This window comes from Sphingobium sp. AS12, from assembly GCF_019097845.1.
Classification (GTDB): domain Bacteria; phylum Pseudomonadota; class Alphaproteobacteria; order Sphingomonadales; family Sphingomonadaceae; genus Sphingobium.
Window position 1 is genome coordinate 278,178 of the sequence record NZ_JAHRGM010000035.1, and the last position, 52,827, is coordinate 331,004.

A 52,827-nucleotide genomic window follows, 5' to 3' on the forward strand; every position below is an offset into this window, starting at 1 on the left:
CGCTCCATCGCCACCTATGTCGGCCATGGCCGCTTCATGCAGTTCAAGCGCATGAAGAAGCTGCGCCCCGGCCCGGTGCTGACCATCTGCTATCCGCCCTTTCTGGCGGTGATGATCCCGCTGCTGTTCGCGCTGCTCCCCGCGCTGCTGCTGTGGACCGTGCTGCCCTTCTGGGCGGCGGCGCTGGCGGGGATCGGCATCAGCGCGGTAGCGTCGGGTAAATGGCTCAACAAGCTGGTCGTGCCATGGCTGCTGCGTTTCACTTATTATCACCACACGCTCGCCGCCGGGGGACCGGGGGAGGCGCTCGACGCTCGGCTTGATGCGTTCGCCCGCCGGATTTCTGAGGAACTGGACGAGCCTTGGGACGAAGTGCTGTTCCTGACCCATAGCGCAGGCACGATCCTGGGCATGTCCGTGATGCGGCGCCTGTTCGACCTGCGCGGCATGGCGCTGCCGGATCATTTCGCGATGGTGGGCATGGGGCAGGTGGTGCCGGTGGTGGCGCTGCGCACCGATGCGCGCTGGTATCATGCCGATTTGCGCGCGCTGGCCGACAAGCATTTCCGCTATGTGGATTTGAGCTTCCCGCCCGATGGCGCGGCCTATTTCAACGTCAATCCGCTGCTGCTGGAAAGCGACAATCATGCCGCGCGGGTCGACATGCTCTCGCCGCGCTTCCATCTCTTCTACGATCCTGAAAATTATCATGGCGGCTGGTCGAACAAATATGAGGCGCATTTCGACTATCTGCGGGTGGGTGATCGCCTGTCCCCGGTTGATTTCCTGAGCCTGACCGCGGGTCGCCGCACCCTGGACGACGCAATCGCCGCATTCAGGACGATTCCATGACAGAACCGCTCTTCACCCCGCCCTTCCCGCAGCCCACGCGCAACAAGCGCACGATGCTGCGGCGCTTCTTCATCGGCTGGCACAGCTGGATTCATGTACTGTTTGAAAAAAGCTACACGATGAAAATGGGGGAGGTGCGCGGGCGCGGGCAGCTCATGTATATCGCCAATGAACTGCCGCTCGTGGACCGTATCCTGAAAGGCGGGACGGAATTTCCCAAACATCATGAACTGGTCAAGGGGCTGTGGCCGCTGATCGGGGATGGCGTCTTTTCCGCCAATGGCGCGGATTGGGAAAATCAGCGGGCGATGATCAATCCCGCCTTTGCCCATACCGCGATGAACAAGACGATGCCGATGATGGTGGAGGCGGTCGCGGCCTTCCTCGCGCGGATCGATGGGATGGACCGCAGCAAACCGATCAACATCGACGCGATGATGACCCATGTGGCCGCCGACATCATCTTTCGCACGCTGTTCTCGCAGACGCTGGATACCGAGCGGTCCTTCATCATCCATCAGGCGTTCGGCCGGTTCCAGCGTTACTCCCATTCGGCCTCCATGCTGGGCCTATACGGCTTCCCAAGCCGCTGGTTTGAACGCTGGTCGGAACGGCCCGCCAACGCCATTCGCGGCGTGTTCGCGCCGATCGTGGAGGAACGCTATAACGCCTTCCATGCCGGCGAACCGGGCGATCATAACGACATTCTCCAGTCGATCATCGCCGCCAAAAGCCCCGGCACGGGCGAACATTTCACCTTAAAAGCGGTGATGGATCAGGTTGCGACCATCTTCCTGGCGGGTCACGAAACCTCCGCCAGCACCATGACCTGGGCGCTCTACCTTCTTTCGGAATGCGGCCATATTCAGGACCGCGCGCGGGCCGAAGTGATTGCGGTGGCGGGCGACGCGCCACTCACCCCGGCGATGCTCAAGGAGATGGGCGTGGTGCGCAACGTGTTCAAGGAAACGCTGCGCCTCTACCCGCCGCTCGCCTTCTTCCCGCGCGAAGTGCCCTGCCCGATGCGGATGCGCGACAAGGATCTGGTGCCCGGCGCGATGCTGGTGGTCGCCCCCTGGCTGACCCAGCGCAACAAGGATAATTGGGCCTGCCCGCACAGTTTCGATCCCGACCGGTTCGACGATCCGGCCAATGCCGACATGATCAAGCAGGCCTGGCTGCCCTTCAGCCGCGGCCCGCGCGTCTGCGTGGGGGCGGGCTTTGCCCAGCAGGAGGTGATGACCGTGATCGCCGACGTGCTGCGCCATTATCGCCTGTCCGTGCGGCCCGGCTACAAGCCCGAACCGATCAGCCGCCTGACCGTGCGCCCGCGCAAGGGGATGATGCTGATGTTCGAGAAGATTGGCTGATCTCCCCTACTCAATTCGCCTACAGACGTAACGAAGCATAAATTGCTGGAGGAGCAGGATGATCAGTCTCTCGCATCGCAAGCTGGGCAAAGGCTGAAACCTTCGCTTATCATCCCATGGTGCCCGACAAATGGGTTGCTGCAATGAGAGCAGATCGCATCAGGCTTGTCAGGCTTGATTGGTGAACCCCAAGATTGAAGCGATGGGGGTGGGCTGGGAGCAGGCTTTCGATCCATGCTCTTTGCGTACCGGGGCAAAACTAACAGGAGTTTAATGCGTTTGGTTTCACTAATTGCTTAATCGCCTTCCGAGATGGAAGGACAAGGCTTCGACAAGCTCAAGGCGAACGGGTGTAGTGGGGAACTCTGGTCGTCACGCCATCTCCTCCTCCGGCACGACATCCACCATCGCCTGGATGCTCTGGCCCCCGCCGCCCACGAACAGACCGTCCATCGGCGCGACGTCGGCATAGTCGCGGCCCATGGCGACGAAGAGATGGCCGTTGCCGGTGATGCAGCCATTGGTGGGATCAAAGCCGATCCAGCCGCGCGTCGGCCCGCACCACAGCATGACCCAGGCGTGCATCGCGTCCGCGCCGATCAGCCGGGGGCGGCCGGGCGGCGGATCGGTGCGCAGATAGCCGCTGACATAGGCGGCGGGCAGCCCGGCCAGCCGCAGCGCGACCACCATGACATGTGCGAAATCCTGGCATACGCCATGGCGCGCGGCAAAGGCGTCGGCGACCGGCGTGCTGGCGTCGGTCGCGCCCGGATCATAGGCGAACTCAGCGCGGATACGCAGCGCCAGCGCCAGCGCGGCGGCGACCACCGGGCGTTCCGGGTCCAACCCGTCGCCGACCCAGTCGCCAATCTCCGCCAGCAACGGCGCGCGGGTGGAGGCGTAGAGATAAAGGGCGGGGGCGGACGCGCTCATGTCGCGATCGACCAGCGCGGCCTTGGCCACCGCGCCGATGGTGGGATCATCGGGCTGGGGTTCGGGCGGCGCGCTGTCAGCCACGCCGATGCGGAATCGGCTCTCGATCGTCAGCTGCCGGATCGGGCTTTCAATCACCAGCCGCGCGACATGGACCGGCCAGGCACCGGGGCGCGACGCGATGGTTGACGGGACCGGATCGACCGTCAGCGCATAGTCCGACGTCCATTGCCCGGCCCAGGGCGCGGGGCGCAGCCGCAGGTTGAAGCGGGCGAGGCGCATCGGCGCGGCATAGCGCAATATGGTCTGGTGGCGGACATGGTAGATCATGACAGAAGGTCCGCTCCATCGGCCTTTTCCGCCTTGCGCACTTGCAGGAAATAGCGCTGGCCGATGGCGTCGGACAGGCCAAGCAGGCGGTTTTCGACGTCGTTAATGTCGGCGATGGTCAGCATGTCCCCGGTCAGCGGACTGAGCCGCGCGACCAGCGCATCGGCCAGGCGCTTTGGTTCCTCCGGCATCCCGTCCGCGCGCAGGGTCGGGAGCGCCGCAATATGATCGGCCAGACGCTGCGCCTGATAGACGATGGCGCGCGGATTATGCGGCTCCAGTGCGACAAGATCGCGCACCGGCGGCAGCGCCGGGCCGGTCAGATACCGGGTGCGATAGCTGATCTGGCTGTCATTGAGGTCCAGCAATACGGTCAGGTCATCGGCGGTCGCGCCATCGCCACCGAACAGGCCGAGCAGGCGGCAGCCATTGATCGCCCGCTCCATCCGGCGGCCCATATCGTGGAAGCGCCAGCCTTCGGTCCGGCCCATATTCTCCGCCGCCAGCCCCGACAGCGCCGAAATCCGCTCGATCATGCGGGAAGAAGCATCGAGCAGGGTTTCGGTCACCGCACCGTCGAACGTCGGCAGCGGCAGGCGCACCAGCCGCCAGAAATCGCTCGCCAGCCGGTCGCGCAGCCCTTCGCCGATATTGCCGACGCTGGCCATCAGCGCGCGGACGCTGCCCGACTGGCGCGCATCGCCCAGCGCGGTGGCGCAGAGCGGGCCGACCGGACCACCGCCATCGCGGGCGATCGCGCCCCACAGCACCAATTGCCCCACCAGCCGGTTCATCGTCGGCGACGCGACCGAGGGGCCAAGGTCCGCCTCGATCGACCCGCCGACGATCGCGCGGATCAGCCGCAGCGTCATTTCCGTCCGCTCGATATAGCGGCCCAGCCAATAGAGATTGTCCGCCGCCTTGGCCGGCAGCATTCCGCCGATCCGCCTGATCGCGGGCGCGCCGCCGCCCAGCAGCGTATCGGGCGGCACCGGCTGACTATCGACCACGCACATGTCGGCGGACATGTCGCCCTTGCCCATCAAAGCGGCGCGAATATCGCCATGGCCCGCCAGCCGGGCGAACGCACCGGGCATGACCCGCCACTGGCCCTGCGCGTCGCGCGCCACGAATACGCGCAGGGTGAAGGGCAGGGGGGTCAGCCGCCCGTCGACCACTGCCGGGGTGGTGGAGAGTTTGACCACCTCCTGCCCGACATAATCCATCGGCCGCCGCGCCATCGCCTCGGCCAGCGTGGCGCGTTGCCGCTCGTCCAGCGCCGATCCCGGCATGAAGCGCGCGTCGGGCAGGCCCGCCACATCCTGGTCGAACGCTGATCCGACGACCAGCCGGTCCAGCCGGTCGCGCACATAGGCGCGCTCCTCGCCCTGGCCGCACCACCAGGTCGCGATGTTGGGCAGGATCAGGTCCGCGCCCAGCAACGCCTTGCTGAGCTGCGGAAGGAAGGCGGCAAAGGCGCGCGATTCGATCACGCCCGCGCCTGGCCAGTTGGACAGCACCAGCCCGCCGCGCGCACAGGCATCGAATAGGTCCGGAACGCCGATGCGCGATTTGCTGTCGAAGGCCAGCGGGTCCATGAAGCGGCTGTCCATCCAGCGCCACAGCCCGTCGATACGCTTCAAACCCTGGATCGTGCGGACGAACAACTGCCCGTCGGTGACGATCAGATCCTCGCCCTCGACCAGCAGCAGGCCCAGATAGCGGGCCAGATGCGCCTGTTCGGCATAGCTCTGGTTGAACCGGCCGGGCGTTAGCAGGCCGATGCGCGGGTCGGATCGTTCGCAATCGGCGGCCAGCCCCCGGCGCAGATCGTCGAAAAAGGGGGCGAGCCGCCGCGTGTTCATCGCGCCCAGCAGATCGCCGGTCGCGCGCGACAGAGCGAGACGGTTTTCCAGCGCATAGCCCACGCCCACCGGGGTCCGCACCCGATCGGCCAGCACGCGCCATTCGCCCGCCGGGCCGCGTCCGATATCCGCAGCGTAGAAATGGAGATGGTGGCCGCGCGGTGGCGGCGTGCTGGTCATCACCCGCCAATAATGCGGACTGCCGGTGATGACGCTGGCGGGCAGCTTGCCATCGCGCACCAGCGAACCGGTGCCGTAAATATCGCCGATCACCTGCTCCAGCAGTTCGGCGCGCTGGGCCAGACCCTGTTCGATATGCGCCCATTCGCCCGCATCGATCAGCATCGGGATCGGGCCGAGCGGCCAGGATCGTTCCTGTTCGTCCCCGGTCAGACGGAACGCCATGCCCAGGTCGATCGCCTGCCGCGCGACATTGTCCGCCAGCATCGCCGGCTTGCCCTGTGCCTGGGCCGACAGCCGGTCCAGCATGGCGCGCCAGCGATCCTGCATGGCCGGCGCTGCACCGGCAAACAGATCGCCCGCTGGAGCCGCGGCCAGATAGGCGTCGGCCCAGTTCAATCTCGTGTCAGCGTCCACCAAAGCGCCCTTACGCGCCCGGATGCCTGAAGCGCAGGTCCAGCGTCATCGGGAACTCGCCCGCCGGTTCGGCGGCGGGCATGTCGACCGGGCCGGGGGTGTGGCCATGGTCCTGGAAACGCGCCTTGCGCCGCGCTTCGGCTTCATAGCCGTTGATCGGCAGCGTGTCATAATTGCGTCCGCCCGGATGCGCGACATGATAGACGCAGCCGCCCAGCGACCGTCCGCTCCAGCTGTCCAGCACGTCGAAGGTCAGCGGGGCATTGGCGGGCAGGTTGGGATGCATACAATTGGCCGGTGCCCATGCCTTGTAGCGCACGCCGCCGACGCCTTCGCCCGGCACCGACGTCGCCGTCATCGGCACCTGCCGCCCGTTGCAGGCAACGATATGCCGCCCGGCGATCAGGCCGGTGGCGCGGACCTGCAACCGCTCGGTCGAACTGTCGACATAGCGCACCGTGCCGCCGATCGCCCCGGTTTCGCCCAGCACATTCCAGGGTTCGAGCGCATGGCTGATCTCCAGCGCGACGCCGCCTGCGTCGACCGTGCCATGGATGGGGAAGCGGAACTGGCGCTGCGCCTCGAACCAGTTGGGATCGAAATCATAGCCCGCGCCGCGCAGGTCGGAGAGTATCTCCAGAAAGTCCGCCCAGACGAAATGGGGCAGCATGAAACGGTCATGCAGGGTCGTCCCCCAGCGCACCAGATTGCCCTGTTGCGGTTGCCGCCAGAACCACGCCGCCAGCGCCCGGATCAGCAATTGCTGCGCCAGGCTCATCCGCGCTTCGGGCGGCATTTCAAAGCCGCGAAACTCCAGCAGGCCCAGTCGTCCGGTCGGGCCATCGGGCGAAAACATCTTGTCGATGCAGATTTCGGTGCGGTGGGTGTTACCCGTCACATCGACCAGCAGGTTGCGGAACAGCCGGTCGACCAGCCATGGCGGCGGCGACGCGCCCTCGCCCGCAAACGGGTTGGGCACCTGCGCCAGCGCGATCTCCAGCTCATAGAGGCCGTCATGCCGCGCCTCGTCAATGCGCGGTGCCTGGCTAGTCGGCCCGATGCACAGGCCTGAGAAGAGATAGGAAAGCGAAGGGTGCCGCTGCCAGTAGAGGACGAAGCTTTTGAGCAGGTCGGGCCGCCGGATGAAGGGCGAATCGTTGAGCGTCGGCCCGCCCAGCACGATATGATTGCCCCCGCCGGTGCCGACAGACCGGCCATCGACCATGAACTTGTCGGCGGTCAGGTCGCACTCGCGGGCGTAGGCGTAAAGCTGTTCGGTGATCGCCACCGTATCGTCCCAGCTGGAGGCGGGATGGACGTTCACCTCGATCACGCCGGGGTCGGGCGTCGCCTTCAACACCGCGATGCGCGGGTCGGGCGGGGGCGAATAGCCTTCGATCCGCACCGGAATCCGCAGCGCCTCGGCCGCCGCCTCGACTTCCGCGATCAGCTCCAGATAATCTTCCAGCGCCTGCACCGGGGGCAGGAATACCGACAGATAATGGCCGCGCGGCTCGACCGTCACGGCGGTGCGGACAGCGCCTTCGATGATGACCTGCTCGACCCGGTCCTGCGCCGCGACCCCGCCCTCCGGCCCCGCGACCCGCTGTGATTGTTGCGCGCGCACTTCCTCAACATTGGCCTGCTGCACCACCTGCGCGCGGAAATCGGGCAGCGGTTCGCGCGGTTCGCTCGTGTCGCGCGGGTGGATATAGGGATAGTCCGATGGCGGCACATAGGGCAGCGACCCCAGCGGCAGGCGGTAACCCAGCGCAGAATCCCCCGGCACCGCGAACAATTTGCCGCGCCGCAATTGCCAGATTTCGCTCTGCCAGCGAGGCTTTGCGACTTGGCTCTGCCAGCGCTGCACCGGCAGCACATAGCCGACCGGCTGGTCCAGCCCGCGCTCGAACGTCTTGACCATCCGCGCGCGCGCTTCGGGGTCGCTGATCTTGGGATCGTTGGTGGTGGCGTTGATCGGCAGTTCGGATTCCTTGATCGACCAGACCGCCGGGTCCTCGAACACCGCATGGGTATATTCGTCGGAAAAGCCCATATTGGCCGCCATATGGCCTAGGAACGCGCGGGCATCGTCGGGCGTCACCATGCGCGCGCCGTCGGGCGCATCGTCAGGCGCGATCAAGCTGTCGTCGCGCCAGATCGGCGTGCCGTCCGTCCGCCAATAGACCGCATAGGCCCAGCGCGGCAGGCTTTCGCCCGGATACCATTTGCCCTGCCCATGATGCAGCAGCCCGCCCGGCGCAAAGGACGCGCGCAGCTTGCGGATCAGCCGGTCGGCATAGGCGGCCTTGGTCGGGCCGACCGCATCGCCATTCCATTCGCCCGCATCGCCGCCATCCACCGCCACGAAGGTCGGCTCGCCGCCAATGGTCAGCCGCATGTCCTGCGCGGCCAAATCCGCGTCGACCTTTGCCCCCAGCGCCATCACCGCGTCCCAGCGCTTGTCGGTGAAGGGCTTGGTGATCCGCACCGCTTCGGCAATGCGGCTGACGGTCATCGCGAAATCGAAATCGACCTCGGCGGGTTCGGCCATGCCGCTGATCGGCGCGGCGGACTTGTAGTGCGGCGTCGCGCACAGCGGAATATGCCCTTCGCCTGCAAACATGCCGCTGGTCGCGTCCAGCGCCACCCAGCCCGCGCCCGGCACATAGGCCTCCGCCCAGGCGTGCAGGTCAACAACGTCCTGGCTAACCCCTTTCGGCCCCTCGATCGGCTCGACGTCAGCGACCAGCTGGATCGAATAGCCCGACACGAACCGCGCGGCAAAGCCCAGCCGCCGCAGCAATTGCACCAGCAGCCAGGCCGAATCGCGGCACGATCCGGTGCCGATCTCCAGCGTCTCCTCCGGCGTCTGCACGCCCGCCTCCATGCGGATGACATAGCCCACCTGCTGTTGCAGGCGGCGGTTCACCTCGACCAGGAAATCGACGGTGCGGCTCTGGTAACCGGCATATTGATCCACCATCGTCTCGAACAGCGGCCCTTGCGGCTCGACATCGAAATAGGCGGCCAGATCGGTTTTCAGCTGATCGTCATAGGCGAAGGGGTAATTTTCCGCGTACGGCTCCACAAAGAAATCGAACGGGTTGATGATATCCAGATCGGCCAGCAGGTCGACCTCGATACTGAAATGATCGACTGGCTCTGGAAACACGACCCGCGCCAGCCAGTTGCCGTGCGGGTCTTGCTGCCAGTTCAGGAAATGCCCCGCCGGCTCTATCTTAAGCGCATAATTGGGCACCTTGGTCCGGCTGTGCGGCGCGGGGCGCAGGCGGATGACCTGTGGGCCAAGCCGGATCGGACGGCTGTAGCGATAGGCGGTGCGGTGGTGGAGCGCGGCTTTGAGCATGGCGCGGATCAAACGCTACCCCCTGTTGCAATGCAATATGCAAATGATTTGGCGGGCAAAGAATCTGCGCGGACACGGCCCGCCCCGGCGATGCAGCGACAAGCCACTGGACCGCGCACGCCAAAGTCCTTACCGTCCCCGCCATCCCCGGGGGACCGTCCGCAGACGGTTGAGAGGCGGCTTTGTGGCCGCGACCCGCTGAACCTGATCCGGCTAACACCGGCGTAGGGAGGGTAAGCGCGCACTCACACCGCCCGCATTCTCTCTCTTTCGCTGCAAGGAGAGTGACTTATGGCAGACGTCCCCGCCCGTACCGAAATGCGCGTGACTACTGGCGCTATCCGTGGATCGAAGAAAATCCATGTCGGCCCGCTCAAGGTCGCGATGCGCGAAATCACGCTGGAGCCGGGCAGCGGCGAGCCGCCGGTGCGGGTCTATGACACGTCCGGCCCCTATACCGACCCCAACGCGCAGATCGACATCATGGCGGGCCTGCCCCAGTTGCGCCGTGACTGGATCATCGCGCGCGGCGATGTGGAGGAATATGACCCGCGCGAGGTAAAGCCCGAAGATAACGGCCTCAAAGGCCCGGACCGTTCGGGCGGCGTTGCGCAATTTCCCGGCCACCACCGTCGCCCCTTGCGCGCCAAGCCCGGCGCGAATGTCAGCCAGATGCATTATGCCCGTCGCGGCATCATCACGCCGGAAATGGAATATGTCGCCGAGCGCGAAAATCTCGGCCGCGCGCGCCTCGCCGAATATATCCGCGACGGGCAGGATTGGGGCGCGGAAATCCCCGATTATGTGACGCCGGAATTTGTCCGTGACGAAGTGGCGCGCGGCCGGGCGATCATCCCCAGCAACATCAACCACCCCGAATCCGAACCGATGGCGATCGGCCGCAATTTTCTGGTCAAGATCAACGCCAATATCGGCAACTCAGCCGTCGCCAGCGACGTCGCGTCCGAAGTCGACAAGCTGGTCTGGTCGATCCGCTGGGGTGCTGACACGGTGATGGACCTGTCCACCGGCCGCAACATTCACGACACGCGCGAATGGATACTCCGCAACTCCCCCGTGCCGATCGGCACCGTCCCCATCTATCAGGCGCTTGAAAAGGTCGGCGGCGTGGCCGAGGATCTGACCTGGGATATTTTCCGCGACACGCTGATCGAGCAGGCCGAACAGGGCGTCGACTATTTCACCATCCATGCGGGCGTGCGCCTCGCCTATATCCCGATGACCGCGAAGCGCGTCACCGGCATCGTCTCGCGCGGTGGCTCCATCATGGCGAAATGGTGCCTCAGCCATCACAAGGAAAGCTTCCTCTACGAGCATTTCGACGAGATCACCGAAATCTGCAAAGCCTATGACATCGCCTACTCGCTGGGCGACGGCCTGCGCCCCGGCTCGATCGCCGACGCCAATGATGAAGCGCAATTCAGCGAACTCTACACGCTGGGCGAACTCACCAAACGCGCCTGGGCGCAGGATGTGCAGGTGATGATCGAGGGGCCGGGCCATGTCCCCATGCACAAGATCAAGCAGAATATGGACAAGCAGCTCGAAGCCTGCGGCGAAGCCCCCTTCTACACGCTGGGACCGCTCACCACCGACATCGCGCCGGGATACGATCATATCACAAGCGGCATCGGCGCGGCCATGATCGGCTGGTATGGCACGGCGATGCTCTGTTATGTGACGCCCAAGGAGCATCTGGGCCTGCCCGACCGCGACGATGTAAAGGTCGGCGTGGTCACCTACAAACTGGCCGCCCACGCGGCTGATCTGGCTAAGGGGCATCCGGCCGCCAAGGTCCGCGACGACGCACTGAGCCGCGCCCGCTTCGAGTTCCGCTGGAGGGACCAGTTCAACTTGTCGCTCGATCCCGACACGGCGGAACAATATCACGACCAGACGCTCCCCGCCGAAGGCGCGAAGTCGGCGCATTTCTGTTCCATGTGCGGCCCGAAATTCTGCTCGATGAAGATCACGCAGGAAGTGCGCGATTTCGCCGCCAAGCAAAATCAGGACGCCGACGCCTTCATCGCCGCCAATCCTCCCCGGCACGGGGAGGGGGACCGTTCGGCGCAGCCGAACGGTGGAGGGGGCGCTCCGCTGGACGCTGCCCTTGCAGAACAGGGCATGGCGGAGATGAGCCGGGTGTTCAGGGAAACCGGCAGCGAGCTATATATGGGCGCTGGGGATAGGGAGCATGATTGAGGATGAAAGCGCTGCAATGGTGCCGACTTCTGATGATTTGATACGTATTGACGATCAACTCGCTGAGCAAGGCGTTCCGGTTTTCAACCGCCCGTTTGAAGCTGCCAAGCTCTGGGGCATTGTTTGTGGGAATGAGTGGGAAATAGCTCTTGCTCGTGAGGGGTGGTTCAAAGACGCCTACAAGGAATTGCATCCCTCAATAGATTTCACAGCTGATTCCTTCCTGACGCTTTGCGTATCAGCCCGAGGTATTTCGTATTTTGTGAAGCCGCCAATGGGGTATGGGCGTTGTGCAATCAAACCAATCGACCATGTCAGCATATCAAATAATGAAATTTCTAGACTTTGGAACGATCATCCCGAGAGCTTCTGGGAACTGCAATGGCAAGGGTTTGACGCCATCGATCTATTTATGGCGATGTTGAATTTTCATCCCAAGCTGCCGTCAGCCTCGAATATGATGCGTACAGCGGTGAGCCAGCTTACTGCATCGGCAAGGCAGCTTGTTGCATGTGAACTCGATTCATCATTGCCGCAGGGAATGTCAATGTCGTGCGAATTGGCCGGAAAAGCTATATTGATAGCTCAAGGCTTCAGCGCTCAAAGACTTCGATCCATTGGACATAACTTAGAAACTATACATAACGAGGTTTCAGCCATCCTCCCATCGCCGGTCGATCATGATGTGACGAAGGCGATCAATCAGATACCGGCTTATGTCAAAGTCCGATACGAGGCACCGTTGTTGAACTTGTTGGAAGCGCAAAATTTGTACTCTCGCGCAATGTTTGTAATCGCTGATTTCTTGAGGCGGACCAATCACTCGCAGGGATACTGGGATGTTTCGGCTGGCGGCAAAATCCCTGCACGAAAAATCTAATCAATTTCCGCTCAATAATGATACCGGCAACTCAGCACTTCCAGCGCCTGCGTCTCGCCCGATCCGCTCACCCGATAGACCAGGCGATGCTCGCCCGTGATCCGCCGTGACCACCAGCCGGTCAGATTCTGTCGCAAGGGTTCGGGCTTGCCTGTGCCACGAAAGGGATCGCGCATACATTCGCCGATCAGCGCGTTGATCCGCTCCAGCACCTTGCGATCTTCCGCAGCCCAGGCGACATAATCGCGCCAGCTATCGGCCCGGAAGACGATCTTCACGGCGCGATCAACTCATGCTCCTCGCCAAGCCCGGCATCGAGTTCCGCGATGCCATCCAGCAGATGCCTGGCATTGGCGGGCGATGCCAGAAGGTGCAGGGTCTCCTGCATTCCTTCCCATTCGCTCTCTGAAATCATCACCACGCCCTCGCCTTTGGGCCGCACGATCTGGATCGGCGCTCGGTCGGCAACGACCCGGTCGAGCACGGCCTTGAGGTTGGCGCGGGTTTCGGAAACGCTGACTGTCTGCATGGGAAATATGTACCAAATTTTGTACCAAATCGCAAGAAGATTGCAAACGCTATCTCCCATGTTATAACCCACGTATGAACGCGCCTCTCAAAATCACCAAGATCGGCAACAGCGCCGGGGTCATCCTGCCCAAGGAGTTGCTGGCGCAGTTGCGGGTTGGGCCGGGCGACATGCTCTATGTCACGCAGGCGCCCGACGGCATCCGGCTGACCGCCGCCGACCCGGATTTCGGGGCCAAAATGGACCTGGCCGAACAGATTATGCGGGAAGATCGCGATATATTGCGCGTTCTGGCGAAGTAAGCGCGCATGGCTGATCCCGATGGGGACCGGCGCGAACCGGTCTGGATCGAAAAGTCCGTGGCGCTGGCGATTCATGATCGCCAGCTGGCCGAACATGGCGGTGGCACCGGTGTGCGCGATGACGGGTTGCTGGAATCGGGGCTGGCCCGTCCGCTCAACCAATGGGCTTATGGCGAGAATGATCCTTGTCAGCTGGCCGCGGCCTATGCGTTCGGCATCGTCCGCAACCATCCCTTTGTCGATGGCAACAAGCGCACCGGCTGGGTACTGGCGCGCCTGTTCCTGGCGCTCAATCAGGTTGCGTTGACCTTCGATCCGACCGACGCCACCCGCACGATGATCGCCTTTGCCGCCGGCAATCTCACCGAAACCGACCTGGCCGACTGGTTCCGCCAGCATATCGCCGCCGCCTGAAGCCCGCGCCTTAAGCCCACACCTGTCCTACTGCGCCGGTTGCTGATAATATCGCCCCGGCTCCTTCCCACCGTCTGCTTTCCCTGCCCCGACAGCGCACCCCTGCGCTGGTCGCCCGCTGACTTTGCATGAAATTCCCATGCGCGACATGGGCGAACTTAGCGAACTTCCGCGCGCCGATTACATCTTGCGACAATTCCCGCTGGCCCTTGCCACTATTTTGCGACAACTGCCCGCTAGAGGAGAGGCAAGATATTTGTCCGGGGGTAAATGCGTGCGCCGATCCGCTTCGTTCGTCCTGTTTTCGCTGATGCTGGGGGCCGCGCCCGGCGCGTTGATGGCGCAGGTTGCGCCACAGGCTGCCCCGCAGATGGACGATGGCGAGGAAATCATCGTCACCGGCCAGCCGCAGCGCGGCGCGGTGCTGGGCAATATCGAACCGGAACAGCAGCTCAGCGGCGCGGACGTCCGCGCGCTGGGCGTCACCTCCATCTCCGAACTGCTCACCGAATTGTCGCCCCAGACCAACGGATCGCCCGTCGTTCTGCTCAACGGCAAGCGGATTTCCAGCTTCTCGGAAATTTCCGACCTGCCCTCCGAAGCGGTCGCGCGGGTCGATATCCTGCCCGAACAGGTCGCGCTCTCCTATGGCTATACCCCGACGCAAAAGGTGGTCAACATCGTCCTGCGCCAGCGCTTCCGCGCCGAAAGCATCGACCTGCGCGGTGGCACCACTACCGATGGCGGCCGCGACAATGGCCAGGCGGAGGGCGGTTTCCTGCGCATCCAGGGCGACAATCGCTTCACCCTGAACGTCAAATATAGCCGCGCCGCGCAATTGCTGGAAAGCGAGCGCGACATCGTCAACACCGGCAGCTCCCGCGTCACCGCCACCACACGCGGCGCGGAAATCGACCCGGCGCTCTCCGCGCTGGCAGGCGCGACGGTGACCCAGACCGGCATCCCCGCCAGCGCCGCGACGGCCCTGCCGACCCTCGCCAGCTTCGTCCCCGGCACCACTGCCACCGAAGCGAGCGACCTCACTCCCTATCGCACGCTCAGCCCCGCGACCGAAAATTTCAGCGCCAACGCCACCCTCGCCCGCGCTCTGGGCGGCGTGTCGGCGACGATCAACGGGCGGGTCGAATTGTCCGACAGCGACTCGCTGCAAGGCCTCTCACAAGCCGCGCTGACCCTGCCCGCGGCCAGCCCCTTCTCCCCCTTCGCCAATGACGTTGCCCTGTCCCGCTATCTGATCCAGCCCGGCGCGCTGGGGCAGCAGGTGCGCGGCACGACGGCGCATCTGGGCGTCACGCTGAACGGGCGGCTGGGGGGCAGCTGGCAATGGTCCTTCACCGGCAACGGCGACCTGTCGATCACCCGCACCCGCACCGACCGGGGCGTGGCGACCGGCGCGATCCAGGCGGCGCTTGATGCTGGCGACGCCAGCGTCAATCCCTATGCCAGCTTCGCGCCCGACCTTCTCGCCACCCGCCTGACCGACCGCGCAAGGGCGAAGTCGCAGGCGGTGCAAGGCGACCTGCTGGTCAGCGGCGCACTGTTCGACCTGCCAGCCGGGCAGGCGATGACGTCCGTGCGCATCGGCGCATCGGCCAACGGCTTTGAAAGCCGCTCCACCCGCGCCGGAATCGAAAGCCGGTCCGACTATAGCCGGGAGATTGCCAGCGGTCAGGTCAGCCTCGACCTGCCGCTCACCAGCCGGTCGCGCGACGTGTTGGGCGCAGTCGGCGATATTGGCGTGAACCTGAACCTCGCCGCGCAGCAGCTTTCCGACTTCGGCACCCTCTCGACGATTGGCTATGGCCTGCGCTGGCAACCGGTCAAGGCGGTACAATTGCTGATGTCCGCCAATCAGGATCGCGCCGCGCCGACCGGCACGCAGATCACCGATCCGCTGATCGCCACCCCCAATGTCACCGTGTTCGACTATGCGACCGGGCAAAGTGTGTTCGTCACCCAGCTGTCGGGCGGCAATGCGTCCCTGCGCGAAAGCGTGCGCGACCAGTTCCGCCTCGGCGCCACGATCAAGCCGTTCGACAAGCCCAATCTGACGTTGACCGCCACCTATCTGAACAGCCGGACCAGCAACCCGATCGCGGCCTTCCCGTCGCCGACCCCGGCGATTGAGGCGGCCTTCCCCCAGCGCTTCCTGCGCGATGCCGACGGCAATCTGCTCCAGATCGACACCCGCCCGACCAACTTTCTGCGCTCGCAAAGCGAACAGCTCCGCTGGGGCTTTGACCTGTCGATCCCGCTTAAATCGCACATCCAGAAAGTGGTTGAAGCCTGGCGCGCGGCGGGCGGCAAGCAGGAGGATCGACCGCCCGAATTGCAGGCCTTGTTCGGCAATCGCCAGCCCCGACCCGAAGGCGCTCGCCCGCCCGGCGAAGGCGGTGACCGCCCCCGCGGCGAGGGTGGCATGGGCGCTGGCGGCGATCGACCGCGTGGTCCCGGCGGTGGTGGCTTTGGCGGCCCGCGTGGCCCGGGCGGCGGAGGCGGGCGGCTGAGCTTCAGCCTCTATCACACCTGGCACCTGACCGAGAGCATCACCATCGCGCCCGGCGTGCCGCAATTGAACCTGTTGGATGGCGACGCGACTGGATCGTCAGGCGGCCAGCCGCGTCATGAGCTGGAGGGGCGGATCGGTTACATGAATAACGGCATCGGCGCGCGGCTGGGCGTCGATTGGGAAAGCGGCACCCACGTCGATGGTGCGCTTGGGGGTGCGTCGCGGCTCGACTTTGGCAGTCTGGCGACGGTCAATCTGCGCCTGTTCGCCAATCTGGGGCAGATGCCGCAACTGGTGAAATCCGTACCCTTCCTGCGCGGCGCGCGGCTGTCGATCGGCATCGACAATATCTTCAACCAGCGCCGAGAGGTGACTGACGCAACCGGCATGACGCCGCTGCGCTACCAGCAGGATTATCTCGACCCGCTGGGCCGCGCGGTGACGATAAGCTTCCGCAAGCTCTTCTTCCCCAATTTTGCCGCCAACAATCGACCACGTAGTTAAATTGCTGTTAGCCACGCCTAAAGCATGATGACCCCCGGTCGTTATGATGTTCATAAACAGTTCGGGGAGACGGCAGATGAAGCCTATCAGAATTGTGGTGGTCGATGATTCGCTCACCATCCGTGCGATGATCGAAACCCTGCTCGAACGCGACCGCCGGGTCGAGGTGGTGGGCATCGCCCGCGACGGGGTGGAAGCGATCGAGATGATCCGGGCCGAAAAGCCCGACGTGGTGACGCTCGACATCGCCATGCCTGGTAAGGACGGCATGACGATATTGGACGAGATCATGGACATGGAACCATGCCCGGTGATCATGTTGTCCAGCCTGATGCGTGATGGCGCGCCGATTGTCGCCGAAGCGATGGACCGGGGGGCGGCTGCCTGCTTCAACAAGGCGATGATCGTGCGCGAAGCGACCCGCTTCGTGACGCTGATCAAGAGCGTGGCACGCGGCCTTATCGAGGCGGAAGCAGAACCGGTGGCGATCGCCGCCTGATCATAGTGCGACTAACGAATTAGGGGGCAGGGGCAAATCGCTTCTGCCCCCTATTTCGTGTCCCGATCAATCAGGGGTCGATGCATTGGAACTGGCCAGCGCCATGGCCTGTGCTGTGCCCGTGGCAGGCTTCACGCTCGCGTCATTGCCTGACAACATATAGGCGCTCAGCGTCGCGATGCCCAGAACCAGCGCCACCCCGATGACGGCCAACTCGTTACGACGTCCATGTCCCTTTACATCGCGATCATTTCTATCCTGCATCGGCTGTCTCCATTAGGGTATGTGCCGATCATAATCACCGCGCAGACGCGCAGTTCCGGGATGATTTCGTGATATTTTATTGCTGGAAACGGTAGTACCGGCGACCTGTCAGGACGCCAGCGTCCTTGGAGCATTACGCAGCGCGCTTATGTCCACGGTTCCGGCGAACTCCACGCCCATGCGGTCGTCTTTGGACCAGCGGGCGGTGGCGTTGATGAACTGGCCTTCGCCCAGTTCGATCGCGAACAATGTGCCGAGCGGCACGTTCCACAATCCCTCTATCAGCGCACCGGTGGCGGAGATGTTGCGGACCCGGCCAGTATAGACATGGCCGTCATGATGCACACCGATGGTGCGCAGCATCGTCTTGCGTTCCGGGCGGCTGGACTGAAAGCCGTCAGCCGATGCGGCAGAGCCATTGGCGCGCTGGCCGGCCAGCACGTCGGCGGCGGGCATCGGGCGGCCATAGATATAGCCTTGGATATGGCTGCACCCCAATTGCCGGATCAGCGCCAGTTCGTCCTGCGTCTCCGCGCCTTCGGCCGTCGTATCCATGCCCAGCGCCTCAGCCAGGCTGACGATCGCCTTGATGATCGCGCTGTTGCGGCTGCCCTTTGTCGCGGCGCCGCGGACGAAGCTTTGGTCTATCTTTATCTTGTCGAACGGCGCTTTCTTCAGATAGCCGAGCGAGGAATAGCCAGTGCCGAAATCGTCTAGCGCCAGCCGCACGCCCAGCGCTTTCAGCCGTGCAAACATCGCGTCGGTGCCGTCATCGTCGTTCAGGAACACGCTTTCGGTGATTTCCAGCTCCAGCCGTTCGGGTGCAAGCTGCGCATTGGCCAGCGCATTCATCACCGTTGATGGGAAACCCGGATTGGCGAATTGGGTCGGTGACACATTGACCGCGACGCGGATATCCTCCTGCCACTGGACCGCATCGCGGCAGGCGGTGCGCAGCACCCACTCGCCAATCTGTGCGATCAGCCCGGTATCCTCGGCGATCGGGATGAATAGGGTAGGGGAGATCGCTCCACGCAACGGATGGTGCCAGCGCAGCAGTGCCTCATAGCCGGTAATCCGCTCCGTCTTGGACGACACCACCGGCTGATAGACCAGATGCAGCCCGTCGGCGGCCAGCGCATGGCGCAGATCCTCCTCCAGTGCGCGGCGATCTTCCGCATCGGCGTGCATGTCCGACGAATAGAAACGATGGACGCCCCGGCCATTACCCTTGGCCGCGTAGAGCGCCAGATCGGCGTTGCGGATCAGCGCGTCGGCGGTCACGCCATCCTGCGGGCAGGAGGAGATGCCGATCGACACGCCGATGACGACGGCCGTTCCCTCGATTGAATAGGGTTGGGACACGGTGGCGATAATGTTCTGCGCCAGCTGCGCCAGCATTGTCTGGTCCTGACGCCCCGGCAGCAAAATCTTGAACTCGTCGCCGCCCTGCCGCCCGACCAGACCCCGGTCGCCGACCACCCGCTGCAATCGCTGGCTGACCTGGCGCAACAGTGCATCACCTGCGGGATGGCCCAGCGTGTCGTTGACGCTCTTGAATCGGTCGAGGTCCAGCATCATCAGCGCGCAATCGCCCGCCTTGCCATGCCGGTCCGCCACGGCCTGCTCCAAGGATCGGAGCATCTGGATACGGTTGGCCAGGCCCGTGAGCGAATCGAACTGCGCCAGCCGTGTGACCTCTGCCTGGCTGCGGCGCATTTCGGTCAGGTCCGTGCCTGATCCGCGAAAGCCGTGAAACTGGCCATATTCGTTGAACACCGGCTGGCCGGAAATCGACCACCAGCGCTCCTCCTTCGCCATGGCGGCGCGGACGGATATGTCGGAAAAGCCGGTGCGCGCCGACAGGTGAAAGCCCAGCGTGCGTTCACCATCGCCCTGCTGCTTGTCGCCGGGGCGGATGATTTCGGTGATCGGACGGCCGATCAGCCCGCCCTGCGGCGCATCGAGCGTATGGGCCAGCGTATCGGAAATATAGGTTAGGCATCCCTGCCGGTCGGTTTCCCAGAACCAGCCGCGCCCGGTGCGCTCATGTTCCTGCAATAGCCGGTCGGACCGTTGCGCGCGTAGATCCTGCCGCTGGCGTTCGATCGCGCGTTCCCGGTCCGCCGTTGCCTGCCGCAGCGTTGCGACTGCCATGACGATGATGCAGCTGACCAGCAGACCAACCTGGGCCAGGCCTGCCTTTTCCGTGACAGACACCAGCAGCGCGCCCAGAAAATAACTGATTCCCAGCAAGCGCCTGTCGCCAAAGATGCACACTGCCAGCAGCGCGACCGCGAGTTCCGGCACCGCGGCCAGAAACAGCGAATCGGATGCGGCTTTCGGCTCATGCCCCAGCCACAGGCTGAAGGTCAGGCCGGACAGGAACAGCATTGGCAGCATCAGCCAGTTCTGGATATGCGGCAACCGCTCTTGAAACAGCGACCAGCGCGGCACCACCATCAACGCGCCATCCACCAGCAGCATCGCGGTCATGATCGCCGCCTGCTCACTGTCACCGGGGCGATAGAAAGGGATCCCCAGCAGGGCGATGACACACAGCTTGGCCAGCAGGATCAGTGGCCACAGCCGCGCGATCTGAACAAAGGCGCCTGAAATCCATGACGCGGCAACCTCGGTCCCGCTCTCCGCCAGTCCGAGCGCAACGATAAGCGACATGGATCGCGAAGGACTATCGGTAAGGGACGCGCGCAATGGAGACATGCGCTTTGTTTAACGTCCGTTCGTTTACATAGAATTACTTCAAACAAAGGGACTTTTGCATGTTTAACGGCACTAGATGCGCGTGCTAAACATGCAACTGATCACACCCGCATCGGCATCAATACATAGAGCGCCGGGCTACGGTCATTCTCGCGGATCAGCGTCGGTGCGGCAGCATCAGCCAGATGCAGTTCCACCGTTTCACTGTCGATCTGGCCCAATATATCGAGCAGATAGCGCGCGTTGAAGCCGATGTCGAAACCCTCGCCCTGAAAAACGCCGGACACTTCTTCGGCCGCCGTGCCATTTTCGGGACTAGTGACCGACAGGGTGATCTTGTCGCGGTCCAGGCTCATCTTGACCGCACGGGTCTTTTCGGTCGCGATGGTTGCGACGCGATCCACCCCTTCCTCGAAACTGCGCGGGTCGATCTTGAGCAATTTGTCGTTCGCGGTCGGGATGACCCGGCTATAATCAGGGAAAGTGCCGTCGATCAGCTTGCTGGTCAGGATCGCGCTGCCCAGGCCAAAGCGGATCTTGCTGGCTGACAGCGAAATCTGCACCGACCCTTCGACCTCATCGAGCAATTTGCGCAATTCGCCGATACATTTGCGCGGAATGATGATGCCAGGCATCCCGTCCGCGCCATCGGGGCGGGGCACAGTGACGCGGGCCAGGCGATGGCCGTCGGTTGCGGCGGCTTTCAGCACCGGCTGCCCGTCATCCGACACATGGAAATAAATGCCGTTCAGATAATAGCGCGTCTCTTCGGTCGAGATCGCAAAGCGCGTCTTGTCGATGATCTGCTTCAATGTTTCGGCGGGCAGTTCGAAACTGGTCGGCAGGTCGCCCTCGGCGATGACCGGGAAATCGTCACGCGGCAGGGTGGACAGGTTGAAGCGCGCGCGCCCGGCCTGGATCAGCATCTTGCCATCGGCCGCAGCCAGCGACACCTGGCTGCCTTCGGGCAGTTTGCGGGCGATGTCGAACAAGGTGTGGGCCGAAATGGTGGTCGCGCCAGCCTGCTCCACCTGCGCGGAAATGCTTTCGACGACCTGCAGGTCGAGATCGGTTGCCATCAGCTTGATCGCGCCATCGGCCGACGCTTCGATCAGCACGTTGGACAGGATCGGAATCGTATTGCGCCGCTCGACCACCGACTGGACGTGGCTCAGGCTCTTCAACAGCGTCGCGCGTTCGATGGTGGCCTTCATGTCCCTGTTCTGTCCGTTTCTTTTCTGCAAGTGGCCCGGATGCACTCGAATCCGGGTGACTATGATGGATGGTTCTTCATAACCGCTGTTGCGGCATGGGCAAGCACTCGCTCACGCTTTCCCATAGCAGGACGCTTGCAAAACGGGACAGGGTGCGCTCTGCCTTGGCGCATGAGCCGCATCGCTGCCCTCTTGATGATCCTGTTGCTGGCCGCAACCCCTGCCATCGCGCGGGATTCGCTGGGCATGTTCGACCGCTGGGGGGCGTTCCGCGACCCTGCGACCCCGCGCTGCTATGCTATCGCCCGGCCAGTAAAGCGCGACGGACGGGTCAGTCCGGGCTTCGCCTCGGTCGGCACCTGGCCGCGGCAGAAGGTCCGGGGCCAGGTCCATTTCCGCTTAAGCCGCAGCCGTGCGGACAAGGCAGTGGTGACGCTCAGCATCGGCGAACGCCGCTTCACTCTGGTTGCGGGGCGCAGTGACGCCTGGGCCGCCGACCAGCGCGGCGACGCGGCGATCATCGCCGCCATGCGATCGGCCAGCAGCATGAGCGTCCAGACGAGTGACGCGCAAGGCCGCGCCTTCGCCGACAGCTACGCCCTGCGTGGCGCGGCGACGGCGATCGACGCAGCGGCGCTGGGATGCGCGCGACTGCGGTAAAGCGGCAGTGCTTTAATAATCTGCGAAAATCGACTATGGGCGCGGTCATGCAATCAGCCGCCAACCCCATCATGCCGATTCCCGGCCTTATCGACCCTGTGCCCGTGCCGCGCGCCGTGACCCCGCGCGCGGATGGTCGCACCGACCTGCTCGGCCTGTCGCGCCCGCAGATCAAGTCCGTGCTGGAGGAAGCCGGGTTGGACGCGAAGGCCGCCAAGCTGCGCTCCAAGCAGCTGTTCCACTGGCTCTATCATCGCGGCGAAACCGATTTCGAGGCGATGACCGACCTTGCCAAGCCGATGCGCGGCTGGATGGCGGAGCGCTTTGTCGTCGGCCGCCCGCAGGTGGTCGAGGCGCAGGTCTCCACCGATGGCACCCGCAAATGGCTGCTCCGTTCGGACGACGGGCAGGATTATGAGATGGTGTTCATTCCCGATGCGGATCGTGGCACTTTGTGCGTGTCGAGCCAGGTCGGTTGCACCCTCAATTGCCGCTTCTGCCACACCGGCACGATGCGTCTGGTCCGCAACCTGACGCCGGGCGAAATCGTGGGGCAAGTCATGCTGGCGCGCGATGCGCTGGGCGAATGGCCGAAGGGGAATATGGGCAGCACCGCCGCCGCCAGCCCGGACGATGAGGATGAGGACGCCCCCCAATATTCGCCCGACGGGAGGATGCTGACCAATATCGTCATGATGGGCATGGGCGAGCCGCTCTATAATTTCGAGCATGTCCGCGATGCGCTGAAAGTCGTGATGGATGGCGATGGCCTCGCCCTCTCGCGCCGCCGCATCACCCTGTCGACCAGTGGCGTCATCCCGATGATGGCGCGGGCGAGCGAGGAAATCGGCGTGAACCTAGCCGTTTCGCTCCATGCCGTGACCAAGGAAGTGCGCGACGAGCTGGTGCCGATCAACAAGAAATATGGGATTGAGGAGCTGCTCCAGGCCTGCGCCGACTATCCCAAAGCCAGCAATGCGCGCCGCATCACCTTTGAATATGTGATGATCAAGGACAAGAATGACAGCGACGATGACGCGCGCGAACTGGTCCGCCTGATCCGCAAATATAAGCTGCCGGCCAAGGTCAATCTGATCCCGTTCAACCCCTGGCCCGGCACCTACTATGAATGCTCGGCGCCGGAGCGGATTCTATCGTTCAGTTCGATCGTATTTGAAGGTGGCATTTCCGCGCCCGTCCGCACCCCGCGCGGGCGCGATATCATGGCGGCCTGCGGGCAGTTGAAATCGGCGAGCGAAAAGAAAAGCCGTGCCGAACTCGACCGGCTGGCGGAGGAAAAGCAGGCGGCGCTGGGCTGACCCTCTCCTGGTGGAGACAGGATGCCATAAGCCCCGCCCGTCACGGCGGGGCTTTTCATGTGGGGAATGATGATGACCGATGACGAGATTGAGTGGCTGGCCACCGGCTTTTGCGCCTGCACCCTGCCCAAGGGGCAATGGACCCACGGCGCGCATTTTGCGACTGCGCTGTGGCTCATCCTCAAACGTCCCGACATCACGCCCGAACGCGACATGCCCGCGATGATCCGCCGCTATAATGAGAGCGTAGGCGGGGTGAACAGCGACACGGGCGGCTATCATGAAACGATCACCCAGGCGTCGTTGCATATGACCCGCGCGCTGCTGGCTGGTCTGCCGCCGGACGTGACGCCCGCATCGGCCTTCGCCATGCTGATGGCATCGCCATTGGGGGACAAGGACTGGCTGTTCACTTACTGGTCGCAGGACACCCTGATGTCCGTCGCGGCACGCCGGAACTGGCTCGCACCGGACCTGCAATCCCTGCCTGGATAGAAAAAGGGCGACCCGTTGCCGGACCGCCCTTTTCTTATTCCAAACTGGTCCTGAGAAGGATCAGAAGCGGAAACCGACGCCGACCATCGCGGCGTCACGGCCACCGATATTCTGCTCATACTCGGTGCGCTGATATTCAGCCGAGATATAGGTGTTGGGGGTCGCCGCGAATTCCAGACCGCCGCCGAAACGGACGCCCTCGAACGCCGCGCCAACGCCCAGCGTTTCGATGCGGGTGGTGGCATAACCGACCTTGCCAAACGCCAGAACGCGCGGGGTGGCGACGAAGCCGACGCGCAGCGACGCGGCGAGATCACGGCTGAGTTCCACGCCGGAATCGCCGACAGTGGTGTCGCCCAAGCTGACTTCGACGCCGCCGGTGATGCGGGGGGCAAGCGCCAGATCATAACCGGCGGTCACGCCATAGGCAAAGCCGTCCTCTTCGCCGGCATTGTCATAGCCCAGCGTCACGCCAGCGCGCGGCCCGGTGAAAGGCGCAGCATCCTGAGCGAAAGCAGGGGCCGAAATGCAGGCAGCAGCAATCGCTGCGAAAATCACAGTTTTCATAAAGTCCTCGATATTATATTCATAACCGAATAGAGAAATTCATCCGGCATTCAGGTTCGGTGCCAAGAAATCGTGGCTGAAATAACACAACTCCTCCTGCCCATATCTCCTCCTTGTCTGAAGATTATATGGACGCGATCAGCATCGGTATCGCGCAACCGCCATCTAGGTTCGCCCTTTTGGTTTGCAAAGGGGCCAAGTCTTTATTTCAAATGATTTCAATATTCTGTTGCAAAAGTGTAACTATGCCATGGGATGGCTGTGCGTGCATCATGGCGAACATTCGTGGACTAAGCGGCGCGATCGGTTAGGATAGCGACCATGGACAGTCAGACCCCAAAGGCGACCGGCACCGTCAGGCGGCATCGCCTGTCGACGCGCCTATGGCACTGGCTAAATGCGGCATTGCTCTATGTGCTGTTCACCAGCGGGCTTGGCATCTTCAACGCCCATCCCCGCCTCTATTGGGGGCATTATGGCGCGAATTTGGACGCGGCCTGGCTGGAGCTTGATCGCTTCCCCGGCTGGCTGACCCTGCCTGCGCTCTATAGCCTGGCCATGTCGCGCCACTGGCATCTGGCGGCCGCGCCGATCTTCGCCTTCGCGCTGCTCTTCTACATGCTCTGGAGCCTCGCCAACCGGCACATCGTTCGCGACCTCGCCTTCCGTCGCGATGATCTTGCCCCGCGCCATATCTGGCAGGATATCAAGGATCATGCCCGGTTGCGCTTTCCCACGGGCGACGCCGCGCTGCGCTATAATGTGTTGCAAAAGTTTAGCTATATCGGCGTCATCTTCATCCTGTTGCCGCTCATCATCCTGACCGGGCTGACCATGGCGCCGGGAATGAATGCGGCCTGGCCCTGGCTGGTCGACCTGTTCGGCGGGCGGCAATCGGCGCGTTCGCTCCACTTCATCGCGGCTTTTGCGCTGGTCGCCTTCTTTCTCGTCCACATATTGATGGTGTTGCTGGCCGGGCCTGTGAACGAAGTCCGATCGATGATCACAGGCCGCTATCGCGTGCCGGAGGAACGGCCATGATTCTCACCCGCCGCACCCTGCTGCTAGTGGCCACTGCCACGCTGGCGGGGTGCGACCGGCTGGGGCGGAATGAAAGCGTGCGTGAAGCCCTTTTTTCGGCTGAAAATTTCCACCGCTGGGCGCAACGCAGCCTGATGGCGCGCGACGCGCTGGCGCAGGAGTTTCGGCCCGACCAGATATCGCCAATCTTCCGCGCCAATGGCACCGCCAACCCCAATACGCCTGCCTATAAGGCGCTGTGGCGGGGCGGCTTTGCCGACTGGCGGCTGCCGGTGACGGGGCTGGTGACGCGCCCGCTGTCCCTTTCTCTGGCGCAGTTGCAGGCGATGCCCCACCGCACCCAGATCACCCGCCATGATTGCGTCGAAGGCTGGAGCGCGATCGGCAAATGGCGCGGCGTTCCGCTGAAAGCCATCCTGGAAGCCGCCGGTTTGCGCGACAGCGCCCGCTACCTCGTCTTTCGCTGCGCCGACGATATGGGCGGCGGACGGCCCTATTATGAGAGCATCGACCGGTTCGACGCCTTCCATCCCCAGACGATCCTGGCCTATGCGCTCAATGACCGCCCCTTGACCGTCGCCAATGGCGCGCCGCTGCGGCTGCGGGTCGAACGGCAATTGGGCTATAAGCAGGCCAAATATCTGATGGGCATCGAAGCGGTCGCATCGCTCGACGGCATCGGCAAGGGGAAGGGCGGTTACTGGGAGGATTATGCCGGCTATGACTGGTATGCCGGGATTTGACCTGCGCCGTCCGGGGTGACAGATTATTGCCATGACACTGTTCGAGCGGATATTGCGGCGACTGGTCACCCAAGGCCAATTGACGATCTACACCCCTGACGGCACCCATTTCACGGTCGGCAAGTCCGACCCCGCTTTTCCCGATCTCGCGCTGCGGTTGCAGGACAAGCGGGTCGCCTTTGACGTTATGCGCGATCCGCGTCTCGGCATGGCCGAAGCCTATATTGACGGGCGCGTGACGATAGAGGGTGGCGGCATCATGGAATTTCTCTCCATGATCCGCGCCAATAATCCATGGGAAAGTGGGCGCTCGATCGACGCGAAAAGCGCACTGTCCCGTGGGTTGGGCAGCGCCCGGCAAAAATTGTGGCGCGCCAATCACAAAGCGCGGGCCAAGGCCAATGTCGCCCATCATTATGACCTGTCTGCCGCGCTCTACGCCCTCTTCCTCGACCGCGACCGCCAATATAGCTGCGCCTACTGGCCCGACGCCGACAATGAAGCAGGCATCAGCCTGGATCAGGCGCAGGAGGACAAGAAGGCCCATATCGCCGCCAAGTTGTTGCTGAAGCCGGGAATGCGGGTGCTGGATATCGGCTGCGGCTGGGGCGGCATGGCGCTCTATCTCCACCGCACCTGCGGCGTCGATGTGACCGGCATCACTTTGTCAGAAGAACAGCTCAAGATCGCCCGCCAGCGCGCCGCCGACGCGGGCGTGGCCGACCATGTCCGCTTCGAACTGATCGACTATCGCGACATGAAGGGGCCGTTCGACCGCATCGTGTCGGTCGGCATGTTTGAGCATGTCGGCACCGCCCATTACCGCACCTTCTTCAACACATGCCACGATCTGCTGACCCCCGATGGGGTCATGCTGGTCCACACGATCGGCCGCATGGGCGGGCCGGGGATCACCGACGCCTTCACCCAGAAATATATCTTCCCCGGCGGTTATATCCCGGCCCTGTCGGAGATGGTGGCGGGCAGTGAGGGGACGCGGCTGATGGTGACCGATGTGGAGGTGCTGCGCCTCCATTATGGCCTGACCATCCGTCACTGGTATAAGCGGGCAATGGCCCACCGCGCCGACATCATCGCCCTTTATGACGAGCGCTTCTTTCGCCTCTGGATCTTCTATCTGGCGGGCGCGGCAACGGTGTTCGAGCATGGCGGCATGGTCAATTACCAGGTCCAATATGCCCGCAACCGCCGCACCCTGCCGATCACCCGCGACTATATGCAGGAGGCGGAGGCCGCTCTCCAGGGCCGCTGACTGGCTGAACCGCCGCTAAATGGCGTGTTCGCGGACTGTTCAGTCGGCCTGGGCCATTGTTCCCCTCATGGTCCCGCCTCTGGAGCGGCGGGGCATGTGAGGAGAGAGCGACATGAACATCATCTGGAAAGGTGCCGCGGCACTCAGCCTGACTATTGCGGGCCTCAGCATGGCAGCCCCGGCGCAGGCGCAATATTATGGCGGCTATCGCGATGGCTGGCGCGGCGACCGCGGCCATCACTGGAATAATGGCCGCTGGGACAACAGGCGCTGGAACAACAGGCGCTGGGACAATCGCCGCCACTGGCGCGGCGACCGGCGCGACTGGCGTTATCGCGGCTATCGCCAGCGCTGCTGGACCGAATGGCGCTACGACTATTATCGCGACCGTGACGTGCGCGTGCGCATCTGTCGCTGATCGCATGACCAGCCTGCAACCCGCCGCCGACCGGTGGCGGGTTGCAGCAGGACGGGCAAACGGCTAGGCGCGGGCGCAACCTTGCAGGAAATATCTGACCATGAGCGACACGCCCCCCGATCATCTGTCCACCAACCCGCGCAGCCCCCATTTCAACATGGACGTGCTGCAACGCGGCATCGGCATCCGCTTCAAGGGGCGCGAGCGCAATGATGTCGAGGAATATTCGATTTCCGAAGGCTGGATCCGTGTCGCCGCCGGCAAGACCCGCGATCGCCATGGCAACCCGCTGACGATCAAGCTGAGCGGCCCGGTCGAAGCCTGGTTCCAGACGCCCGCGGCAGAGTCGGAAGAAAAGTCCGTCGACGCCGAATGACCGGCATCAGCGCAGTCGCGTCGATCAGTTCAGCCTCGTCTCCCGCTTCACGTCGGCGATGATCGCGCTCAGCGTCCGCTGCGACGGGGCGCTGTCAGCATATTCGACGATGAAGGGATCGGCCTCCAGCCGTGGCGCGGCCTGGCGTCCGTTCGCTTTGACCTGCGCCATTTGCGGCGCGGCACGTCGCGTCGTCATCGCGGCGGGCACTTGTACCTCGTCCCATTGATCGCGATCGACACGGGCAAAGCGTACGCTGCTGCCCAGCGCCGGATCGGGCGTGAAGTCATGCAGCTTCGCCTTTGCCGGATAGATGAAGCCGAAGGTCGGGTTGGTGCGCGCGCCCATCTGGCCCGTGGGGCTATGCCACACCCGCACCTGGCTCCAGTCGCCCGCATCCGACACGTCGATCGCCAGCACATCTTCCTCGATCGCGCCCGGCACCGACCAGTTGGCATGACGGATCAGCACGCGCCGGTCATCCAACACGCGGCTGACAACGGCGACATGCCCCAATGTCATAGGTCCAGCCGGACGAAAGGCCAGCACCGCGCCCTTTTTCGGCTTTTGCCCGCGCTTATACTGCGCCGCCGCCTGGTCCCACCAAGTCAGCGCATCGCCGCGAATCTCTACCCCTGACACAATGCGCGCATAGGGGACGCATTGCAGCGCGCTCGCACCCCATAGGGGTGCAGCGCTCAGACCGGACAGCAGGCACACCGCCGCCCAGCGAAACTGTCGAACCATATGCGATCTCGAAACCCTGAGAATCGCCCCACCGGGATCGATCCTAGTTCGGACCTTTTATGAATAGGTTAAGCCGTTCAAAAAGCAGAGCGGGCAGCGCCGGTTACGCTTGGATCGGCCATGGCGACCTGGACCGGCAGGTCGATGGTCTTGGGCTGGTCGGCATAGATGAAGCCGTTGGCCGGGTTGGAGCGCAGCCCCAGATTGCCGATCGGGCCGTACCAGACCCGGACATCCGACCAGTCGTTATTGGCCGAGACATCGACGGCGCGGACATTGCGCTCGATGCCGCCGCGATAGGACCAGTTGGCATGGGTCAGCAGCACTTCGCGCTGGCTCACCACCTTGCTGACCATGGCGACATGGCCAACCGGCATGGCGCGGCTGGAGGCGAAGGACAGGACAGCGCCGACGCGCGGTTCATGGCCACGATCATAGCGGCCCTGCGCCTGGTTCCACCAGGTGTTGGCGTTGCCATGCAGCTGTATGCCGGACACCTGACGAGCAAAGGGCGCGCATTGCAGCACGCCTGCCGTCGCAGGCGAAACGATCAGGAACGAGAGCGCACAAAGAGCAGCGGCGATAAGCCGTTGAAAACCACTGATCATGCGAATGCGACCCCGACCTTGTTTCAGGCTTTTGCCCCGTTGAGAGGCTTTAGGGCAGAGCGAAGGCGCATTGAAAAGCGCGGGGCGACGAGTCGTTGCGGGGGCGGGTTATGTCGCGGAACGAAAAACGTGGCCACCCGTTACAGTCAGCCGGGTTGCCGACAATAATTCGTTGAAAAGACTGGATTCTGTCCCCGTCATCCACACTTGCCCGCCCGTTTCCCCCAATCGGTCGAACAAGGCGGCCCGTCGCGACGGGTCGAGATGCGCCGCCACTTCGTCGAGCAACAACACCGGCGGCTGGCCGCGATGCTCGGCCACCAGTGCAGCGTGAGCCAGCAGGATCGAGAGCAACAGCGCCTTCTGCTCGCCGGTCGAACAGAGCGCGGCGGGCTGGTTCTTGGCAATGTGGATCACCGACAGGTCATGGCGGTGCGGCCCGGACAAAGTGCGCCCCGCCGCTGAATCGCGCCGCCTTTCCCGCTCCAGTCGCTGCGCCAATGGCACGTCGCTGCCATCCTCCTCGCCTTCTATCGTTACCAGCGGCCGGGCAAAGGGCGCGTCAGGCTGACCCGCCAGCGCCAGGTTCAGCCGCGCGACCAGATCGTAGCGCGCCGCCGCCAGTGCCGCGCCATGTTCGCCCATCTGCGCCTCCAGCGCGGACAGCCAGGCCGGATCGGCGCGGCGTGGATCGGCCAGCAGCCGGTTGCGCGCCCGCATCGCCGCATCATAGCGCGCGCTGTGCGCCGCATGGGCCGGGTGCAGCGCCAGCGTCAGCCGATCCAGAAAGCGCCGCCGCCCGCCGGGGCTGTCGAGAAACAGCCGGTCCATCGCCGGGGTCAGCCAGACGATCGACAGATGATCGGCCAGTGCGTTGGCGGACGATGCAACGCCGCCGATCCGCACCTGCCGCCGGTCGGGCGTGGCGGCGGCAACCCCGGTGCCCAGCACCACGCCATCCACGTCCGCCGCGATGCCAAAGCCGCCCGGCCCGTCCTGCCGCGCCATCGCCCGCAACGCCGCGCCACGCAGCCCGCGTCCGGGCGCCAGCATCGACACCGCCTCCAATATATTGGTCTTGCCCGCGCCATTATCGCCGGTCAGCAGGATGAAGCCATGATCGGGCACGATCAGCGCGTCCGCATGATTGCGGAAATCGCTCAAGGTCAGGCGGCCGATCATCGCCCGGCTGTAGCCGGGTCGGCGCGCGCGGGAAAGCGTTTAGCAGCGCTTGCGCGTCACCGCCGTTCCATCATTGATAATCGTCAGCGTCGCGCCATCGGCCGCCGGGCGCAGCACCAGTGTGCGCGTCCAGCTTTGCCCCTCGCCAGTAAAGGCCGCCTTGACCGACAACTGGCCGTCGGCATCGGGCGTTACTGCTTCGACCATGCCAACGCTTTCATGAAAGACCATCTGGTCCGGCAGGATATTCAACTCCAGATCGGCTGCGCGGTCGCCGCATCTATCGCTTACGCCGGTCCATCGACCGTGCAAGGCGGCTGGGATGAGCGCGGATGCCCGCACATCCGGTACGGGCGACTCCGTTGGCACCGTGGCGTTCACTGGTGGCGGCGCATCCGGCGCAGGCTCCGTCCGGTCGCTGATATTCGCCACCACGCCGGGCTGCACCTCCGGCTTTTTGGCAGGCTTGTCGCAGGCGGCAAGGACGATCAGCGGTAGCAGGGCAAGGAGAAAGCGCATCACAACAGAACTGGCGAGCCGTCCCGCGGTTCCTGTCCCTGATCGTGACCGACTGTCGCCGCCATGCTAATCTCCCCGCCGATGTGAAAGAGGGAGAGCATGTCATGCCGGTGCTGGGAATGGGCGGATTATTTTTCCGCGCGCGTGATCCCGACGCGCTGAACGCTTGGTATCGCACCTATCTGGGTGTGGGCGCGGGCTGTGTGTCAGATCCCGATGCCAGCCCGGATGAATGGACTTGGCGGACATTGGGCGGCCCGATGGTCTTTTCCGCGTTCAAGGCGGACAGCGACTATTTCGCCGCGGACAAGGCGTTCATGATCAATCTGCGCGTGTCCGATCTCGATTCCCTTCTGGCCGGCTTGCGGGACGCTGACATTGCCGTCATCACCAATGCCGAATGGGATCATCCCGATGTCGGGCGTTTTGCCCGCATTCATGATCCCGAAGGCAATGCCATCGAATTGTGGGAGCCGCCCGCGCCCGCCGCCTGACCGTGATTTTAAGGAGCCTGATGATGAAGCGCCTGTCCCTGTTGCTCGCCGCCGCTGCCACCCTGCTGGGATCGAGCGGGGCGATGGCTGCCCTTGCCATTGGTGCCAAGGCACCCGACTTCACCACGCGCGGTGCGCAGGCGGGCAAGACGTTCACCCTGACCCTTTCGCACCAGTTGAAGCGCGGCCCGGTTGTCCTCTATTTCTTCCCCAAGGCATTCACGCCCGGCTGCTCGGCCGAAGCGCGCGAATTTGCCGACAATATCGACAAGTTCAAGGCGGCCGGGGCCACCGTGATCGGCATGTCGGCCGACTCTGTCGATGATCTGGTCGCCTTCTCGACCAAGGAATGTGCGGGCAAATTCGCCGTCGCTTCCGCCGGACCGGGCATCGTGTCGGGCTATGACGTGGCGCTCAAGATGCGCCCCGGCATGACCGACCGCACCTCCTACGTCATCGCTCCGTCAGGCCGCATCGCCTTCGTCCATTCCGAAATGAACTATGCCGAACATGTCAAAACCACGCTGGCGGCGGTCCAGGCGATGAAGCAGAAATAACAAAACGCCGTTCGTGCTGAGTAGGGACTGAGCGAAGCCGAAGGCCCGTATCGAAGCATTATGCGCTGCGTGTGATCCCTCGATACGCCATTTCGCCTTCGTTCAATGGCTACTCAGGACGAACGACGAACGGGGTGGTTTGCCTCCAAGGCCATTCACTCACCCAAAAAATCCCCACTCGCAATCCGCGCCAGTCCCGCTACATCGCGCGCGTAGATATAGGTCCAGGCCTCGACCGGCCCGTCGGCCCGTTGCACCGTCACCAATGCGCGCCGATATTCATGCGGCTCCGGGAAATGCGCAGCACATTCCTCATATTCGTCCAGCCGCGCCAGCAATGTAGCCGGATCGGCTAGGGCAAACAGATCGCCCATCACTACCCCTTCATCACCCGGCACGAAGCCCGGATACGTATCGACCCGATACAGCGCGCCGCGCGCCGTCGCCTGTCCCACGACAGGCGCCACGCCGCGCAGCCATCGCGCCATCGGCCCGTCGAAACCAGCCCGCAATGTGCCATAGACGAACAGCAAAGCGCTGCTCATGCCGCGCCCATGGAAATTATCCCGATAAACGGCAAATTTCCCCAACTGATAGAAATGCCCGCAGGCCGACTTTGCCCTGCAATGCCTGAAAGTGGCGAATTTCCAAGGGAAAACAAAACTGGCACGGCTCCTGCAATCCTATTGGGCATCAAGGCCGGATAGCCCGGCCAGCCAAAAATCAGGGAGTTTCTACCATGTCCATCGCCAGGTTCCACAGTGCCGCCGTCGCTCTTGTCGGCGCTTTCATCGTCGCCAGCCTGTTCGTCGGTGCCGCCGTGCCGGTCCTGCCGATCGCCTGATCGACCCATATTTTTCGCCAAAATCCCAAAATCAGAAGGCCAGACTCATGAACAACAGCTTCACCCTCGACCGTCGCCATGGCAAGATTATGGGCGTGTGCGCGGGCTTGTCCAACCGCACCGGGCTTGACGTCACGCTGATCCGCGTCGCCACCGTCCTACTGACGCTGTGCGCTCTCGGCCCGGTCGGCGTTGTGGCCTATCTGCTCGCAGGCTGGCTCGCGGAAGGGTAAGCCGACGGCAAGATCGACCAAAGTCAGCTTATAATAAAAGAGCCGCCCCGGCATAGGCCATGGGCGGCTTTTTAATATCCCGACGAGTCGGGATAAAGATGAGCGCGGATTGCGCTCAGGCGTAAAGCACCGAATAGAAGGTCAGCATCTGTACGCCGACCGCAACCACCAGCGCAGCGCCCTGAAAAGCCTGTCGCATATATAACTCCAATATGGTCATTCATTGCCGCCCCAGTCGGGCGGACCGGGCCTATGCGCCCGTCATGCTATTGTAACAATCGCAAAGCGCGGCGCACCGATTGCAACAAATGCAACAGACTGTAACTATATAGTCGCACTCAATGCCAACGCCGCGGCTGGGTTTCGCACCTTCGCGCCACTAATGAAGAAAGCATAGGCATCGCCCACCGCCGCCTGCGTCCGCAGCCGTCCCCCCCAGTCCGCCAGCGCCGCCGCGCCATAGCCGGTCGCCTCATCCTCCTGCGCCCGCATCAGCCGCATGTACGAAAACCCGACGTCCGCGCCCTGAATTGCGGGATAGGTGTCATGATCCGCCAGCACCACCGCAGTACCAGCCTCCTGCACCATCGCCAGAAAGGCAGTGTGATCGAAACTGGCGTGCCGAACCTCCAGCGCATGGCGCAGCGGCACGCCATCGACACTGGCCGGCAACAGCTTCAGAAACGCACCGAAATCCTCGGGATTAAATGCCTTGGTCGGCATGAATTGCCACAAGATCGGCCCCAGCCGGTCGCCCAGTTCGGCAATCCCCTGTCCGACAAATTTGGCGACCGACTCGCCCGCGTCCCCCAGCACCCTGCGGTTGGTGCAATAGCGTGACGCCTTGACCGCAAACTGGAAGCCGTCCGGCACCGCCTTCGCCCAGCCTGCAAATGTCGCCGGTTTCTGCGTACTATAATAGGTCGCATTGATCTCGGTCGCGGTCAGATGTTGCCCGACATAGGCCAGTTCATCCTTCTGCCGCAGCCCGGCCGGATAGAAAGTCCCGCGCCACGGCTCAAACACCCAGCCGCCAATGCCGATCCTGATCCGCCCCGCCATCCCGACCTCCCGCGCAACTTGCGTTACATATGTCTATCTTACTGTCGGCCTTTTCAAGCCGATCAGCCATGGCTTGACCCCGCGCGTCGGTTTCGCTGTCCCATCCATCCGCCGCGCCCGCAGGATCTGGACGGGTTTGACGATCATCTGCCCCCGCATCGGACCCGTTCCGCAACAGGTCGGCACGGCCAATATCTTTTTCACGACCGCCATCCCGCCCACCACATGGCCGAACGCGGCATAGCCGATGGACCCCTCGCGCGCATCCATCGTCGGGGTTGCGCCAACGGTCATGAAGAAATTGCCCATCGCCGAATTGGTCCGGTTGGGCCGCGCCATGGACAGGGTGGCGTCGAGATGGCGGATGCCGGTCTGGCTGGTCGGCTCATGCACCACCGGCGGCAGCGATCGCCGCACATCCATGTCGATCCCGCCCTGGATCAGCCCCTGCGTCGGATCGCTCTTGCGCCGCGCCGCGCGATAGAAAGTCACGCCATCGAACCGCCCGTCATCTACATAGGTCAGGAAATTGGCCGACGTCCGCGGCGCGCGCCTAGTGTCGAGCGCCACGATGATCGTCCCCACCGACGTTTCGATCGCCACCCGGATATAGCCGGGCATCGGTCGGTTCGCAGGCACCGCATGGGCAAAGCTGGACGAAAGCAGGGCTGACAGGATGGCAAGGCAACGGACAAACAGACGCATCGACAGGCGAACACTCGCGGCAGGGAGGGATGAAGCCCCAATGGCTAGAGCCGCCGCACGGTCAGCGCAATCACCCGCTGCCAGAAGGGCTGCGCGTGACATGATCTGAATGAGGAAAAAGTGGTGCCGGAGACGGAAACGCATTGCTGGCTGAAATATCAGCTATTCCTTGTCTTGTTTGAATATGTTTTTCATCGTGGCCCCCAATCTGGCCCCCAAACCATTTCCTTGGGGCGCGTCGCTTGTCGCTGAACCCGCTTCCGACTGACTGGCTGCCGGGCGGTCTGTCTCAATTATGGGTGCACCACCGGATTTGAACTGACCTAGCAACAATCCGTATTCCCACGTCTCAAGATCGACGTAGGTCGGCACCGGCACGTCTATCATTGGCCGAGGAATTTCCTCGTACCATTGCAGAGCGAGGCCGCCCTTTTTTCGGCGACCTTTCTGGAAAATATCACGATACCGATATGGCGAAATACCTAGGAACGGCAGGAATGCGACGCGCCCGCCAGTCTCTTGTTCGATCTCGATTTCATTCTCGTGCAATTCCTTGGCTTTGCTCTTGGGATACGGCTCCATGTAAACAACCTTGGAGATACCAGCCGCCAGCACATGCTTGGTGCAGTTGTGACATGGAAAAGTGGTGCAGTAGAGGGTCGCCCCTTTGATCGACCGACCAAGACGGGCAGCATCGCAAATCGCACACATTTCTGCATGAACTACGCGGCCATATTCTGTCAGATCCGTGATCTGTGCGCCGTAAAGGGCACCTTCGCCGATTTGAGGAGTGGAGGTCGGCTTTTGGGTTAGGCGATCAACAATCTGGGCAGAACTGCCGATGTTTCGGGCCTCCTGAGATAGCATTCCACCGCGTTGGAGCCTTTCCATCAAATCGCGGATGACCTCGCGCTTTAAAAGGTCGTTCGGATCATGACCCATCTTGATGTCGCGGTGATCGGGCTCTTCCCCATCCCAATATGTGCCGCCAAAAGCCTTCGGCACTTCGTTGCAGCCCTGCGTGATCAGTTCACCATCAGAAGTAAAAATCGCTGCTCCTACCTGGCGCGACAAATCGCTCGATCGAAGGGAAGCGGACTTGGCCGCGTACATGCCGTACTCGGCTTTGGTGGGCGCTATATCGGCTTTGCCAAATAGCGCTTCTACAAATCGGACGGTTTTCGCTTCCATCTCTTCCTTATGAATGCCGTCTATAAAAACGTCCGCCCTATGGAAGGTCTCGCGCAAATGCTGCCCGTGAGCATCGCCATCCTCGTTCATGTCTCGATGCATGAGTTTGTCGGCCTTGGCGCTGATCTCATGATCGGGCACGTCCAATTGTAACGATCGCTTCAGCTTTTGCTCAATGATACGCTTTCGGCTTTCGGCTGAGCCATATGCAGATATGAGTACGAACTGGCGTCCATAGACCTTCCGCATCAGGTCGACCTCTTCCGGCCGTTTCAACTGACGGACTAAATAGGCGGTCTTTGCGATCACCCGCTCTTCAGGAGGTAGCGCTTCAGCTGGCTCTTCGCCTGAGATAGGCGGATAGACTGAAGCCCTATGTTGACGGATTGCACGCATCGCAAAGCGCATGAGCGTGTCTGGAGAACCATAGCGTCGGCAAACCTCGCTAGCGTGATCCATCTTGTACGACATCACGGCTTCATAATCGTTGCCTTTAGACTTGGCGATGTCGGTCGTTTCCTCATCGATCTCCGAGGTGATGCGGATATTGACGGTTTGATAATCAACCGCTTGAAGAGCTTGGGCAAGCGTCTGAGAGATCGCATCTATATCGATCCCGATCGGACCCGCGATTCCGAACACCAATTCTGGGTGCAAAATAGCGTTCGGCTCATCGGACATTCAGACCCCCTCGTGCATTTAGGCTGGCAAATGGAATGTGATTCAGGCATCAAAGGCAAGCGGGAAATGGGGAGACAGAAAATGACGGTCAGAGATCAACGCACTCTGGATGTCATCGATGAGGTTTCTCGAACTGCCGATCGTCTGGCGCGCCGGATGGGCGGGCAGTATGTTTTGGACGGCAAATGGCGTAATGCTCTTGATGAACAAGAGAAAGTTGCGCGTTCGACGGCCAGCCGCGTTTCTGCATGATTCTGCGCCGTTAATTCGGCAGGCTTAAAACTCTTCATCTCGTCAATCACGCTTGTGCGTTTGCCAAGGTTCATACCGTCGGCCAAACTGCTGCTATCATCGCGCATGCCGCTTCAATATTAGCGATCCTCCGCGCGGAGTTCGTTGGTCCCCGAACCACTGAACGCCTGGGCACGTCTACGACCATTGATGCTTGAGGGTGCACCGTTCCAAGATCACCGATATATTGTTGTGCATGAAGGTGGGCGATTGTCGCCAAATGACCGTTCGCTTCGGCTCGCCTCCCTTCCGCTGCATCGCCGCCTGCGCCGATGGTGCATCGGATAAAAACTTGTCCAACGCGCGGACCATCACGCCGCACCACCCTTGAAATGAGATCAGGGCTCACAGAAATTTCTACCCCATTGATATTCAGGCTAACTGATGGAAGCCGCGGCTCGAGATACTCTGCATTCCAAAGGTCCAGCTCGTTCGTAGCCCGCTGAAATGAGTCAATGACGTCCATGCATCGTTGGGCATCATCTCGGACCAGCGGACCGTTGGCCATGTCATCACGTCGGTCTTGAAGATCCGTAATTGCCTGAGCTGCGATCCGGTTCATGCCAGCACGATTTCGCAAACATTCCGAGATTGCCCGCCTAGCGTGCGCGTACTGGATGATGAGCGCTCGGTTAGGCCCTGGGTTTTTTGCTTGCCGAAGAATCCCCATCTGTCCTACCGGAGTTGGCGCGACAAGGTAGTCGGCGAGTTGCGAAGCCGACAGTCTAGGATTTGTGCGCGGAGCAGGAGGACGAGCCATGGACGAGTTCCTTGCAATGGGGACAACCCCTAACGGCCAGGAGATTTACCTTTCTGAACTTTCAAAGCAAACACTCGCTGAGAATGGGATGAAAGAAGACAGCACGGGTCTCTATATTTACGAAGCAAGCGACAACCCGAGGGGATGTGGTATCCGGGTCTTAGCAGCGGTCCCATGCCTAGAGGCTGGGTTCAGGATGCTTGATATTCTCGGCCTACGCCTCATGCCAGCGTAACTGGTAAACTGACCACCATAGCCTCTGCAATGGCCCGCATTAATACATCCTTCGGCACCGGCACGCTCACACTGACGTAGCCCACATTCTGCGCCCGCCGCGTCCCATACTGCCTGATCCATTCCTTCCCATGCTGCCGCCAAGCGCGCTGCAACGGCACGACTGGCAACAGGTAACAGATGCCCGATGGCGCAAAGGCATAGGCGATGAAGTCGCAGGCCAGAGGTTTCTGGACCCATCCGGGGATACGCCGGGCCTCGTCGCTCCAGCGCTCCAGTAAAATGTCGGGCCAGTCCTCCATGCGGACCTTCTCGTCCACGGTGTAGGTCCGACCGCAGTCCAAGGTCAGGACACGGTCTATCCCGCCGCGTTGCGCCCAGCCGTCGTTTCGCACGGCGACGGCAGAGGCGAGCTTTGGAAATGCCCGGCGGTACATGTCGATCCACCATGGCGCATCGGTGAAACTGTTGGATAGGGCGAGACTATCATGGAAGCGGTGGCGGCGCGGTCGGGACGGCGAAACGCCCCGGCCCGATTGGGGCCGAGGCGCAATAGGTGCTAATGGTTGAGATCGAGAACTCAGCGGTGCTTCTTCCTTCTCATGCTGCGTCACCCGGCGGTTTCGGACGTGGCAGGCGGGTCAATAGGCTGTCTGCCGCCGCTCGCATGTCTGGGGCATCGTGATCGCCGAAAGCGGCGTGCCTCAGTTGTTTCAGCACGGAAATCCGCGTCTCGTCGGACAGCGCGGTGTAGAGCGCCAGCGCCATCAAGTGTGCCTCGTCCCAACGCCCAAATTGGGAACACCAGCGATCCAGCGCCTTATCCTTTCGATCCTGCACCAGTTTGAGACGCACGACGTTCGGCGGAGTGTGCTCGCCGTCCCGAGACTTCAACATCAGCGCGAGATCACCGCCAGCGGTATGAACATAGCTAGTGACCCGCTTTCTCCCGCGCTTGATAGGCTTTGGGAATGGAATGATCTGGGTCATGACCGCGCCTCCAAAACCCACCATCCGTTGGCGGTCTTGTGACCGAGCATTTTCGCTGCCCGCCTAATTTGGGGATCGGCTCGGAAATGCTTACGGACATCGAGATATGCGCGACCGGCAAGTAGGCATTCATTCACGTCCTGCGGTGAGCCATCGTACAACGCGCGCGGAACGCCACCGCCTTCTTCAATGTGGCCTTCGGGTGTAACCAAGATGCGGCCACCAGCCCGGATAAAGTTCCGCATGGCAATTGTGGTCGCCTGCGCATCGCGTGGCCGCATGTCGATCACCCAGCCCGACCGGCTCAGGCGACGCAAAAGCAGGCTCCGGCGGCCCTCCAAGCGATCGAGATCGTGGGCCAGAATGTGGGTCCAGCGCCAGCGGTGCCGCATCTGCGTATCGCACGGCACACCAACAGACAGACGAACATCGCCTTCCGCGCTGTATTCTGCATGAGCTGTGCCGCCGACAGACCCCAATAGCTCTAGCCAACAATCGACGTAGCCAACGTCATCGTCGTCAAGTTCGGAGAGTTTTAGAAGCATGGCGTCGCTTGCCTGAGCGGAGTGCAGATCAGGACCTGCCCAACAGTCGGTATTGTCGATAGCCGGAATTTCTTCGTCGGCAGTGGCTACATTCGGGGGAAACCTCATGGTCAGCACTCCCCCGAAAAAGCGACTGGCATGTAGATACCGACGACCGGACCGAGAATGTAAGTGCCGAGCGCCCACGGGAAAAACGGACCTTCTGGCCGAGCATACCGACGGACGCCCCGGATAATTTTCGATCTAAGGGGCACATATTCCCAGCACCCCTTTTCTAATCCGGATCGGGTTGCCGGACGCACATAGACAACCTCGCGCTCGATTACCCGCGGGCTGTCAGGCAAGGCCGAGCAGGCGACAGGCCGCTGCCGCTCCAGACAGTAAAGGCCCGGCGGCGTTCCATCACAAAACTCGTAAGAACGCTCTTCCTTGTAAACGGCGACCTCGCCGGGCCGGAGCAACACCCCGCCATCTTCGAATATGGGAACCACGCCATGGCCGGGTTCGATCCGGTCGATTATCTGGAGACGGGCGGACGATCGTTCGATCTCAGCACCGATGGTGTCGGACATTGCGGGCAATCCGTTGCTGGGCACGACTATGCTGATGTTCATTTCAGTCCTCCTTCCCCGATAAGCAGCAGTCGGCGGAGAGCGCGACGTTTGGTGGACCTGCTACGGGTGATCGAAACGATGACGGCTTGCCCCTGTTCTGCCGAACCAATTTCTTCATCCTCAGCAGCATCGCTAAGCGAGCATCCTGGCCCAGGAGCCGACCCGGCATCGTGGCAGCAGAAATCATCTTCACCCAGAAGGCCGTCGAATTCGTCGCCATTCAGTTCAAGGTCGACGTCCGCATCGAGATCATCCATCCGGTCGATGGCCTGCTGAACAAGACGGGCAAGCGCCGGGCGCGGCATGGACGGGATAACCGCCAGCATCCCCTCCAATGAGCCGCCCGCGATCCAGCGCCGCCGGTCTCGGTTGCGACGCCAACCACGATAATGCCGGGGCTTGTATCCATCGGCGGCGGCAGCGTGACTAGCCATTGCCCTGCCCTCCTTCGATCCGATCAAGCGTCTCGATGATGCGGAACAACGTGCCCGATCGCACCTTTCGCCCTGCATAGAGATCACCGACAAGATTGGGATCGCGGTTCACCATCCGCCCAAAGTCGGCTTCACGGACCGAACCAATCTTGATGGCGGCGGCAATCCGTTCCAGCAGGGATGACGGTATCGGAGCCGCAGCGCCTTTCGGCGTGTCCAGGCGCGGACGGGGATCGCGCCGGATGGCCCTCTTCCTCGGCTTGGGCGTGAATTGCAGCGCGGCATAGTTCTGGCGATAGGCGATCATTCGACCATCTCCCGGCTGACGCGCTCCATGATGAGCGCTTTGACGGCATTGCGACGATCAGCGTCACCACGCACGATGCGTTCATGGGAGCGGATTACCGCTTCCTCCGCAGCGCCGTTCAGCAGCCAATGCAGCCAGACCGCATCCCCGACTATGGCATAGCCGCCGCCAAGTTCGACATAGCGGGTAAGCCACTCGCCGGGATCGAATGTCACGTCGTCGCGGACAATCGCCGGATGTTCCTGCAAGGCGATCATAGGATCACTCCTTCCAGCAGGTCGGGCATTATCCCGCGCAGCTTCTCACCACGGGCAACGCTGGCGTCCAAAAGCCCAATGGCCTCAATCAGGATCGCGCCGATGTCGCAGTCGGTGCGGGGAGAATCCTCTACCCCAGCAAGGCTCAACTTGATTAGGCTGTCCGACAGGTTCCGAGCAGGCAGCGCCCAGACGACGTTCAGGACAGCGGTTACCGCATCCCCTGCTTCTGCCAGTTCCTCATCGGTGAAGTCTGCCCCCAGATCGTCCATTGCAGTCTGAGCGTTCTGGACGGCATCGAGCGCCTGCGACCATACGCCATCCAATGGATGCGGCTGCTTGAAGGTGATCCAACTCATGACACCCCCCGTTCGCAAAGGCGGCGGGCATCGGCGAGAATGCTGCTGACGAAATTATCGCCGCCGAACTCTGCGACCATGATCTCCATCTTTTCCGCCAGCATCCTGTTATCGGTGACGGGGTATTCCATCACCGCGTCGAGCGATCGGGCGGCGCGGCAAAGATACTGGTCATGGTCGGCGTCCAGCGTCTCATAATCGGGGTGCGAGGGGCAGGTAGACCCATAAGGGTGCGCGTTCATGACGGAGGTGGCGGCGCGATAGTCCGCTACAAGGCTGTCCCATGCCGTCGTATCAGGCCTGGGGATGCAGACCAGTGTTGGCGTCGCATAGGCCAGCGTCGGCAGGCCGGTCGCGATCGCAGCAAGCGCGCGCATGACATTGCGCCGCGAGGGCGTTAGGGTGTTCATAGTCGTCTTCCCTCTTCATCAGGGGTTTCGATCAGGTCGAGTTTGGAGATTAGGCCCTCCATTCTCGACCGACTGATAGTTTTCATATCACTGCGAACGCTGGCGAACAAGAGCGAATTGATATAGATCCGATCACATGATCTCTGTGGACCAATGCCGCGCTGCTCGAGCCCTGCTCAATTGGTCCGCTCAGGATCTGGCCAACGAGGCCGAGATCGGCGTGGCAACCGTTCGCCGATACGAGGCGGGAGCTCCAATCGCGAACCCTTCAATGACTGCCATTGAAACGGCCCTATCACGAGCGGGAATTGCCTTTGTCTCAACCGGAGAGGCGTCGAACCAAGGCGGCGAAGGCGTGCGGTTCAGGTAGGCGTAGCGATGCGCCGATTAAGGAGAAGCAATGGACATCGACATTCCCCACACCCTCGGCGCAACCGAGGCCAAGCGGCGCATTGACGCCGGGCTGCCCAAGCTGGAACAGCACATCCCAGGCGGTGGCACCGTCGTTTCCAATTGGACGACGGACACCACACTGGACATGAAGATCACCGCCATGGGGCAGACCGTCCCGGTCCAGCTTGTGGTCGAGGATGCTGTGGTTCGCGGCACCGTGTCGGTTCCCATGATGCTCAAGATGATGTCCGGGCCGATCTCGGATTTCGTGAAGACCAGCGCGCAGAAAATGCTCGCCAAGCCAGCCTGAAAGCTGAGCCTTCCCGATCAGAACGAATTGCCGATCGGGAAGGCCCATTGCCTTAGCTGCCCCCCGCCAGTTCAGCAGGCACGGCATCTTCCATGATGTCGTCGATTCGCTCCCACAGGCAGTAGCGCTCGTGCAGATCCTCGGCGTAATCCTTGTCGCCCTGATGCCGCATGAGGTCGATGAACGCCTCCAGTGACAGCGTGGCGAACGGAGCCTTACCTTCGGAGGGCAACGCCAGTTGCGCGGCATAGCGCTGGCAGGCGTTCTGCATCGGCTGGTTCAGTTCGGGCAGGATGACCATGAACCGGCCCTCGGCATAATCGCCCCGCATGATCGCAGCCTGGAGCAGCACATGCTCACGCATCAACTGCTGGACGGGGCGCTTTCGCAGTTCCGGTGCCATCGGGTCGTTGAACAGGCCCGTTGCGGGCATGAGATGGGCATAGCGAGCGCGCAAATCCCGGATAGGCTCCCAGCCGCTCTCGCTGTATTTCATCTCGATCGCGATGATACCCTTGCGACCGTCGGCGCGGACATAGGTGATTGCCGCGTCCCACGCCGTGTTGTCCCCGGTCAGGTCGTCCGAGCCGCGCCCCGGCGAATGCTCGAACAGCACTGTCTCCGCCGTGGCATCCGCCAAATCGGGGAACATTGCGCGAAGCATGTTGGTCGCGAGGCATTCGTCCAGCCGCAACGGGCCGAACGCATTGAACACCAGCGGATGGCTGGACAGGAGGTTGGTCCACAGGCGCTGCTCGTCCGAGGTCGCCCAAGGCTCGCGATAGGCATGTTCCAGCCAGACCAGCCGGGCGATTTCCGGTGACATGAAGTTGCCACCGCGCCGTGCGGCGGTGTCGCTGATCCGGGAACCGAGCCAGCGCTTTTCGCCATTGGGCGGGACGTGCCGACCGATGCGCAATTCACGGCCAGCGCGCCACAGGCTTTGGAGCAGACGGGCGCAGGATCGAAAGCGGTTGTCGTTGGGTTCGCTCACCCGGTAGCGGGTGAGGACCGCATCAGGGACGATGGGTAGGTGCGTTCGTTTCAAGGCGTGTTCTCCATGCCGACAGGAATTGCAGGCGAGGAGAATTCACTTGGAGGCAACAGGACGTAACGCGTAGCCGTCCCGTTTTACGATGTTTTAGGCCCATCGCGGCACAACTGCTGAATGGACAAAGAAGAACACCCCCTCACCCGCGCCGATTTTTCCGACAGTGAAGGCTGGATGCGGCATTGCCACGAAGGCGGGATCGACCTCGACCGGATTGATGATGGTTTTGGAGGCATTGTCGGTGGCGGGCGATACGGCAAACTTGTGGAGGGCATCTACGGCACGACTAAACTCGATTTCTTGCGAACATGGGCAGGATGGGGCGTCTCTCGGTCGCTGAGATGGCGGCAGTTCGTCAAGGGCTATGAAGCCATCGCATTCGCCAATTGCCTCGGCATAGTGCTGGACTCCAGCATAGACATCACATGGTCCATGCAGGGCATTCATTCCGACGTGCTGGTGGCCGCACGACAAAAAGCCTTCCTGGATGCAATCCGGCGATGGTTTGAACGCCATGATGAACCCGCAGCCTATTATTGGGTCCTAGAGCGCGGCAGTCGCAGGGGGTTGCATACACACATAACGCTTCGGATCCCGCCGCATCTGGTCGAGGAGTTCAATACATATGTGAATGCGACGCTTGCGCGCGTGGTCAAAGGCCCGCTGGTGCGAACGAAGACTGAGCGTACAATGATGGTCAAGCCCCGCGCTGGCCGTAACCTTATCGCGCAGTGGAACAGGTTCACCTATCTCATGAAGGCATTGGACAAGACCTTGATCGCTTTCGATCGTTCAAATCCAGTAGCCTCGCCAAGAGTGGCGAATTGGACGATCATAAACTTCAGACCACAGGGCGAAATCTCTGTGAAGCGAATGGGCGTGTCCCGCTTCCTTGATGACGCGACGCGCCGCCGATGGGCGTCAGTCAATGATTTCCCCAGCATGCCGATTGGCGACAATGGGCCGCCCCTGGATGATCGGTATCTGCAATGGTTCTATGCCAATCGCGACAGCATCATCAGACCTGCTGGCTGAGGGTCAAATCAGGAAACGGAAGCCCCCGGACCAGGAAACGGAACTGCGAAAATCAGGAAACGGAAATGACCTTGCGTAACCCCTTGATAAATTACGGCGAATAGGCCGCCCGTGGGCTACGCGATTTGCCACCCATATGGTGGGATCGCGACCGATCAATAACCTTTTAAAATAATGGATTCTGGCCAGGCGAAGGAGGGTTGATGGAGAGGGATAAAGGGGAAGGGCATAGAGGGGGAAGGCATTATTAAGGTGAAGGAGAAGGTGGTGAAGGTGTTGATATAAATAGCGCTGACCACAGGCGTCCGACACGCGATCGAACGGCAAGTGCCCCAGCGTTTCACTCGATCGGCGGCAGCTTAGATCCCCAGATACGCTCGAGCAGGGTTCGCAGCCCTGCTAGGCCGCGCAGATCCAGCTTTCTCTGATTGTCGTAGTGCAGCGTGCCCGTGGTCGGGAAGAAATTCAGGTTCTCGAATTTCAGTTGCGTTGGCGAAGGTCGATACACCGGTATCTTGGCCTTCCGGCACCATGCAATCGCCGCCTTCATCTGCGGGCCGTCGCCGGGCTCATCCAGTTCGGCATCATGGGTAAAGCGCATTTCACGCTCCCACGCGGAAGGAGGGTTGAGCGGCCAGCCATGCCTCGGCAGCGTCCATAGGAACTAGCGTGCGTCTCCCGACCTTGATCGCCCGAAGAGTTCCCTTGCCGATCTCTTCATAGGTGCGGGTTTTCCCCATCCGCGCCCATTGGCTGAACTCGTCGATCGTGAGGGCGGCTGGTTTGATTGTCGTCATCGGCGTCACTCCATCGTTGAGGACGCATATGGACGAAGCGCGGCGATGGCTCTCAGGCGGTTGGGCGGCAAATGTCACAGGGAATCAACCTATGGACTCGCACCGCCATTGACCAAACCGAGCCGCCCTTTACCGTGACGTGGACCGGTTGGAGGGCGTCTTCCGCCATCATATCTGGGGCGATCGTCGGCTCGACCCCGTTGTCAGACAGGCAGGGACATTCGGAATGAAAATTAGGAGATTACTGACCGAGGCGGTCATCATCATCATATCAGCAATCAGTGCCGACGTAGCTATCGCAACACAGACAGAGCGAACTTCAGGCTCACCTGATCAGGTTATGAAGGATCTCGGCCTTGAGGCGATCCGGCAAGTGGATGGCGACATCTGCTTCCCGTCGACGGCCGAGGAGTATGTCGGTCTGGGAAAGAACGCCGTTGTCATGCTGACCAGTTCCAGCGTCATTGCAACGGAGTTGCCGCTTCGGTCGGTCTATGCGCTCCAGAACGGTGTACGCATCCCGCTCCAACGGATTGCCGCATTCAATAAGCAGTTCGACGAACGCAGCGGGCGCACCACGCAGGTGTCATTCTATCTCATGCCGATCCATCTCATGAAGCGGGATGCGCAAGTCCTAGCTGACTTTGAAGGCCAGCGCCGGGGGTTTGGTTTTTTCAGCTTCTCGGCAAGCAAAGGCATGGACCCTAGCGCCCCTACCTTCGCTCGACTCGATGAGTATGACGACCCGTCCGACCCGGACATGGCGGTGGTTCAAGCTGTCCTGGCCCGAGAGTATCCCGACCATTTCCAGTGAGACGCTGAACTCCTAAGCTGCGACTTTCATGCCAACCTGATCAGGGTACATGTGGATCAGTTCGAACCGCATGGTGGTTGCCGACACTTCCGTCATCAGCACATCACCGGCGACACGGCTTCCATCCGCCACACCATGACTCCAACCGGCAACCTTCCTTCGCTGGGCATCGACCAAGACCTTGCCATCCTCAATGGGGTCAAATGAGCGAGGCACTGTCACGTTGACCTTTCGGTCGCCAAATGCGTCGGCAGGCGGAACCATGGGCGCAATGATTATGTCAGCGGAGTGGTATTCGTAAGGGGATTTTCCATCCGGCCCCATTCCGGGCGTGAAAATAGTCAGGCCCAGCGCACGCCCATGTTCATGTGAGTAAAAGCCGATCATGAAGCGGCGATCTTCCCTGTCACCACCATCGGCATCTTCGCTGCAAGTTTCCCGAACCATCGCCCGGAACGCACGTAAGAATGCTATCTGGCCTAACTTGTCATACCCCCGGCGCTCAATTTCATCGAACATCAAGGTGGCGTTGAGCTTGCCTGCTCCAACCATGGCTATCGCCATAGCCTGGTTGGGAAACGGCATGATCTTGTGTTCCAGTTTAAGAATCACACCGTCGGCATCGTAATAGCCGCAATCTGTATAGAGATAGGCAGCCTGTGGCTGAACGATCAGATTTGCCAAGGACATTTGGGCTCTCCAAAATACTGGTTGTCCGCGTCAGCGGTGAGATAAGCGACCACCGCCTCTGCCGGGATGAACACGCGGTCGACCCCCGCCTCTTCGCCGAGCTGCTGGGCAAGTGCAGCGAAGGCATCGGGATCGCGCTGCGCCGTCTTGGACGAACGGGCCGCCTTCTCCAGACCATCAAGCAACATCGCACCGGCGTGGGCTTCCATCATGCTATCAGCGCGCTGCTGCATTTTTGAAGCTATGCGGTTCACGCCCGCAAGAGCGCCGGAGGTCACCAAGGTAGCGAGGGCCGTCTTGTATGCGGCATCTGGACGCTCCGCCAGATATTCGCCCCATGTCTTATCAGGGTTGGCGATTGCAGTGTCGACTGCGTCCTGCGCATGGGTTGCGGCCTGTTCCGTCAGAAATTCGCGCCCTAGATACCCCGACAGGAATCTGCCTGCGCCGACTTTACCCAAGCTTTCGACCAGGAATCCCATCGGCAGTTTTTCCGTCACCACCTCAATGCCGCCTTCGAGCGCGCCGCCAAGGGCAGCCTGCCCGCGCGTTCCGCCTCGCGATCGGTATTTGCCATAGGAGTCGAAGCCGCTCTGCCCGCCAGCAGCCAATAATGCCGGTGCCGGATTGGCTGTGGCTATCGAGGCAGCGATGCCTGGTGCCATCTGGGCAAGGGACGACGCGCCCGCATAAAAACCTTCAGCAGTCTTGGATTTGAACGCCGGGCGACTTGCCTCAGCCCTGTCGTCCGCACGCTGGTAGCGCTGCATTGCATTCGGGACTGAGAAATCCCCCAATGAGGGCGCGCCAGGGGCGGCCTTGGGCACAAGGAAATGCGTCCAATCGGCGAATGCCAAGCTCAGACCTTCACGCGCCTTAACCCCACCCTGAACAAAATCGACGGCAAGGCCTTTGATGCTATTCAGCAAAGTAGGCTCTGGCTGGCGCGCGGCCGTCAGTTCGCCATTACCCGCTAGCGCCCTCTTCCAATAGTCTTGATTCGTCCGCCGCTTCTGCCATTCCTTGGCATCGAAAACCCGACCCAATTGAGCAAGCCCATCAAAGTCGTCCGCAGCAATGGCGGCGTTGTTGCCCTGCTGGGACCATCCAGCAATGGCAGGATACTGCCCCATCACCGTTTGCGCTCGCCTAGCTCGCGCCTGCGCTTCAAAGCCAGGTAAATCAGCCGAAATGACAGCGGCGGGCATGTCATACTCACGCGCCAGCATCGACACGCGCGCCTCTTTCTCAGCGTCGGCCTCCCGGATGCGGCGCGAAATGGCGGCATCGCGGTTGGTCCGCAGCATTTCCCCCAATGGATCAGTGTCAGGGGTGGCCGTCGCGCCGCTCGGTAAAGGCGCGCCCATCAGTGAGGATGTAAGATCGGTCATTCCCAATACTCCGGTTTGCCCTTGTTCTGGACGTAGATGTCGCCGATCACGCCATCTGGCGGCATCTCGCCGTTATGGGCGTCTCTCCATTCTTTGATGATACGCTCGCGTGTCACGATCGGCACCGCGACCTGGTAGCGTCCGCCCGCTGCAAATCGGGGCTTCGTTTCCACCTCTTGTCCGTACCGCGACGAATTTGGCACGGCTACCGGCATAATGGCGCGTTTCCATGCTGCGTCGATTTCCTGCGCAGTGGGCTCCCGTTTACCCGCTGTTATGGATTTGATGTACCCTTCCATGTCGCGAGCCACGCGCGCGTAATTCTCAGGGTTTGCTTTCACATTAAGCAACTTAGCCATCGCTGGATCGAAGGCTGTTTGATACCCGATCGATGTGGAAATGGCTGACCGGGTTTGGAGCATCCTATCGCCACCGGGGCCACGCATCCGGGCCTGATCAGTCACCGCTGCATCTAGTTCTGCGGGTGTCACCTTGCCGATAAACTCTCCAAGGTCGGCTTTAAGGAATACATCTGGGTTCCCGTGCTGAATCGCATGAAGGCGCATAGCCTCGCGCGAATTGGCCTTCGGTGCCGAACTCGTGCCATTCGATTTGGCCGCATTTGAAAATTGTACCGCCGCTTCGGGCGGAAGGTTATCTCGGATGCCAGATGGCATCTGCGAGATGTCGGTAAAGCTATCTCCCTTTGTCAGCACCCATCGAAGCGCGGCATCCTTGGCATCATCCTCCTGTCGCGCCTTGAGCGTCTCATCCAGCGACACGCGCTCCTTGGCTTCCGACAGAGCTGCGTCGCGCTGCTCGATCGACCAGCCTTCACGCTCTGCAACTGCGAATATGCGCTGGGTCAGTGCCTTCATGTCCCAGCGGCGGGCTGCTGGAACGGTGCCGCCGCCTCCCTCGCCAAGAACAACATGCCAATGATCGCCAGTCGCGTGAGCAGACCGGCCTGCGCCAACTTCGTTCCGTGCTTCCAAGACCGTGTAGCCTGCGCCCTCGACACCCTTAACGTATTGGGCAAACGACATTCCGGCGATCGGCTTCACATCAACAGCAGCATGGCTCTTGGTGTGCCAGGATTTCGGGTTGGCCTTAGATAGGGGGTGGTCTGCGGCGCGGTATGTCGATGTAACCACTGCCTGAGGGAACAGTGCTTTGATGGCTTCGCCGCCGTTTGTAACTGGAGTGCCAGCAGCCGTCGCAACACCCTTACCCGGCTGTCCGACGATCGGGGGGAGCATCGCCAACGAATCAACCTTTTGAGATGCCCAGCGCTTTAGCAATGGCGCTGCAAGATCAGCGGAAATCTCAGCTTCATCCCCTGCATTGAATTGACCAGAATGAGCCTGTTTGTAAGCATCGGCCATCTCATAGTCTTTGTCGGCCATGTAGCGCTTGACCACGGCGACGTGGGCCGTTGACATTGCATCGCGCTCGACCTTGACCAGAATTTCATCGCCTCCCAGTCCCGCCATGATCGCATTTTCACGGGCCTGGGCCTTTGCATTCGCAATGAACTCCGAGCGCTTCGCGGGATCATCGGACGCGACTGCGCCCTCCAAAAGGTTCGAGAATTTGGCTTTGCCTGTTTCCTGATCATAGATTTTGGTTTGGCCGACCGCATAGGACGCCACATCGTTCAAAGCTGCCGACCGCATACGAGCAAGCTGGGGCTCCAAATGCATCTTCGTCCGTGGATCAGCCTGAGCCAGCACACCCTTCAACGCCTCGTCTATTGAGTTTTCGACACCGGGCCGCGCATCCAGTGCCAGCTTGCCAGCCTTCGTTTTGAAATCGGCAAGCGTCGTAGTGATCGAAGAACTGGCGTTCAGACCAAGATTATCAGAATTGATCTTGGCCAGATTCTCCTCGATCTGATCTTGGGCAACAGCGAATTCCATGACATCGCGCCCGGCCTGACGTAGCCCACGGCCGATGGCGTCACCGACCCCGCCGGCGTTGTCAGCGGCCCGAAACCGAGCGCCTGTCGTTTGGACCGGGTTTACCCACGCAGCGCCATATGTGGAGATTTTAGGCATCAGCCAAACCCCGCTAGGTCGTATTTGAGTTTCGGCGTTCTGAACTTGGATTTGAAACTGGCATATTGGGTGGCCCCGCCCAACGCGGTCCCAGCCATGTCGAACGCGCCGCCTATAAGCGCGCCCTTGCCCGCTTGACGAGAAGCCGCCGCCTGCGCCTGATAGTTCATGCCCTCGATATTGAACCCGCGCACGTTTTCAGCGCCCTGATCGTAGATGCGCCGAGTGTCCTCCCGCGCGAGCATATGGGTATCTGCCGTCAGATCGGCTGCATTGCCGAAATTGGTATCGATCCCGCCCGCTGCCATGGCGACACGCTGCTGGCCTTGCAGGGCGGATACCTTGCGGTAATGGGCCAGCGCAGCGTCGCGGGTATTGTCCGCCTCCTGCCGGGCGGCTTCGCCCGCCAGCTTGGCGTTTTGATCCGCGACCTTCGCCTGATACCCAGCTTGAGCATTGGCCTGGAGCGCCGAGAAGCCCGCGCCTGCGGTAGAGACAACGGTGGACGCAATCATGAGCGTTCCGATAGTTGCTGGGTCGCACATAGAATGCCTTTCATAGATCGTCGGAACGACGATAGGGCTGAACCGAATCTGTTTGAATCGACACCCCGTCACCCCTCGACGAGCGATTTCAGATGGTCGCGGAAGCGGCCCAGCTCCCCTCGAAGGCGCTCATTCTCTTTGATCGTTCCGACCGTATAGCCCCCGTGTTTCAGCGCCCTTTGGTTGCCCATCGGGGCACCCGGAGACCTCCCGCCGTGCAGCCGACAGCGCGCCTTCCCTTTCAAGGCCCGTGAGCGACACGCCGCACCCTTGCGCGTCTTCGCTAAGCAGAGGCGCGCAGCAGACGGCGTTGTGCAGGTGGTGTCCATCTTTGCCCCCTTGATGAATATGCTCAGCGACGACCGCTTGGCCGCCCCGGTTATCGATGTGGATGTGACGGACTTCCTGCACGCCGTTGCGCCGGAGCTTTGCGAGTGCCTCAGTCTGGGCAACGAACGTCCGCATGAATTTGTTGGCCAGGTTGCCCAGCACAATGGACTGGTCGATGAAGTTCACCCTCTCCATGCGCCCAAGCGTCTCAGTTGCCGCATGGTTCGCCATGGCCATTTGCGTGAGTAGTGCTGCCTCAGCCTCGTTACGGGCCTCCATCCCCTCTATGAAGCTGAGGGCCGCGTTCACTTCACCTTCGGGATTTTCCTTGGAATCGCGAAAGTAGCGAAACATCTTGAGGACCTGCCGATTGGCAAAAGCTGGGGAACTGGTTCCGAAAATCTTGGTGAGGCGGAGATCGGTGAACATGCTGCTTTCGCTCGAATGAGAGCCGATCATCAGCTTCCCGCCGTCGTTATCGATTTTGACCAACAGGCGGGGGCCTCGATCCTCGTAAGCTATGAGATCGTCCACTGCGGCAGATTTGTCGGCAGCGTTGAGGTCGTCATAGCCATCCATTCCCGCAAGAATCTCACGGGCAACATTTCGGCGGTGTTCTTCGTCCACTGATTTCGCCTTTCGATTGAGTGGGGTCTTTTCCAGAGCGCGCGCCATGGTCATGCAGCACCCCCCGGCGCGCAGTCGTTCCAGCCGCTGATGTCACCATTGGCATTAAGGCCGCCGTCGTCAGAGAGGTCTGCCGCACCACGATTTTGCAGCACCTGATTTTCTATGCCTGCCGCACTGCCGCACCACCCCTCCCCTACAGGGGGGAGGGTGGTGGTGCTGCACTCTGTGCGCTTCACCGCCGCACCGTGCCGCGCCGCACATTTTTCAAGTGCGGCAGATGTATGCTGCAACCAATTGCCGACCTCGATCCACTTCCGCTTTTCACGGTTGCCGTCCGACTTCTCGACTATCTTGAGCGCCCCCTCCTTCAGCCAGCCGGAAAGCAACTGCTTGATGCGCGCCTTATCGGTCCTGGCATTCACATCGAGATCGAGAACCTGCGCGACTGCCTTGCCCGCCCAGTCCGCA

General features: G+C 61.8%; 63 protein-coding genes and 1 riboswitch (2 of these 64 running past the window's edge). Of the genes, 27 read left to right on the forward strand and 36 right to left on the reverse strand.

Annotated features, from left to right (window positions below; all coding sequences use genetic code 11):
- Together KRZ98_RS14615 and KRZ98_RS14620 are read left to right on the forward strand one after the other, a co-directional pair.
- Positions 1-852 carry the 3' portion of a hypothetical protein gene (locus tag KRZ98_RS14615; RefSeq protein WP_217674196.1) on the forward strand. The gene continues 282 nt to the left of window position 1, outside the view, so the window shows 852 of its 1,134 coding nt (coding positions 283-1,134); the start codon falls outside the window, past its left edge; its stop codon occupies positions 850-852.
- Positions 849-2,222, forward strand: a complete 1,374-nt coding sequence (locus KRZ98_RS14620; RefSeq protein WP_217674197.1) for a cytochrome P450 — start codon at positions 849-851, stop codon at positions 2,220-2,222. Before KRZ98_RS14615 ends, KRZ98_RS14620 begins: the two co-directional genes overlap by 4 nt.
- A gap of 372 nt (positions 2,223-2,594) precedes the next feature.
- Here the strand turns inward: KRZ98_RS14620 and KRZ98_RS14625 are convergent, their stop codons facing one another.
- Genes KRZ98_RS14625 through KRZ98_RS14635 form a run of 3 tightly spaced genes read right to left on the reverse strand, consistent with a single transcriptional unit; the run spans position 2,595 to position 9,317 of the window.
- Complete coding sequence (locus tag KRZ98_RS14625) at positions 2,595-3,485, reverse strand: transglutaminase family protein (RefSeq protein WP_217674198.1); 891 nt, start codon at positions 3,483-3,485, stop codon at positions 2,595-2,597.
- Positions 3,482-5,947, reverse strand: a complete 2,466-nt coding sequence (locus KRZ98_RS14630) for a circularly permuted type 2 ATP-grasp protein (RefSeq protein WP_217674199.1) — start codon at positions 5,945-5,947, stop codon at positions 3,482-3,484. Before KRZ98_RS14630 ends, KRZ98_RS14625 begins: the two co-directional genes overlap by 4 nt.
- 10 nt (positions 5,948-5,957) lie before the next feature.
- A complete protein-coding gene (locus KRZ98_RS14635; RefSeq protein ID WP_217674404.1) occupies positions 5,958-9,317 on the reverse strand; it encodes a DUF2126 domain-containing protein in 3,360 nt (1,119 codons plus the stop codon).
- Between the two features lie 138 nt (positions 9,318-9,455).
- A riboswitch (TPP riboswitch) is annotated at positions 9,456-9,565 on the forward strand.
- A gap of 43 nt (positions 9,566-9,608) precedes the next feature.
- Between KRZ98_RS14635 and thiC the strand changes: the two genes are divergently transcribed.
- Both thiC and KRZ98_RS14645 read left to right on the forward strand, forming a co-directional pair.
- Positions 9,609-11,540 (forward strand): phosphomethylpyrimidine synthase ThiC, encoded by a 1,932-nt coding sequence (thiC, locus tag KRZ98_RS14640; protein WP_217674200.1) that lies wholly within the window; start codon positions 9,609-9,611, stop codon positions 11,538-11,540.
- Complete coding sequence (locus KRZ98_RS14645) at positions 11,533-12,420, forward strand: hypothetical protein (RefSeq protein ID WP_217674201.1); 888 nt, start codon at positions 11,533-11,535, stop codon at positions 12,418-12,420. The genes thiC and KRZ98_RS14645 overlap by 8 nt, the downstream gene beginning before the upstream one ends.
- Positions 12,421-12,431: 11 nt before the next feature.
- Here KRZ98_RS14645 and KRZ98_RS14650 read toward each other — a convergent pair whose 3' ends face one another.
- Together KRZ98_RS14650 and KRZ98_RS14655 are read right to left on the reverse strand one after the other, a co-directional pair.
- Positions 12,432-12,698, reverse strand: a complete 267-nt coding sequence (locus tag KRZ98_RS14650; RefSeq protein WP_217674202.1) for a Txe/YoeB family addiction module toxin — start codon at positions 12,696-12,698, stop codon at positions 12,432-12,434.
- The gene (locus KRZ98_RS14655; protein WP_119750049.1) at positions 12,695-12,949 is read right to left on the reverse strand and encodes a type II toxin-antitoxin system Phd/YefM family antitoxin; all 255 of its coding nucleotides are present in this window, start codon (positions 12,947-12,949) and stop codon (positions 12,695-12,697) included. Before KRZ98_RS14655 ends, KRZ98_RS14650 begins: the two co-directional genes overlap by 4 nt.
- A 74-nt stretch (positions 12,950-13,023) precedes the next feature.
- Between KRZ98_RS14655 and KRZ98_RS14660 the strand changes: the two genes are divergently transcribed.
- The 4 genes from KRZ98_RS14660 (at position 13,024) to KRZ98_RS14675 (ending at position 17,198) form a co-directional block, all read left to right on the forward strand.
- Positions 13,024-13,251, forward strand: coding sequence for an AbrB/MazE/SpoVT family DNA-binding domain-containing protein (locus tag KRZ98_RS14660; RefSeq protein ID WP_119750047.1), 228 nt, complete (start codon positions 13,024-13,026; stop codon positions 13,249-13,251).
- A gap of 6 nt (positions 13,252-13,257) precedes the next feature.
- Entirely contained in the window at positions 13,258-13,665 is a 408-nt protein-coding gene (locus tag KRZ98_RS14665) for a type II toxin-antitoxin system death-on-curing family toxin (RefSeq protein WP_217674203.1), read from the forward strand.
- 274 nt (positions 13,666-13,939) lie between these two features.
- A complete protein-coding gene (locus tag KRZ98_RS14670) occupies positions 13,940-16,699 on the forward strand; it encodes a TonB-dependent receptor (RefSeq protein WP_217674204.1) in 2,760 nt (919 codons plus the stop codon).
- 76 nt (positions 16,700-16,775) lie between these two features.
- Positions 16,776-17,198 carry a response regulator gene (locus KRZ98_RS14675; protein ID WP_026002061.1) on the forward strand — a complete coding sequence of 141 codons (423 nt, stop codon included), beginning with the start codon at positions 16,776-16,778 and terminating at the stop codon, positions 17,196-17,198.
- Between the two features lie 66 nt (positions 17,199-17,264).
- On the opposite strand, the gene KRZ98_RS14680 is transcribed toward KRZ98_RS14675, so the two are convergent.
- From KRZ98_RS14680 to dnaN, 3 genes are all read right to left on the reverse strand, one after another.
- Positions 17,265-17,462 carry a hypothetical protein gene (locus tag KRZ98_RS14680; RefSeq protein ID WP_217674205.1) on the reverse strand — a complete coding sequence of 66 codons (198 nt, stop codon included), beginning with the start codon at positions 17,460-17,462 and terminating at the stop codon, positions 17,265-17,267.
- Positions 17,463-17,570: 108 nt separating this feature from the next.
- Complete coding sequence (locus KRZ98_RS14685) at positions 17,571-20,186, reverse strand: EAL domain-containing protein (RefSeq protein WP_217674206.1); 2,616 nt, start codon at positions 20,184-20,186, stop codon at positions 17,571-17,573.
- Between the two features lie 101 nt (positions 20,187-20,287).
- Positions 20,288-21,400, reverse strand: coding sequence for a DNA polymerase III subunit beta (gene dnaN, locus KRZ98_RS14690; protein WP_119750038.1), 1,113 nt, complete (start codon positions 21,398-21,400; stop codon positions 20,288-20,290).
- A 171-nt stretch (positions 21,401-21,571) separates the two neighbouring features.
- Between dnaN and KRZ98_RS14695 the strand changes: the two genes are divergently transcribed.
- The 3 genes from KRZ98_RS14695 (at position 21,572) to KRZ98_RS14705 (ending at position 23,874) form a co-directional block, all read left to right on the forward strand.
- Positions 21,572-22,060: a hypothetical protein gene (locus KRZ98_RS14695; RefSeq protein WP_217674207.1), complete on the forward strand. Its 489-nt coding sequence runs from the start codon at positions 21,572-21,574 to the stop codon at positions 22,058-22,060.
- Positions 22,061-22,107: 47 nt separating this feature from the next.
- Positions 22,108-23,379 carry a 23S rRNA (adenine(2503)-C(2))-methyltransferase RlmN gene (gene rlmN, locus KRZ98_RS14700; RefSeq protein ID WP_217674208.1) on the forward strand — a complete coding sequence of 424 codons (1,272 nt, stop codon included), beginning with the start codon at positions 22,108-22,110 and terminating at the stop codon, positions 23,377-23,379.
- Between the two features lie 72 nt (positions 23,380-23,451).
- Positions 23,452-23,874 carry a hypothetical protein gene (locus KRZ98_RS14705; protein WP_217674405.1) on the forward strand — a complete coding sequence of 141 codons (423 nt, stop codon included), beginning with the start codon at positions 23,452-23,454 and terminating at the stop codon, positions 23,872-23,874.
- A gap of 60 nt (positions 23,875-23,934) precedes the next feature.
- On the opposite strand, the gene KRZ98_RS14710 is transcribed toward KRZ98_RS14705, so the two are convergent.
- Positions 23,935-24,441 carry an outer membrane beta-barrel protein gene (locus KRZ98_RS14710; protein WP_217674209.1) on the reverse strand — a complete coding sequence of 169 codons (507 nt, stop codon included), beginning with the start codon at positions 24,439-24,441 and terminating at the stop codon, positions 23,935-23,937.
- A 321-nt stretch (positions 24,442-24,762) separates the two neighbouring features.
- Here KRZ98_RS14710 and KRZ98_RS14715 point away from each other — a divergent pair, with 321 nt between their 5' ends.
- From KRZ98_RS14715 to KRZ98_RS14735, 5 genes are all read left to right on the forward strand, one after another.
- On the forward strand, positions 24,763-25,482 hold the full coding sequence (locus KRZ98_RS14715; RefSeq protein WP_217674210.1) for a cytochrome b/b6 domain-containing protein: 720 nt from the start codon (positions 24,763-24,765) through the stop codon (positions 25,480-25,482).
- Positions 25,479-26,225, forward strand: coding sequence for a molybdopterin-binding protein (locus KRZ98_RS14720; protein WP_217674211.1), 747 nt, complete (start codon positions 25,479-25,481; stop codon positions 26,223-26,225). The genes KRZ98_RS14715 and KRZ98_RS14720 overlap by 4 nt, the downstream gene beginning before the upstream one ends.
- 31 nt (positions 26,226-26,256) lie before the next feature.
- A complete protein-coding gene (locus KRZ98_RS14725; protein ID WP_217674212.1) occupies positions 26,257-27,498 on the forward strand; it encodes a cyclopropane-fatty-acyl-phospholipid synthase family protein in 1,242 nt (413 codons plus the stop codon).
- Between the two features lie 112 nt (positions 27,499-27,610).
- The gene (locus tag KRZ98_RS14730) at positions 27,611-27,916 is read left to right on the forward strand and encodes a hypothetical protein (protein ID WP_217674213.1); all 306 of its coding nucleotides are present in this window, start codon (positions 27,611-27,613) and stop codon (positions 27,914-27,916) included.
- Between the two features lie 100 nt (positions 27,917-28,016).
- Positions 28,017-28,292 (forward strand): DUF3297 family protein, encoded by a 276-nt coding sequence (locus KRZ98_RS14735; protein ID WP_217674214.1) that lies wholly within the window; start codon positions 28,017-28,019, stop codon positions 28,290-28,292.
- A 24-nt stretch (positions 28,293-28,316) separates the two neighbouring features.
- Here KRZ98_RS14735 and KRZ98_RS14740 read toward each other — a convergent pair whose 3' ends face one another.
- The 4 genes from KRZ98_RS14740 to KRZ98_RS14755 form a co-directional block, all read right to left on the reverse strand.
- A complete protein-coding gene (locus KRZ98_RS14740; RefSeq protein ID WP_217674215.1) occupies positions 28,317-29,039 on the reverse strand; it encodes a CHAP domain-containing protein in 723 nt (240 codons plus the stop codon).
- Positions 29,040-29,116: 77 nt separating this feature from the next.
- Positions 29,117-29,647: a CHAP domain-containing protein gene (locus KRZ98_RS14745; protein WP_217674216.1), complete on the reverse strand. Its 531-nt coding sequence runs from the start codon at positions 29,645-29,647 to the stop codon at positions 29,117-29,119.
- Between the two features lie 108 nt (positions 29,648-29,755).
- Entirely contained in the window at positions 29,756-30,829 is a 1,074-nt protein-coding gene (gene recF / locus KRZ98_RS14750) for a DNA replication/repair protein RecF (RefSeq protein WP_217674217.1), read from the reverse strand.
- Positions 30,830-30,868: 39 nt separating this feature from the next.
- Positions 30,869-31,348: a hypothetical protein gene (locus KRZ98_RS14755; RefSeq protein WP_217674218.1), complete on the reverse strand. Its 480-nt coding sequence runs from the start codon at positions 31,346-31,348 to the stop codon at positions 30,869-30,871.
- Between the two features lie 104 nt (positions 31,349-31,452).
- On the opposite strand from KRZ98_RS14755, the gene KRZ98_RS14760 reads away from it, so the two are divergent.
- On the forward strand, positions 31,453-31,842 hold the full coding sequence (locus KRZ98_RS14760; protein ID WP_217674407.1) for a VOC family protein: 390 nt from the start codon (positions 31,453-31,455) through the stop codon (positions 31,840-31,842).
- A 23-nt stretch (positions 31,843-31,865) separates the two neighbouring features.
- Positions 31,866-32,399 carry a peroxiredoxin gene (locus tag KRZ98_RS14765; RefSeq protein ID WP_217674406.1) on the forward strand — a complete coding sequence of 178 codons (534 nt, stop codon included), beginning with the start codon at positions 31,866-31,868 and terminating at the stop codon, positions 32,397-32,399.
- A 155-nt stretch (positions 32,400-32,554) separates the two neighbouring features.
- Here KRZ98_RS14765 and KRZ98_RS14770 read toward each other — a convergent pair whose 3' ends face one another.
- Entirely contained in the window at positions 32,555-32,944 is a 390-nt protein-coding gene (locus tag KRZ98_RS14770; RefSeq protein WP_217674219.1) for a gamma-glutamylcyclotransferase, read from the reverse strand.
- A gap of 346 nt (positions 32,945-33,290) precedes the next feature.
- Between KRZ98_RS14770 and KRZ98_RS14775 the strand changes: the two genes are divergently transcribed.
- On the forward strand, positions 33,291-33,476 hold the full coding sequence (locus KRZ98_RS14775) for a PspC domain-containing protein (RefSeq protein WP_217674220.1): 186 nt from the start codon (positions 33,291-33,293) through the stop codon (positions 33,474-33,476).
- A 324-nt stretch (positions 33,477-33,800) separates the two neighbouring features.
- Here KRZ98_RS14775 and KRZ98_RS14780 read toward each other — a convergent pair whose 3' ends face one another.
- The 3 genes from KRZ98_RS14780 to KRZ98_RS14790 form a co-directional block, all read right to left on the reverse strand.
- Positions 33,801-34,538, reverse strand: coding sequence for a DUF72 domain-containing protein (locus KRZ98_RS14780; RefSeq protein ID WP_217674221.1), 738 nt, complete (start codon positions 34,536-34,538; stop codon positions 33,801-33,803).
- 33 nt (positions 34,539-34,571) lie between these two features.
- A complete protein-coding gene (locus KRZ98_RS14785) occupies positions 34,572-35,243 on the reverse strand; it encodes a peptidylprolyl isomerase (RefSeq protein ID WP_217674222.1) in 672 nt (223 codons plus the stop codon).
- 162 nt (positions 35,244-35,405) lie between these two features.
- Positions 35,406-37,115: an anti-phage dCTP deaminase gene (locus KRZ98_RS14790; RefSeq protein WP_254798446.1), complete on the reverse strand. Its 1,710-nt coding sequence runs from the start codon at positions 37,113-37,115 to the stop codon at positions 35,406-35,408.
- Between the two features lie 30 nt (positions 37,116-37,145).
- Between KRZ98_RS14790 and KRZ98_RS14795 the strand changes: the two genes are divergently transcribed.
- Positions 37,146-37,367, forward strand: coding sequence for a hypothetical protein (locus KRZ98_RS14795; RefSeq protein ID WP_217674223.1), 222 nt, complete (start codon positions 37,146-37,148; stop codon positions 37,365-37,367).
- 70 nt (positions 37,368-37,437) lie between these two features.
- Here KRZ98_RS14795 and KRZ98_RS14800 read toward each other — a convergent pair whose 3' ends face one another.
- Entirely contained in the window at positions 37,438-37,968 is a 531-nt protein-coding gene (locus KRZ98_RS14800; RefSeq protein WP_217674224.1) for a hypothetical protein, read from the reverse strand.
- Between the two features lie 196 nt (positions 37,969-38,164).
- On the opposite strand from KRZ98_RS14800, the gene KRZ98_RS14805 reads away from it, so the two are divergent.
- Positions 38,165-38,401, forward strand: coding sequence for a hypothetical protein (locus tag KRZ98_RS14805; RefSeq protein WP_217674225.1), 237 nt, complete (start codon positions 38,165-38,167; stop codon positions 38,399-38,401).
- Here the strand turns inward: KRZ98_RS14805 and KRZ98_RS14810 are convergent.
- The 9 genes from KRZ98_RS14810 to KRZ98_RS14850 all read right to left on the reverse strand — a co-directional run bounded on the left by KRZ98_RS14810 (position 38,388) and on the right by KRZ98_RS14850 (position 42,316).
- On the reverse strand, positions 38,388-38,837 hold the full coding sequence (locus KRZ98_RS14810; RefSeq protein ID WP_217674226.1) for a hypothetical protein: 450 nt from the start codon (positions 38,835-38,837) through the stop codon (positions 38,388-38,390). The genes KRZ98_RS14805 and KRZ98_RS14810 overlap by 14 nt on opposite strands.
- A 163-nt stretch (positions 38,838-39,000) precedes the next feature.
- Complete coding sequence (locus KRZ98_RS14815) at positions 39,001-39,390, reverse strand: hypothetical protein (protein ID WP_217674227.1); 390 nt, start codon at positions 39,388-39,390, stop codon at positions 39,001-39,003.
- The gene (locus KRZ98_RS14820) at positions 39,387-40,043 is read right to left on the reverse strand and encodes a hypothetical protein (RefSeq protein ID WP_217674228.1); all 657 of its coding nucleotides are present in this window, start codon (positions 40,041-40,043) and stop codon (positions 39,387-39,389) included. Before KRZ98_RS14820 ends, KRZ98_RS14815 begins: the two co-directional genes overlap by 4 nt.
- 2 nt (positions 40,044-40,045) lie before the next feature.
- Entirely contained in the window at positions 40,046-40,549 is a 504-nt protein-coding gene (locus tag KRZ98_RS14825; protein ID WP_217674229.1) for a hypothetical protein, read from the reverse strand.
- Positions 40,546-40,875 (reverse strand): hypothetical protein, encoded by a 330-nt coding sequence (locus KRZ98_RS14830; protein WP_217674230.1) that lies wholly within the window; start codon positions 40,873-40,875, stop codon positions 40,546-40,548. Before KRZ98_RS14830 ends, KRZ98_RS14825 begins: the two co-directional genes overlap by 4 nt.
- A gap of 100 nt (positions 40,876-40,975) precedes the next feature.
- Positions 40,976-41,290 (reverse strand): hypothetical protein, encoded by a 315-nt coding sequence (locus KRZ98_RS24150; protein WP_254798450.1) that lies wholly within the window; start codon positions 41,288-41,290, stop codon positions 40,976-40,978.
- On the reverse strand, positions 41,287-41,547 hold the full coding sequence (locus KRZ98_RS14840) for a hypothetical protein (RefSeq protein WP_217674231.1): 261 nt from the start codon (positions 41,545-41,547) through the stop codon (positions 41,287-41,289). The genes KRZ98_RS24150 and KRZ98_RS14840 overlap by 4 nt, the downstream gene beginning before the upstream one ends.
- Positions 41,544-41,906, reverse strand: a complete 363-nt coding sequence (locus KRZ98_RS14845) for a hypothetical protein (RefSeq protein ID WP_217674232.1) — start codon at positions 41,904-41,906, stop codon at positions 41,544-41,546. Before KRZ98_RS14845 ends, KRZ98_RS14840 begins: the two co-directional genes overlap by 4 nt.
- Positions 41,903-42,316: a hypothetical protein gene (locus KRZ98_RS14850; protein ID WP_217674233.1), complete on the reverse strand. Its 414-nt coding sequence runs from the start codon at positions 42,314-42,316 to the stop codon at positions 41,903-41,905. The genes KRZ98_RS14845 and KRZ98_RS14850 overlap by 4 nt, the downstream gene beginning before the upstream one ends.
- A 136-nt stretch (positions 42,317-42,452) precedes the next feature.
- Here KRZ98_RS14850 and KRZ98_RS24600 point away from each other — a divergent pair, with 136 nt between their 5' ends.
- Both KRZ98_RS24600 and KRZ98_RS14860 read left to right on the forward strand, forming a co-directional pair.
- Positions 42,453-42,686 (forward strand): helix-turn-helix transcriptional regulator, encoded by a 234-nt coding sequence (locus KRZ98_RS24600; protein WP_217674234.1) that lies wholly within the window; start codon positions 42,453-42,455, stop codon positions 42,684-42,686.
- Positions 42,687-42,716: 30 nt separating this feature from the next.
- Positions 42,717-43,019 carry a polyhydroxyalkanoic acid system family protein gene (locus tag KRZ98_RS14860; protein ID WP_217674235.1) on the forward strand — a complete coding sequence of 101 codons (303 nt, stop codon included), beginning with the start codon at positions 42,717-42,719 and terminating at the stop codon, positions 43,017-43,019.
- 52 nt (positions 43,020-43,071) lie between these two features.
- Here KRZ98_RS14860 and KRZ98_RS14865 read toward each other — a convergent pair whose 3' ends face one another.
- A complete protein-coding gene (locus KRZ98_RS14865) occupies positions 43,072-44,067 on the reverse strand; it encodes a hypothetical protein (protein WP_217674236.1) in 996 nt (331 codons plus the stop codon).
- A gap of 120 nt (positions 44,068-44,187) precedes the next feature.
- Here KRZ98_RS14865 and KRZ98_RS14870 point away from each other — a divergent pair, with 120 nt between their 5' ends.
- Positions 44,188-45,105, forward strand: a complete 918-nt coding sequence (locus KRZ98_RS14870; protein WP_217674237.1) for a hypothetical protein — start codon at positions 44,188-44,190, stop codon at positions 45,103-45,105.
- A 340-nt stretch (positions 45,106-45,445) separates the two neighbouring features.
- Here KRZ98_RS14870 and KRZ98_RS14875 read toward each other — a convergent pair whose 3' ends face one another.
- Together KRZ98_RS14875 and KRZ98_RS14880 are read right to left on the reverse strand one after the other, a co-directional pair.
- Positions 45,446-45,706, reverse strand: coding sequence for a hypothetical protein (locus KRZ98_RS14875; protein WP_217674238.1), 261 nt, complete (start codon positions 45,704-45,706; stop codon positions 45,446-45,448).
- Between the two features lies 1 nt (position 45,707).
- On the reverse strand, positions 45,708-45,902 hold the full coding sequence (locus KRZ98_RS14880; RefSeq protein ID WP_217674239.1) for a helix-turn-helix domain-containing protein: 195 nt from the start codon (positions 45,900-45,902) through the stop codon (positions 45,708-45,710).
- A 139-nt stretch (positions 45,903-46,041) separates the two neighbouring features.
- On the opposite strand from KRZ98_RS14880, the gene KRZ98_RS14885 reads away from it, so the two are divergent.
- Positions 46,042-46,716 carry a hypothetical protein gene (locus tag KRZ98_RS14885; protein ID WP_217674240.1) on the forward strand — a complete coding sequence of 225 codons (675 nt, stop codon included), beginning with the start codon at positions 46,042-46,044 and terminating at the stop codon, positions 46,714-46,716.
- A gap of 12 nt (positions 46,717-46,728) precedes the next feature.
- Here the strand turns inward: KRZ98_RS14885 and KRZ98_RS14890 are convergent, their stop codons facing one another.
- The 5 genes from KRZ98_RS14890 to KRZ98_RS24605 all read right to left on the reverse strand — a co-directional run bounded on the left by KRZ98_RS14890 (position 46,729) and on the right by KRZ98_RS24605 (position 51,728).
- Positions 46,729-47,406, reverse strand: a complete 678-nt coding sequence (locus KRZ98_RS14890) for a hypothetical protein (protein ID WP_217674241.1) — start codon at positions 47,404-47,406, stop codon at positions 46,729-46,731.
- Positions 47,388-48,797 (reverse strand): hypothetical protein, encoded by a 1,410-nt coding sequence (locus tag KRZ98_RS14895; RefSeq protein WP_217674242.1) that lies wholly within the window; start codon positions 48,795-48,797, stop codon positions 47,388-47,390. The genes KRZ98_RS14890 and KRZ98_RS14895 overlap by 19 nt, the downstream gene beginning before the upstream one ends.
- Positions 48,794-50,716: a hypothetical protein gene (locus tag KRZ98_RS14900; RefSeq protein ID WP_217674243.1), complete on the reverse strand. Its 1,923-nt coding sequence runs from the start codon at positions 50,714-50,716 to the stop codon at positions 48,794-48,796. The genes KRZ98_RS14895 and KRZ98_RS14900 overlap by 4 nt, the downstream gene beginning before the upstream one ends.
- 137 nt (positions 50,717-50,853) lie before the next feature.
- Positions 50,854-51,369: a hypothetical protein gene (locus KRZ98_RS14905; protein ID WP_254798451.1), complete on the reverse strand. Its 516-nt coding sequence runs from the start codon at positions 51,367-51,369 to the stop codon at positions 50,854-50,856.
- Positions 51,370-51,467: 98 nt separating this feature from the next.
- Positions 51,468-51,728, reverse strand: a complete 261-nt coding sequence (locus tag KRZ98_RS24605) for an HGGxSTG domain-containing protein (protein ID WP_368389829.1) — start codon at positions 51,726-51,728, stop codon at positions 51,468-51,470.
- A 13-nt stretch (positions 51,729-51,741) separates the two neighbouring features.
- Between KRZ98_RS24605 and KRZ98_RS24610 the strand changes: the two genes are divergently transcribed.
- Together KRZ98_RS24610 and KRZ98_RS24615 are read left to right on the forward strand one after the other, a co-directional pair.
- Entirely contained in the window at positions 51,742-51,978 is a 237-nt protein-coding gene (locus KRZ98_RS24610; RefSeq protein WP_368389830.1) for a hypothetical protein, read from the forward strand.
- Between the two features lie 195 nt (positions 51,979-52,173).
- Positions 52,174-52,359: a hypothetical protein gene (locus KRZ98_RS24615; RefSeq protein ID WP_368389831.1), complete on the forward strand. Its 186-nt coding sequence runs from the start codon at positions 52,174-52,176 to the stop codon at positions 52,357-52,359.
- A gap of 47 nt (positions 52,360-52,406) precedes the next feature.
- Here KRZ98_RS24615 and KRZ98_RS14915 read toward each other — a convergent pair whose 3' ends face one another.
- Positions 52,407-52,827 carry the 3' portion of an AAA family ATPase gene (locus tag KRZ98_RS14915; RefSeq protein ID WP_217674246.1) on the reverse strand. The gene runs 1,064 nt beyond the window's last position, so 421 of the gene's 1,485 nt are visible here — the last part of the coding sequence; its start codon lies beyond the right edge, outside the window — the gene reads right to left on this strand; it ends in the stop codon at positions 52,407-52,409.

What these genes read in the sequence shown, in the direction of transcription:
- KRZ98_RS14620 (WP_217674197.1), top strand. Translation starts at nt 849, where the DNA reads ATGACAGAACCGCTCTTCACCCCGCCCTTCCCGCAGCCCACGCGCAAC.
- KRZ98_RS14625 (WP_217674198.1), bottom strand. Translation starts at nt 3,485, where the DNA reads ATGATCTACCATGTCCGCCACCAGACCATATTGCGCTATGCCGCGCCG.
- KRZ98_RS14635 (WP_217674404.1), bottom strand. Translation starts at nt 9,317, where the DNA reads ATGCTCAAAGCCGCGCTCCACCACCGCACCGCCTATCGCTACAGCCGT.
- thiC (WP_217674200.1), top strand. Translation starts at nt 9,609, where the DNA reads ATGGCAGACGTCCCCGCCCGTACCGAAATGCGCGTGACTACTGGCGCT.
- KRZ98_RS14645 (WP_217674201.1), top strand. Translation starts at nt 11,533, where the DNA reads ATGATTGAGGATGAAAGCGCTGCAATGGTGCCGACTTCTGATGATTTG.
- KRZ98_RS14655 (WP_119750049.1), bottom strand. Translation starts at nt 12,949, where the DNA reads ATGCAGACAGTCAGCGTTTCCGAAACCCGCGCCAACCTCAAGGCCGTG.
- KRZ98_RS14660 (WP_119750047.1), top strand. Translation starts at nt 13,024, where the DNA reads ATGAACGCGCCTCTCAAAATCACCAAGATCGGCAACAGCGCCGGGGTC.
- KRZ98_RS14665 (WP_217674203.1), top strand. Translation starts at nt 13,258, where the DNA reads ATGGCTGATCCCGATGGGGACCGGCGCGAACCGGTCTGGATCGAAAAG.
- KRZ98_RS14675 (WP_026002061.1), top strand. Translation starts at nt 16,776, where the DNA reads ATGAAGCCTATCAGAATTGTGGTGGTCGATGATTCGCTCACCATCCGT.
- KRZ98_RS14680 (WP_217674205.1), bottom strand. Translation starts at nt 17,462, where the DNA reads ATGCAGGATAGAAATGATCGCGATGTAAAGGGACATGGACGTCGTAAC.
- KRZ98_RS14685 (WP_217674206.1), bottom strand. Translation starts at nt 20,186, where the DNA reads ATGTCTCCATTGCGCGCGTCCCTTACCGATAGTCCTTCGCGATCCATG.
- dnaN (WP_119750038.1), bottom strand. Translation starts at nt 21,400, where the DNA reads ATGAAGGCCACCATCGAACGCGCGACGCTGTTGAAGAGCCTGAGCCAC.
- KRZ98_RS14695 (WP_217674207.1), top strand. Translation starts at nt 21,572, where the DNA reads ATGAGCCGCATCGCTGCCCTCTTGATGATCCTGTTGCTGGCCGCAACC.
- rlmN (WP_217674208.1), top strand. Translation starts at nt 22,108, where the DNA reads ATGCAATCAGCCGCCAACCCCATCATGCCGATTCCCGGCCTTATCGAC.
- KRZ98_RS14705 (WP_217674405.1), top strand. Translation starts at nt 23,452, where the DNA reads ATGACCGATGACGAGATTGAGTGGCTGGCCACCGGCTTTTGCGCCTGC.
- KRZ98_RS14710 (WP_217674209.1), bottom strand. Translation starts at nt 24,441, where the DNA reads ATGAAAACTGTGATTTTCGCAGCGATTGCTGCTGCCTGCATTTCGGCC.
- KRZ98_RS14715 (WP_217674210.1), top strand. Translation starts at nt 24,763, where the DNA reads ATGGACAGTCAGACCCCAAAGGCGACCGGCACCGTCAGGCGGCATCGC.
- KRZ98_RS14720 (WP_217674211.1), top strand. Translation starts at nt 25,479, where the DNA reads ATGATTCTCACCCGCCGCACCCTGCTGCTAGTGGCCACTGCCACGCTG.
- KRZ98_RS14725 (WP_217674212.1), top strand. Translation starts at nt 26,257, where the DNA reads ATGACACTGTTCGAGCGGATATTGCGGCGACTGGTCACCCAAGGCCAA.
- KRZ98_RS14730 (WP_217674213.1), top strand. Translation starts at nt 27,611, where the DNA reads ATGAACATCATCTGGAAAGGTGCCGCGGCACTCAGCCTGACTATTGCG.
- KRZ98_RS14735 (WP_217674214.1), top strand. Translation starts at nt 28,017, where the DNA reads ATGAGCGACACGCCCCCCGATCATCTGTCCACCAACCCGCGCAGCCCC.
- KRZ98_RS14740 (WP_217674215.1), bottom strand. Translation starts at nt 29,039, where the DNA reads ATGGTTCGACAGTTTCGCTGGGCGGCGGTGTGCCTGCTGTCCGGTCTG.
- KRZ98_RS14745 (WP_217674216.1), bottom strand. Translation starts at nt 29,647, where the DNA reads ATGATCAGTGGTTTTCAACGGCTTATCGCCGCTGCTCTTTGTGCGCTC.
- recF (WP_217674217.1), bottom strand. Translation starts at nt 30,829, where the DNA reads ATGATCGGCCGCCTGACCTTGAGCGATTTCCGCAATCATGCGGACGCG.
- KRZ98_RS14755 (WP_217674218.1), bottom strand. Translation starts at nt 31,348, where the DNA reads ATGCGCTTTCTCCTTGCCCTGCTACCGCTGATCGTCCTTGCCGCCTGC.
- KRZ98_RS14760 (WP_217674407.1), top strand. Translation starts at nt 31,453, where the DNA reads ATGCCGGTGCTGGGAATGGGCGGATTATTTTTCCGCGCGCGTGATCCC.
- KRZ98_RS14765 (WP_217674406.1), top strand. Translation starts at nt 31,866, where the DNA reads ATGAAGCGCCTGTCCCTGTTGCTCGCCGCCGCTGCCACCCTGCTGGGA.
- KRZ98_RS14770 (WP_217674219.1), bottom strand. Translation starts at nt 32,944, where the DNA reads ATGAGCAGCGCTTTGCTGTTCGTCTATGGCACATTGCGGGCTGGTTTC.
- KRZ98_RS14775 (WP_217674220.1), top strand. Translation starts at nt 33,291, where the DNA reads ATGAACAACAGCTTCACCCTCGACCGTCGCCATGGCAAGATTATGGGC.
- KRZ98_RS14780 (WP_217674221.1), bottom strand. Translation starts at nt 34,538, where the DNA reads ATGGCGGGGCGGATCAGGATCGGCATTGGCGGCTGGGTGTTTGAGCCG.
- KRZ98_RS14785 (WP_217674222.1), bottom strand. Translation starts at nt 35,243, where the DNA reads ATGCGTCTGTTTGTCCGTTGCCTTGCCATCCTGTCAGCCCTGCTTTCG.
- KRZ98_RS14790 (WP_254798446.1), bottom strand. Translation starts at nt 37,115, where the DNA reads ATGTCCGATGAGCCGAACGCTATTTTGCACCCAGAATTGGTGTTCGGA.
- KRZ98_RS14795 (WP_217674223.1), top strand. Translation starts at nt 37,146, where the DNA reads ATGGAATGTGATTCAGGCATCAAAGGCAAGCGGGAAATGGGGAGACAG.
- KRZ98_RS14800 (WP_217674224.1), bottom strand. Translation starts at nt 37,968, where the DNA reads ATGAACCGGATCGCAGCTCAGGCAATTACGGATCTTCAAGACCGACGT.
- KRZ98_RS14805 (WP_217674225.1), top strand. Translation starts at nt 38,165, where the DNA reads ATGGACGAGTTCCTTGCAATGGGGACAACCCCTAACGGCCAGGAGATT.
- KRZ98_RS14810 (WP_217674226.1), bottom strand. Translation starts at nt 38,837, where the DNA reads ATGTACCGCCGGGCATTTCCAAAGCTCGCCTCTGCCGTCGCCGTGCGA.
- KRZ98_RS14815 (WP_217674227.1), bottom strand. Translation starts at nt 39,390, where the DNA reads ATGACCCAGATCATTCCATTCCCAAAGCCTATCAAGCGCGGGAGAAAG.
- KRZ98_RS14820 (WP_217674228.1), bottom strand. Translation starts at nt 40,043, where the DNA reads ATGAGGTTTCCCCCGAATGTAGCCACTGCCGACGAAGAAATTCCGGCT.
- KRZ98_RS14825 (WP_217674229.1), bottom strand. Translation starts at nt 40,549, where the DNA reads ATGAACATCAGCATAGTCGTGCCCAGCAACGGATTGCCCGCAATGTCC.
- KRZ98_RS14830 (WP_217674230.1), bottom strand. Translation starts at nt 40,875, where the DNA reads ATGCTGGCGGTTATCCCGTCCATGCCGCGCCCGGCGCTTGCCCGTCTT.
- KRZ98_RS24150 (WP_254798450.1), bottom strand. Translation starts at nt 41,290, where the DNA reads ATGATCGCCTATCGCCAGAACTATGCCGCGCTGCAATTCACGCCCAAG.
- KRZ98_RS14840 (WP_217674231.1), bottom strand. Translation starts at nt 41,547, where the DNA reads ATGATCGCCTTGCAGGAACATCCGGCGATTGTCCGCGACGACGTGACA.
- KRZ98_RS14845 (WP_217674232.1), bottom strand. Translation starts at nt 41,906, where the DNA reads ATGAGTTGGATCACCTTCAAGCAGCCGCATCCATTGGATGGCGTATGG.
- KRZ98_RS14850 (WP_217674233.1), bottom strand. Translation starts at nt 42,316, where the DNA reads ATGAACACCCTAACGCCCTCGCGGCGCAATGTCATGCGCGCGCTTGCT.
- KRZ98_RS24600 (WP_217674234.1), top strand. Translation starts at nt 42,453, where the DNA reads ATGATCTCTGTGGACCAATGCCGCGCTGCTCGAGCCCTGCTCAATTGG.
- KRZ98_RS14860 (WP_217674235.1), top strand. Translation starts at nt 42,717, where the DNA reads ATGGACATCGACATTCCCCACACCCTCGGCGCAACCGAGGCCAAGCGG.
- KRZ98_RS14870 (WP_217674237.1), top strand. Translation starts at nt 44,188, where the DNA reads ATGGACAAAGAAGAACACCCCCTCACCCGCGCCGATTTTTCCGACAGT.
- KRZ98_RS14875 (WP_217674238.1), bottom strand. Translation starts at nt 45,706, where the DNA reads ATGCGCTTTACCCATGATGCCGAACTGGATGAGCCCGGCGACGGCCCG.
- KRZ98_RS14880 (WP_217674239.1), bottom strand. Translation starts at nt 45,902, where the DNA reads ATGACGACAATCAAACCAGCCGCCCTCACGATCGACGAGTTCAGCCAA.
- KRZ98_RS14890 (WP_217674241.1), bottom strand. Translation starts at nt 47,406, where the DNA reads ATGTCCTTGGCAAATCTGATCGTTCAGCCACAGGCTGCCTATCTCTAT.
- KRZ98_RS14895 (WP_217674242.1), bottom strand. Translation starts at nt 48,797, where the DNA reads ATGACCGATCTTACATCCTCACTGATGGGCGCGCCTTTACCGAGCGGC.
- KRZ98_RS14900 (WP_217674243.1), bottom strand. Translation starts at nt 50,716, where the DNA reads ATGGAATTCGCTGTTGCCCAAGATCAGATCGAGGAGAATCTGGCCAAG.
- KRZ98_RS14905 (WP_254798451.1), bottom strand. Translation starts at nt 51,369, where the DNA reads ATGATTGCGTCCACCGTTGTCTCTACCGCAGGCGCGGGCTTCTCGGCG.
- KRZ98_RS24605 (WP_368389829.1), bottom strand. Translation starts at nt 51,728, where the DNA reads ATGGACACCACCTGCACAACGCCGTCTGCTGCGCGCCTCTGCTTAGCG.
- KRZ98_RS24610 (WP_368389830.1), top strand. Translation starts at nt 51,742, where the DNA reads ATGAATATGCTCAGCGACGACCGCTTGGCCGCCCCGGTTATCGATGTG.
- KRZ98_RS24615 (WP_368389831.1), top strand. Translation starts at nt 52,174, where the DNA reads ATGAGAGCCGATCATCAGCTTCCCGCCGTCGTTATCGATTTTGACCAA.